49 protein-coding genes and 1 tRNA gene are annotated in these 57,671 nt (G+C 52.1%); 25 read left to right on the top strand and 25 right to left on the bottom strand.

Annotation, left to right across the window (positions count from 1 at the left end; translation table 11 throughout):
- Nucleotides 1–165 precede the first annotated feature (165 nt).
- The 10 genes from AAZR23_RS13540 to AAZR23_RS13495 all read left to right on the top strand — a co-directional run bounded on the left by AAZR23_RS13540 (nt 166) and on the right by AAZR23_RS13495 (nt 10,748).
- Nucleotides 166–570 (top strand): DUF4878 domain-containing protein, encoded by a 405-nt coding sequence (locus AAZR23_RS13540; RefSeq protein ID WP_218427585.1) that lies wholly within the window; start codon nt 166–168, stop codon nt 568–570.
- Nucleotides 570–1,133 carry a YiiX/YebB-like N1pC/P60 family cysteine hydrolase gene (locus AAZR23_RS13535; RefSeq protein WP_434693173.1) on the top strand — a complete coding sequence of 188 codons (564 nt, stop codon included), beginning with the start codon at nt 570–572 and terminating at the stop codon, nt 1,131–1,133. The genes AAZR23_RS13540 and AAZR23_RS13535 overlap by 1 nt, the downstream gene beginning before the upstream one ends.
- A 42-nt stretch (nt 1,134–1,175) precedes the next feature.
- Nucleotides 1,176–2,093 (top strand): ribonuclease Z, encoded by a 918-nt coding sequence (rnz, locus tag AAZR23_RS13530; RefSeq protein ID WP_166707147.1) that lies wholly within the window; start codon nt 1,176–1,178, stop codon nt 2,091–2,093.
- 91 nt (nt 2,094–2,184) lie between these two features.
- Nucleotides 2,185–3,108, top strand: a complete 924-nt coding sequence (locus AAZR23_RS13525; RefSeq protein ID WP_046895165.1) for a LysR family transcriptional regulator — start codon at nt 2,185–2,187, stop codon at nt 3,106–3,108.
- Between the two features lie 324 nt (nt 3,109–3,432).
- Nucleotides 3,433–5,013, top strand: coding sequence for an L-lactate permease (locus AAZR23_RS13520; protein WP_434693168.1), 1,581 nt, complete (start codon nt 3,433–3,435; stop codon nt 5,011–5,013).
- A 46-nt stretch (nt 5,014–5,059) separates the two neighbouring features.
- Nucleotides 5,060–6,202: an FMN-dependent L-lactate dehydrogenase LldD gene (lldD, locus tag AAZR23_RS13515; RefSeq protein ID WP_434693166.1), complete on the top strand. Its 1,143-nt coding sequence runs from the start codon at nt 5,060–5,062 to the stop codon at nt 6,200–6,202.
- 355 nt (nt 6,203–6,557) lie between these two features.
- Nucleotides 6,558–8,132: a PTS sugar transporter gene (locus AAZR23_RS13510; RefSeq protein ID WP_166707144.1), complete on the top strand. Its 1,575-nt coding sequence runs from the start codon at nt 6,558–6,560 to the stop codon at nt 8,130–8,132.
- 121 nt (nt 8,133–8,253) lie between these two features.
- Nucleotides 8,254–9,096, top strand: a complete 843-nt coding sequence (locus tag AAZR23_RS13505; RefSeq protein ID WP_046895162.1) for a histidine biosynthesis protein — start codon at nt 8,254–8,256, stop codon at nt 9,094–9,096.
- 43 nt (nt 9,097–9,139) lie between these two features.
- Nucleotides 9,140–9,949, top strand: a complete 810-nt coding sequence (locus AAZR23_RS13500) for a Cof-type HAD-IIB family hydrolase (RefSeq protein WP_434693162.1) — start codon at nt 9,140–9,142, stop codon at nt 9,947–9,949.
- A gap of 43 nt (nt 9,950–9,992) precedes the next feature.
- Nucleotides 9,993–10,748 carry a DeoR/GlpR family DNA-binding transcription regulator gene (locus tag AAZR23_RS13495; protein WP_166707142.1) on the top strand — a complete coding sequence of 252 codons (756 nt, stop codon included), beginning with the start codon at nt 9,993–9,995 and terminating at the stop codon, nt 10,746–10,748.
- 2 nt (nt 10,749–10,750) lie between these two features.
- Here AAZR23_RS13495 and AAZR23_RS13490 read toward each other — a convergent pair whose 3' ends face one another.
- The gene (locus tag AAZR23_RS13490) at nt 10,751–11,428 is read right to left on the bottom strand and encodes a DUF421 domain-containing protein (RefSeq protein ID WP_182107316.1); all 678 of its coding nucleotides are present in this window, start codon (nt 11,426–11,428) and stop codon (nt 10,751–10,753) included.
- 310 nt (nt 11,429–11,738) lie between these two features.
- On the opposite strand from AAZR23_RS13490, the gene AAZR23_RS13485 reads away from it, so the two are divergent.
- Both AAZR23_RS13485 and AAZR23_RS13480 read left to right on the top strand, forming a co-directional pair.
- Nucleotides 11,739–12,248: a hypothetical protein gene (locus tag AAZR23_RS13485; protein WP_112550312.1), complete on the top strand. Its 510-nt coding sequence runs from the start codon at nt 11,739–11,741 to the stop codon at nt 12,246–12,248.
- Nucleotides 12,249–12,678: 430 nt separating this feature from the next.
- Nucleotides 12,679–14,679 (top strand): BCCT family transporter, encoded by a 2,001-nt coding sequence (locus AAZR23_RS13480; protein WP_434693158.1) that lies wholly within the window; start codon nt 12,679–12,681, stop codon nt 14,677–14,679.
- Nucleotides 14,680–14,723: 44 nt separating this feature from the next.
- Here AAZR23_RS13480 and hpaR read toward each other — a convergent pair whose 3' ends face one another.
- Nucleotides 14,724–15,161 (bottom strand): homoprotocatechuate degradation operon regulator HpaR, encoded by a 438-nt coding sequence (gene hpaR, locus AAZR23_RS13475; RefSeq protein ID WP_434693155.1) that lies wholly within the window; start codon nt 15,159–15,161, stop codon nt 14,724–14,726.
- Nucleotides 15,162–15,399: 238 nt separating this feature from the next.
- Between hpaR and AAZR23_RS13470 the strand changes: the two genes are divergently transcribed.
- The 4 genes from AAZR23_RS13470 to ggt all read left to right on the top strand — a co-directional run bounded on the left by AAZR23_RS13470 (nt 15,400) and on the right by ggt (nt 21,620).
- Nucleotides 15,400–16,872: an NAD-dependent succinate-semialdehyde dehydrogenase gene (locus AAZR23_RS13470; RefSeq protein ID WP_434693153.1), complete on the top strand. Its 1,473-nt coding sequence runs from the start codon at nt 15,400–15,402 to the stop codon at nt 16,870–16,872.
- A 147-nt stretch (nt 16,873–17,019) separates the two neighbouring features.
- Nucleotides 17,020–17,544 (top strand): 4-hydroxyphenylacetate 3-monooxygenase, reductase component, encoded by a 525-nt coding sequence (hpaC, locus tag AAZR23_RS13465; protein ID WP_052926414.1) that lies wholly within the window; start codon nt 17,020–17,022, stop codon nt 17,542–17,544.
- Nucleotides 17,545–18,137: 593 nt separating this feature from the next.
- Nucleotides 18,138–19,607: a dipeptide/tripeptide permease DtpB gene (dtpB, locus tag AAZR23_RS13460; RefSeq protein WP_166707137.1), complete on the top strand. Its 1,470-nt coding sequence runs from the start codon at nt 18,138–18,140 to the stop codon at nt 19,605–19,607.
- A gap of 249 nt (nt 19,608–19,856) precedes the next feature.
- Nucleotides 19,857–21,620 carry a gamma-glutamyltransferase gene (gene ggt, locus AAZR23_RS13455; protein WP_434693149.1) on the top strand — a complete coding sequence of 588 codons (1,764 nt, stop codon included), beginning with the start codon at nt 19,857–19,859 and terminating at the stop codon, nt 21,618–21,620.
- A gap of 83 nt (nt 21,621–21,703) precedes the next feature.
- Here ggt and AAZR23_RS13450 read toward each other — a convergent pair whose 3' ends face one another.
- The 6 genes from AAZR23_RS13450 to AAZR23_RS13425 all read right to left on the bottom strand — a co-directional run bounded on the left by AAZR23_RS13450 (nt 21,704) and on the right by AAZR23_RS13425 (nt 26,246).
- A complete protein-coding gene (locus AAZR23_RS13450; protein ID WP_046895150.1) occupies nt 21,704–22,279 on the bottom strand; it encodes a TerD family protein in 576 nt (191 codons plus the stop codon).
- Between the two features lie 63 nt (nt 22,280–22,342).
- Complete coding sequence (locus AAZR23_RS13445; protein ID WP_046895149.1) at nt 22,343–22,921, bottom strand: TerD family protein; 579 nt, start codon at nt 22,919–22,921, stop codon at nt 22,343–22,345.
- Between the two features lie 42 nt (nt 22,922–22,963).
- Complete coding sequence (locus AAZR23_RS13440) at nt 22,964–23,998, bottom strand: TerC/Alx family metal homeostasis membrane protein (protein WP_046895148.1); 1,035 nt, start codon at nt 23,996–23,998, stop codon at nt 22,964–22,966.
- 22 nt (nt 23,999–24,020) lie between these two features.
- Entirely contained in the window at nt 24,021–24,476 is a 456-nt protein-coding gene (locus AAZR23_RS13435; RefSeq protein WP_046895147.1) for a tellurite resistance TerB family protein, read from the bottom strand.
- Between the two features lie 19 nt (nt 24,477–24,495).
- Nucleotides 24,496–25,659: a TerD family protein gene (locus AAZR23_RS13430; RefSeq protein WP_166707135.1), complete on the bottom strand. Its 1,164-nt coding sequence runs from the start codon at nt 25,657–25,659 to the stop codon at nt 24,496–24,498.
- Nucleotides 25,659–26,246 (bottom strand): TerD family protein, encoded by a 588-nt coding sequence (locus tag AAZR23_RS13425; RefSeq protein ID WP_046895145.1) that lies wholly within the window; start codon nt 26,244–26,246, stop codon nt 25,659–25,661. The genes AAZR23_RS13430 and AAZR23_RS13425 overlap by 1 nt, the downstream gene beginning before the upstream one ends.
- A gap of 293 nt (nt 26,247–26,539) precedes the next feature.
- On the opposite strand from AAZR23_RS13425, the gene AAZR23_RS13420 reads away from it, so the two are divergent.
- The 6 genes from AAZR23_RS13420 (at nt 26,540) to AAZR23_RS13395 (ending at nt 32,190) form a co-directional block, all read left to right on the top strand.
- Nucleotides 26,540–27,598: an ATP-grasp domain-containing protein gene (locus tag AAZR23_RS13420; RefSeq protein WP_434693144.1), complete on the top strand. Its 1,059-nt coding sequence runs from the start codon at nt 26,540–26,542 to the stop codon at nt 27,596–27,598.
- A gap of 7 nt (nt 27,599–27,605) precedes the next feature.
- On the top strand, nt 27,606–28,748 hold the full coding sequence (locus tag AAZR23_RS13415) for a phosphoribosyltransferase domain-containing protein (protein ID WP_434693141.1): 1,143 nt from the start codon (nt 27,606–27,608) through the stop codon (nt 28,746–28,748).
- Nucleotides 28,738–29,523 (top strand): hypothetical protein, encoded by a 786-nt coding sequence (locus tag AAZR23_RS13410; protein ID WP_434693139.1) that lies wholly within the window; start codon nt 28,738–28,740, stop codon nt 29,521–29,523. Before AAZR23_RS13415 ends, AAZR23_RS13410 begins: the two co-directional genes overlap by 11 nt.
- Nucleotides 29,516–30,598 carry a cysteine protease StiP family protein gene (locus AAZR23_RS13405; protein ID WP_434693136.1) on the top strand — a complete coding sequence of 361 codons (1,083 nt, stop codon included), beginning with the start codon at nt 29,516–29,518 and terminating at the stop codon, nt 30,596–30,598. Before AAZR23_RS13410 ends, AAZR23_RS13405 begins: the two co-directional genes overlap by 8 nt.
- Entirely contained in the window at nt 30,595–31,542 is a 948-nt protein-coding gene (locus AAZR23_RS13400; protein WP_112550304.1) for an HpcH/HpaI aldolase/citrate lyase family protein, read from the top strand. Before AAZR23_RS13405 ends, AAZR23_RS13400 begins: the two co-directional genes overlap by 4 nt.
- A gap of 165 nt (nt 31,543–31,707) precedes the next feature.
- Complete coding sequence (locus tag AAZR23_RS13395) at nt 31,708–32,190, top strand: hypothetical protein (RefSeq protein WP_046895139.1); 483 nt, start codon at nt 31,708–31,710, stop codon at nt 32,188–32,190.
- Nucleotides 32,191–32,248: 58 nt separating this feature from the next.
- Here AAZR23_RS13395 and fbaA read toward each other — a convergent pair whose 3' ends face one another.
- The 8 genes from fbaA to dnaQ all read right to left on the bottom strand — a co-directional run bounded on the left by fbaA (nt 32,249) and on the right by dnaQ (nt 41,104).
- Nucleotides 32,249–33,325 (bottom strand): class II fructose-bisphosphate aldolase, encoded by a 1,077-nt coding sequence (gene fbaA, locus AAZR23_RS13390; RefSeq protein WP_166707130.1) that lies wholly within the window; start codon nt 33,323–33,325, stop codon nt 32,249–32,251.
- A 79-nt stretch (nt 33,326–33,404) separates the two neighbouring features.
- Nucleotides 33,405–34,568 carry a phosphoglycerate kinase gene (gene pgk, locus AAZR23_RS13385; RefSeq protein ID WP_046895137.1) on the bottom strand — a complete coding sequence of 388 codons (1,164 nt, stop codon included), beginning with the start codon at nt 34,566–34,568 and terminating at the stop codon, nt 33,405–33,407.
- 69 nt (nt 34,569–34,637) lie between these two features.
- Complete coding sequence (epd, locus tag AAZR23_RS13380; protein WP_052926407.1) at nt 34,638–35,660, bottom strand: erythrose-4-phosphate dehydrogenase; 1,023 nt, start codon at nt 35,658–35,660, stop codon at nt 34,638–34,640.
- A 265-nt stretch (nt 35,661–35,925) separates the two neighbouring features.
- Nucleotides 35,926–37,920, bottom strand: coding sequence for a transketolase (gene tkt, locus AAZR23_RS13375; RefSeq protein WP_046895135.1), 1,995 nt, complete (start codon nt 37,918–37,920; stop codon nt 35,926–35,928).
- A gap of 349 nt (nt 37,921–38,269) precedes the next feature.
- The gene (locus AAZR23_RS13370; protein ID WP_046895236.1) at nt 38,270–39,607 is read right to left on the bottom strand and encodes a uracil-xanthine permease family protein; all 1,338 of its coding nucleotides are present in this window, start codon (nt 39,605–39,607) and stop codon (nt 38,270–38,272) included.
- 268 nt (nt 39,608–39,875) lie between these two features.
- A tRNA-Asp gene (locus tag AAZR23_RS13365) sits at nt 39,876–39,952 on the bottom strand.
- A 166-nt stretch (nt 39,953–40,118) separates the two neighbouring features.
- Nucleotides 40,119–40,373, bottom strand: coding sequence for a YkgJ family cysteine cluster protein (locus AAZR23_RS13360; protein WP_046895235.1), 255 nt, complete (start codon nt 40,371–40,373; stop codon nt 40,119–40,121).
- A complete protein-coding gene (gene dnaQ / locus AAZR23_RS13355; protein ID WP_166707128.1) occupies nt 40,370–41,104 on the bottom strand; it encodes a DNA polymerase III subunit epsilon in 735 nt (244 codons plus the stop codon). Before dnaQ ends, AAZR23_RS13360 begins: the two co-directional genes overlap by 4 nt.
- 61 nt (nt 41,105–41,165) lie before the next feature.
- Between dnaQ and rnhA the strand changes: the two genes are divergently transcribed.
- A complete protein-coding gene (gene rnhA, locus AAZR23_RS13350) occupies nt 41,166–41,636 on the top strand; it encodes a ribonuclease HI (protein ID WP_166707127.1) in 471 nt (156 codons plus the stop codon).
- A 3-nt stretch (nt 41,637–41,639) separates the two neighbouring features.
- On the opposite strand, the gene AAZR23_RS13345 is transcribed toward rnhA, so the two are convergent.
- A complete protein-coding gene (locus AAZR23_RS13345) occupies nt 41,640–42,371 on the bottom strand; it encodes a methyltransferase domain-containing protein (RefSeq protein WP_434693127.1) in 732 nt (243 codons plus the stop codon).
- A 40-nt stretch (nt 42,372–42,411) separates the two neighbouring features.
- On the opposite strand from AAZR23_RS13345, the gene gloB reads away from it, so the two are divergent.
- Nucleotides 42,412–43,167 carry a hydroxyacylglutathione hydrolase gene (gene gloB / locus AAZR23_RS13340; RefSeq protein WP_434693123.1) on the top strand — a complete coding sequence of 252 codons (756 nt, stop codon included), beginning with the start codon at nt 42,412–42,414 and terminating at the stop codon, nt 43,165–43,167.
- A gap of 83 nt (nt 43,168–43,250) precedes the next feature.
- Nucleotides 43,251–44,648, top strand: coding sequence for a murein transglycosylase D (mltD, locus tag AAZR23_RS13335; protein ID WP_218427560.1), 1,398 nt, complete (start codon nt 43,251–43,253; stop codon nt 44,646–44,648).
- A 218-nt stretch (nt 44,649–44,866) separates the two neighbouring features.
- On the opposite strand, the gene AAZR23_RS13330 is transcribed toward mltD, so the two are convergent.
- From AAZR23_RS13330 to dgt, 8 genes are all read right to left on the bottom strand, one after another.
- Nucleotides 44,867–46,252 (bottom strand): SLC13 family permease, encoded by a 1,386-nt coding sequence (locus tag AAZR23_RS13330; RefSeq protein ID WP_166707123.1) that lies wholly within the window; start codon nt 46,250–46,252, stop codon nt 44,867–44,869.
- 333 nt (nt 46,253–46,585) lie between these two features.
- Nucleotides 46,586–47,884, bottom strand: a complete 1,299-nt coding sequence (gene eno, locus AAZR23_RS13325) for a phosphopyruvate hydratase (protein ID WP_166707122.1) — start codon at nt 47,882–47,884, stop codon at nt 46,586–46,588.
- Between the two features lie 73 nt (nt 47,885–47,957).
- On the bottom strand, nt 47,958–49,595 hold the full coding sequence (pyrG, locus tag AAZR23_RS13320; protein WP_046895129.1) for a glutamine hydrolyzing CTP synthase: 1,638 nt from the start codon (nt 49,593–49,595) through the stop codon (nt 47,958–47,960).
- A 223-nt stretch (nt 49,596–49,818) separates the two neighbouring features.
- Nucleotides 49,819–50,607, bottom strand: coding sequence for a nucleoside triphosphate pyrophosphohydrolase (gene mazG, locus AAZR23_RS13315; RefSeq protein WP_046895128.1), 789 nt, complete (start codon nt 50,605–50,607; stop codon nt 49,819–49,821).
- 86 nt (nt 50,608–50,693) lie between these two features.
- Nucleotides 50,694–52,928, bottom strand: a complete 2,235-nt coding sequence (gene relA, locus AAZR23_RS13310) for a GTP diphosphokinase (RefSeq protein WP_046895127.1) — start codon at nt 52,926–52,928, stop codon at nt 50,694–50,696.
- Between the two features lie 9 nt (nt 52,929–52,937).
- The gene (gene rlmD, locus AAZR23_RS13305; RefSeq protein WP_247717316.1) at nt 52,938–54,320 is read right to left on the bottom strand and encodes a 23S rRNA (uracil(1939)-C(5))-methyltransferase RlmD; all 1,383 of its coding nucleotides are present in this window, start codon (nt 54,318–54,320) and stop codon (nt 52,938–52,940) included.
- A 346-nt stretch (nt 54,321–54,666) separates the two neighbouring features.
- Nucleotides 54,667–55,788: a glutamate-cysteine ligase family protein gene (locus tag AAZR23_RS13300; RefSeq protein WP_434693117.1), complete on the bottom strand. Its 1,122-nt coding sequence runs from the start codon at nt 55,786–55,788 to the stop codon at nt 54,667–54,669.
- 299 nt (nt 55,789–56,087) lie between these two features.
- Entirely contained in the window at nt 56,088–57,599 is a 1,512-nt protein-coding gene (dgt, locus tag AAZR23_RS13295; protein ID WP_434693114.1) for a dGTPase, read from the bottom strand.
- Between the last annotated feature and the right edge of the window lie 72 nt (nt 57,600–57,671).

Genomic DNA, 57,671 nt, shown 5'->3' with positions numbered 1-57,671 from the left:
TATTTCACTAAAAATCAACAAAAACAATATTATGGAAATGCCATTTTTCCCTGAATCCGGTACCGGCGCTATATACAGGATTGCCAAGCCGCCGGATGTCCGTATACTTCCGGTATTCTCATCAGAAAATAATAAAAACCACTGTTATCTCTTAAAGGAAAAACTATGTTTAAAAAAATCGCCCTCTCCCTGATGCTGCTGGCCGGCAGCATGATGCTCACCGCCTGCGGCAGTGATTCCCCGGAAGATGTTGTTAAACAGTTCTACAGTGCCGTCGAGAAAAAAGATGCGGATAAAGCCTATGATCTGCTCGCTATCCCGGAAAAAGATAAACAAAAAAACGAGATGGAAATAAAAGGGAAAGTGCAGATGATTGTCGGCGATATGGCGCGCCGTATTGAAGGTAACGGTGGTGTGGAAAGCACCGAAGTGAAATCCGTGGATATTGATGAAAGCAAAAAACGTGCAACCGTGATCCTGACAGTCAATTTCAAAGACGGTAAACAGAAAGATGAGCGTTTCCTGCTGACACAGGAAGACGGCGGCGACTGGAAAATTATCCTGCGCTGATGAAAACCACACTCCGCGCCGGGCTGCTGTTTCCGGCGCTGCTGATGACCGCACTGCCGTTATCTGCGGCAGTGCCCCCGCTCGGTATTCAGAGCGGTGACCTGATTTTCCGTGACGGCGGCGAAGCCATCAGTGAGATTGTCAGAAGTATTGACAGCAGCGGATTCAGCCATGTCGGTGTTGTTGATATCACACCGGAAGGCACCTATGTGATCCATGCCACGCCACAGGAGCACCCCGGCGGTATCAGCGGTGTGAATCGTGACCCGCTTGGTTTCTTTATTCAGCATGCCAAAAACGGACAGGTGACCTGGTATGCCGTACAGGCAGACAGTGAAAACCACCGGCGCGCACGTGATTATGCTCTTGCGCGTCTGGGCACCCCTTTCAGTATCAACCCGCAGGACGGTTTGTACTGCACGCAACTGGCGGCAGACGCCTGGCAGGCAACCGGAGTCACCATCATCACCGGAAAAACCCGTCTGAGTTTACCGCTGGCGGAAGAACCGCTAATCTTACCGGAAAATATGACCCGCTCGCCGCAACTTCGCCGTATTCCGTAATACGGGCCTCTGTCCGGCAGCAACTGCAATACAGGGAACAACATGGAGTTAATTTTTCTGGGCACCGGTGCCGGTGTTCCGTCGAATGACCGCAACGTCAGCAGCCTGGTACTGGATCTCAAATCATTACAGCGCGGTCTGTGGATGTTTGACTGCGGCGAAGGCACTCAGCATCAGATTCTGAAAAGTCCGGTCAAAATCCCGAAACTTGAAAAAATCTTTATCACCCATCTGCACGGTGACCATATTTTCGGTCTTCCCGGTCTGTTATGCAGCCGTTCTATGGGCGGATGTGAGGAACCACTTACTCTCTTTGGCCCGCAAGGGCTGGCGCAGTTTGTTGAAACTACCCTGACACTCAGCGGCTCATATCTGACCTTTCCGCTGGAGATCATTGAGATAGATGAAGAAGGCGTGATTTATGATGACGGGCAACTGAAAGTCAGCGCTTACTCACTTGAGCACCCGGTAGTCAGCTACGGCTATCGCATTGAAGAATACGATAAACCCGGCGCGCTGGATGCACAGCGCCTGAAAGCCGAAGGCGTCCCCGGCGGTCCGTGGATGCAGACACTGAAACAGGGCGGTGAAGTGACACTGGACGATGGGCGGGTGATCTGCGGGGCGGATTACCTCGGCAAACCGCAGCGCGGACGTCATCTGGTCATTTTCGGGGATACCGCGCCGTGCGAAAATGCACTGAAGCTGGCACAAGGTGCTGATGTAATTGTTCTGGAAGCCACGCTTGACGGCACCATGTCTGAAAAAGCCAACAGCCGCGGGCACTCTTCCACCGTGCAGACTGCGACGCTGGCGCGGGATGCGGGGGTCGGCACGCTGATCGCCACCCATTTCAGCGGACGCTACAATCAGGAAGATTGTGAGCGTTTACTTCGCGGGTGTCAGGCGATTTTCCCGGCCACCGTGTTTGCCTTTGACCATATGGTGTACCCGCTTTAACGCTTGTGTCTCCGGCGTGATTATCACTGTTACACAGATTTTGATATAGTGGATGCTGTTCATTATTTCATTCACTGCCGGAGGTTTTACTATGCTGCCCGCCCACGAGTACGCCAATGATCTGATTTTATTTGCGCTGATTGTGGATTGCGGCTCCTTCAGTAAAGCGGCGGAAATGGCCGGTGTTACCGGCTCCGTGCTCAGTAAGCGGATCGGGCGGCTGGAAAAAGCGCTCGGTGCCCGCCTCCTGTACCGCACCACCCGCAGCCTCTCTGTCACAGAAAACGGCCGTGTGCTGTATCAGCACGCAAAATCCCTCACCGGCCAGGTGCACAGCGCATTACAGGCGGTCAGTGCCAACAGTGATGAACTGACCGGGCTTATCCGTATGTCAGTACCCACTATCTCCGGAGAGCTTGTTCTCAGTGACAGTGTGGCGGAATTCTGCGAAAAATACCCGAATGTGAAAGTGGAAATGCACCTGGAAAACCGGTTTGTTGACCTGGTCAACGAAGGGATCGATCTGGCCATCCGTACCGGTATGATGGGGGACTCCAGCCTGATAGCCCGTCCGCTGATTGATTCTCACTGGGTGATCCTCGCCTCCCCCCGTTATCTGGAAAAACACCCCGCCCCGCAGAACCCGGAAGATTTACTGACACACAACTGCCTGACTTACACCTATCAGCAGAGCGGCACCTCAAACTGGCTGATGCGCCGTCCGGATACCGGTGAAATCTATGAATTACAGGTAAGCGGCAATATCGCCTTCAATAACGCCCGCGCCATCCGCAAAGCACTGCTCAGCGGCCACGGTATCGCCATGGTGCCGCGCTGTATGGTGCATGAGGATCTGGAAGCCGGATTGCTGACCGAAGTCCTGCCGGGTTACAGCGGCAAAAAACTCGGCGTGTACGCGGTTTATCCTTATACCCGCCATCTGCCGGTGAAAATCCGCCTGCTGATCGACCATATTCAGCAGTCATATCAGGCAATCCGCCCTTATTTCGGCTGATATATTCAGAATTGTTATCTGTTTATGGCTCCGGATTAGTCGATTTTTGGAATTTCTCTATTGACCGTTGTGGCCTAATTAATGTGACCCTGTCCTTTCATCATACAAATTAACCAATTAATTTGCTGATAAATAACGTCTTTTTATTTCTTTTTTTCACCCTATTTTCCGCGTTTTTCTTATTTCCTGCCCGTTTTCAATTGTTAAAAAAATGCAGCATAGATAATTCCTTTTGGTTGTGATTAAAATAATTCCGTAATGAAAATTTAACGAATCCTGCATGTAACAAGAATTCCTACAACAATAATAATGTCAGAGGGCTTTATGGCTATTTTTTTCAGTCTTGCACCTATCGTGATGTTAATCTGGATGATGACAAAGCGCCGCAGTATCCCTTCCTGGGTCGCATTACCTTTCACGGCCGCAGTCGTGTTCTGTATCCAGCTGCTCTGGTTTAAAACGGATATCACACTGCTGAGTGCCAATATTATCACCGCCTTTATTTCTGTGCTGACACCGATCACCATCATTGCCGGGGCGATTATGCTTAATAAGCTGATGCAGGTGAGCGGCGCGGAAAATGTGGTACGCAGCTGGCTGGAAAATATCAGCCCTAATCCGGTGGCACAGCTGATGATTATCGGCTGGGCATTCGCCTTTACCATCGAGGGCGCAAGCGGGTTCGGTACTCCGGCCGCTATCGCCGCACCGATTCTGGTCGGCCTGGGCTTCCCGGCAATGCGTGTCGCCCTGCTGACGCTGGTGATGAACTCCGTCCCGGTTTCTTTCGGCGCTGTCGGCACCCCGACCTGGTTTGGTTTTGCCAACCTCGGACTGAGTGAAGAGAGTGTTTATCAGATAAGCCACTACTCCGCACTGATCCACTTTGTGGCAGCATTTGTGATCCCGCTGCTGGCGCTGCGTTTTATCGTCAGCTGGCAGGATATCCGCCGTAATATCGTATTTATTCTGATCAGCGTTCTCGCCTGTACCGTGCCGTATCTGCTGCTGGCACAGATCAACTATGAGTTCCCGGCGCTGCTCGGCGGGGCAATCGGTCTGGGTATCTCCGTGGTCACTGCACGCGCCGGTATCGGCCTGACCCGCACCGAGCAAAAAACAGAGAAAAAAGTGATCCCGTTCGGGCAGGTAATCAAAGCGATGACTCCGACCCTGCTGCTGATCGGTATTCTGATTGTTACCCGTATCCACCAGCTTGGCCTGAAAGGGCTGCTCAACAGCACTAACGTGATTTGGGAAGGCACCCTGGGTTTCCTCGGCCATATCACGCTGAGTGATGCCCTGATTGTCCGTCTGAGCAACGTATTCGGTACTCCGGCGGCGGCAGATTATAAAACGCTGTATGTCCCGGCGCTGATCCCGTTCTTCCTGGTCGTGCTTATCGGCATTTTCCTGTTCGGCCTGAAACGGACACAGGTAAAAACCATGTTTGTACAGACCGCACAACAGACTAACAAACCATTTATTGCCCTGTTTGGCGCGCTGATTATGGTCAATCTGATGATGCAGGGCGGCGAAAATGCGCCGGTTTACATTATCGGCCGCTCTCTGGCGGGAGCCACCGGCGAGAGCTGGATCTATTTCGCCTCTTACCTCGGCGCACTCGGCTCGTTCTTCTCCGGCTCCAATACCGTATCCAACCTGACGTTCGGCGGTATCCAGCAGTCGATTGCGCAAACCACCGGGCTGAATGTCAATTTAACCCTGGCGCTCCAGTCTGTCGGCGGTGCGATGGGGAACATGGTGTGTCTGAATAATATTATCGCTGTCTGTACGATCCTCGGCATTACCAACGCCGAAGGATCAATTATCAAAAAGACAGTGATTCCGATGTTTATCTACGGCGTGATTGCCGCCGTGATGGCACTGATACTGACCCTGTAACCGGGCACAGTGCTGAGTTTGTTACATACATATACAGGTATTTAAGATGATTATTTCCGCTTCAACAGACTACCGGGCGGCCGCCGAATCCAGACTGCCTCCCTTCCTGTTTCACTATATTGACGGCGGGGCGTATGCCGAGCATACCCTGAAGCGCAATACGGCGGATCTGGCGGATATCGCCCTGCGTCAGCGGGTGCTGCGCGATATGTCTTCTCTCAGTCTGGAAACAGAACTGTTCGGGGAAAAACTGGCGATGCCGGTTGCGCTGGCACCGGTCGGGCTGACCGGGATGTACGCCCGGCGCGGTGAAGTGCAGGCGGCAAAAGCAGCGGCGAATAAAGGTGTCCCGTTTACCCTCTCCACGGTATCCGTGTGTCCGATTGAGGAAGTTGCCCCGGCGATTGAGCGCCCGATGTGGTTCCAGCTCTATGTGCTGCGCGATCGCGGTTTTATGAAAAATGCCCTTGAGCGCGCCAAAGCCGCCGGGGTCAAAACGCTGGTCTTTACCGTTGATATGCCGGTGCCGGGAGCGCGTTACCGTGATGCTCATTCCGGGATGAGCGGCCCGAATGCCGCCATGCGACGTGTGCTACAGGCAATGGTTCATCCGCGCTGGGCGCTGGATGTCGGCGTGCTCGGTAAACCGCATGATCTGGGTAATATCTCTGTCTACCGCGGTGCTCCGACCAAACTGGAAGATTATATCGGCTGGCTGGGCGCGAACTTCGATCCGTCCATTTCCTGGAAAGATCTGGAATGGATACGCGAGTTCTGGGAAGGCCCGATGATTATCAAAGGAATTCTGGATCCGGAAGATGCAAAAGACGCGGTACGCTTCGGTGCGGACGGTATTGTGGTGTCAAACCACGGCGGCCGTCAGCTCGACGGTGTGCTCTCTACCGCCCGCGCCCTGCCTGCCATTGCTGATGCGGTAAAATCGGATATCACGATTCTGAGTGATTCCGGGATCCGCAACGGCCTTGATGTGGTACGGATGCTGGCGCTGGGAGCAGATTCAGTCCTGCTCGGCCGTGCCTTTGTTTACGCCCTGGCGGCACAGGGACAGACGGGGGTCGAAAACCTGCTGGATCTGATCGATAAAGAGATGCGCGTGGCAATGACGCTGACCGGCGCAAAAACCATCCGCGATATCACCCGCGATTCGCTGGTGAATCTGCCCGCCTGATCCGCTTTTTTACTTTTCTTCTGAAGCCACTCTCCGGAGTGGCTTTTTTGTTTTGTGTGGTTTCCGTGTGTAATAAGTCCAGTTAATTATGATCAAATTCACACAAAACAACATAAAGCAAAATAATTAGTTAATAATTAAATAGCATAAAATAAAACAAAAATCGTAGCTTTAAGTTTGTAACACTAAAAAACTTCCTGTTTAACACCACTTCACCTTAATCGAATCCATTCAGCGGTTATTTAATAAACAACACGCCTTATTTAGATGTGTTGCTTTACGTTGTTATACCAAGCAATATCAACAAAAAACAACAATAAGTCGTTACTTACCCTGAACCCCCTGAGGTCCGATTATGAAAAAAATTGTCATACTGGGCAGTAGTGGCGGGAACCTGTACAACCTCGGTGGTGCAGATCCTGAAAAACTTCTGAGCGAAATCTACACGCAATGTCAGTCCGCCGGTATTTCTGTTGCTGCGGTGCAGTTTATTGCAGCACAGGCGTCGATGGATGTTGCCAAACCCACTACCGCCGCCGCGGTCTACACCCTGACAGACGCAGATGCCGTACCTGCAATCACGTTCTCCGGCACTCTGGCGGAAGTCAACGATGCAGTGCGCGGCAGTGATGAACAGATTGCCCGGCTGATAGAACAGGGCGATATCGACGGCATCATTATTATGAGCGGCGATCCGCACAACGCCAACCGTCTCGCACTTCAGGCCGCAGCAGAAAAGAAAGTACCGATCGCCGGGACCGGCGGTACCTCTATGGCTCATATCGCCGCTGCCGGTGCCAATGTGATTGCCACTTCCGGAACCACCGGTACCACCAGCAGAACCCGGGCGATCTCGTTTATCTCCTCGCTGTGCAAACACTGGGGGATTAAATTCCGTCCGGTTCTGGGCAGTGCAGGCAGTGCCGGCGGGCCGTCTGATAAGAGCCTGCTTAAGCGGATGAATATCCGCGGCATTATGATCCCCGCCCTGCCCGGCTTTATTGCCATGGCGATTGTGCTGGCGCTGAGTCATATCCCGGGGCTGGAAAGCCTGGATGCGATTTTCCAGCTGCTGCTCAAAGGGCTGCCGGTGATTGTGGCGGTGATTGCAGCCAAACAGGTTTCCGAGCTGGATGAAGTCTCTATTGTTTCCGGGGTCGTCGCCGGGGTGCTCTCTGTCGAGGGCGGGCTGATTGGCGGGATCGCAGGCGGGATCATGGCGGGTATTTTTGTCCGTTACCTGTTTGCGCTGTGTATCAGCTGGAAATTCCCGATGACCACCGTGAACATTGTGGCGGGCGGGATTTCAGGTCTGGCCGCCGGTCTTATTATGTTTTACTTCCTCAGTCCGCTGGCACTGCTGGCCGGTAACTACATCAAACTGGCGCTGGAAAGCACCCTCGCGTTCAGCCCGGTACTGGCGGGTCTGCTGGCGGGTCTGGTTATCTGGCCTGCGATCCTCGGCGGTGTGTATCACGCGGTGATCCTGCCGCTGGTGCTGCTTGAGATGGAAAAAACCGGCGTCAGCTTCCTCGGCGCGGTGGATATGGTCGGGCTGGTGATGGTGGCAGCAGGGATTAACCTGGCAAACGTCATTGCCCCGCGTGAACGCAGTGAAGCAGCGGTTGCCGCACCGGGACTGCTGATCAATATGGGATTCGGGACCTTTGTGGAATCGGCATATCCTTTCATGTTTGCCAACAAAATCGTGTTCGGCGGTGCCATTCTTTCCGCCGGGATCGGCGGCATGATGCTCGGTATGTTTAATGTCAAAGGGGTGGCGTATGTACCAGCGTTTGCCTCTCCGTTCTTATCCAGTAATGCACTTTACATGGCGCTGACCATGACCGTGATTCTGGTTTTAACCTGCACCATTACTGTCATCGCCAACCGTTTCAGTGCCGTGACAACCGCGAAAGCAGCAGGCTGATGCAAAGACTACACAGCAAATAGTAAGTGTGAAAAATATCACACGCCAACACCAGGGCTTTATTAAAACGGCACCTCCGGGTGCCGTCACACAAAATATAAAAAAGTAATAAGAGGTTGATATGTTTATAGGTGATATGAATAAAAAACGTGCACAGGCGATGGCGAAAGTCAGAAATGCGATTGCGCTGCACAACGGACAAACGCTGCTCAGCACTGGCATCACCGGTGACGACGCGCGACTGGCGAAAGCTGTGTGTGATGCCGGGGTCAAAATGCTGGAGCCGAATCATCCGGCGCTGGCACTGGCACGCGGGCACAGAGGCGTGAATAACATGCACGCCGCCGAGCAGATCCGCCATGAGATCTCCACCGCACAGATGGCGGAAGCCGTTAACGGTATCCGTAATGTTATCCCGGATGATGTCTTTATTACTGTCGGGATCGCCGGCGGATTCACCGAAACCATCCCCGTGCCGGTGACAGAAGAGGATATTTTACAGATCGCCCGCGCCGGAGCAGACGGCCTGCACACCCATAAATCCACCTTTGAAGATCTGGCGGATATTGTCAATCTTGCGCATCGCTTCGGCCTGACCGTGGATGCTTACATTGGTCACCCTGACGATCTGCACACCTTCGGTATTCCGGCGGAAACCCCGGAAGACGTCGCGGAAGTGGCGAAGAAAATGGAAGCCATCGGCGTGGATATGATTGGCCTGATGACAGGGATGAGCTACGAGGGTGTGGCTGCGGGTGAAATTCCTGATCAGATTAAAGCCCGCCTGAAAGCGCTGGTGGGAGCGGTCAGTGTACCGACACTGGCAGAAGGCGGTATTAACGTCGCCAATGCCAAAGCATTTAAAGAAACCGGGGTGAATATTCTGGTGGTCGGCACCGCAATTGATAACGTGGTGTGTCAGGCGGCCGCACAGGTCACTCAATCCTTCATTCATCACGACTGACCGGCATTCCCGGGCGGGGGCTCCGCTCCCGCTGAGGCTTTTTATGACAACACTGGCTATCGATCTCGACGGCACCCTGCTGCACCCGGATAATATGATTTCAGAGGCTAACCGCCGGGCACTGCTGGCGCTGCCGCCGGAAACAGATATTGTGATTTGCTCTGCCCGCCCGCTGCGGGCGATTTTGTCTCTGATGAACAGTGCCGGGCTTCTTCCGGTACTCCGGGCTATCGGGGCCTGCAACGGCGCGGTGATTTATGACTGCCGCACGCAATCCGTCCTGAGCCGGACGAGCCTGTCTCCGGCCATGTTATCCCCGCTGCGGAATGTTCTCACCACCGGCTGGCATGCATTCAGTGAAGATGCCCTGCTCTGTCCGCCCGGAGAAATATCAGAATACACAATCCATGAATCTGAATTATTCGGGTTGCCAATGCATACCATGGCTGCTGACAATATTCTCAGCCGGGCAGATATCATCAAAATCACCCTGTGCGGAGAGGCAGAAACACTTCTCTGCCGGGCAAACGCATTACGGCCGCAGTTACCTGCGGACATCAGTGCTTTCTTTACTGATCAGCACTATTTTGAACTGGTTCCGGCGTCGGTCAGCAAAGGAAATATCCTGCATATACTGGCGGCACGCGGTATTCTCCGGCCGGGAACCATTATGGCCATCGGAGATCAGGAAAATGATCTCTCTTTATTTGCCGCAGCAGATATCCGTGTGGCGATGGGCAATGCCGTTCCGGCACTGAAGCAGGCCGCCGGATACATTACCGCTGACTGCCGGGAAGATGGCGTTGCTGCCGCACTTCAGCATTACAGGGCGGCATTTCGCAACGGTGCATAATGCGCTAATATTGTTCATGTTTACGAGTGTGATGAGAACGGTCATGAATCCGATAAAAAGAAAGGAATATATCCTCGATCTGCTGAATCAGAAAGGCGAGGTCAGTGTGCAGGATCTTGCTGACACGCTGAATGTCACCTCTGAGACGATCCGCCGTGATCTCTCTATTCTGGAGAAAGAGGGCGAGATCATCAAAATCCACGGCGGGGCAATGAAGAAAAAGAGTGTCAGCGAAGGCAGCTTTGAGCAGCGGCTGGAACTGAACCGTGAGGAAAAAATGGCACTCGCACGGTATGCCGCCGGGCTGATTTCCGAACACGATACACTGTATATCGATTCCTGTTCGACAACACTGTTGTTTTCCGCGCAGTTACCGGCCATTGCGTTTACCGTTTTCACCAACTCTGCCCTTATCGCGGATAAAATCACCTCACAAAATCCGCTGGCAAAAGTCTATGTGCTGGGTGGTGAATACAGCCATGAATTCCGCGCCAACCTGGGCGCAAAAACCCTGCATGAGATTGATCATATCTATGCGGATTTCGCCTTTGTCGGCGCGGGCGGTGTGCGCGATGAAGGTATTCTGGTCAAAAGTGTTGAGGAAGGAATGATTGCACGAAAAATGCTGGAGAAAAGTAAGCAGAAAATTATTCTGGCCGACTCCAGCAAATTCGGCCAGCAGGGAATTTTAAAAATCGCGGAAATTGCCGTTATCGACAAAATCATCTGTGATAATAAATGGCAGAAAGCACACGAATTCTGCGAAAAATATCCGGAAAAAGTCGTTATCGTGCCGTAATCTTACGACTGTGATGGTTCGCGGTGATGGCCGGTCATCCGCCCGTCTTTCATCACCAGGTTGAGGCTGCCGTTATAAAACTCCGCCAGGAACACGGTCTCAGGATCATCAATGCCCTGCTGTTTCAGGTGGTCTGCCAGCCACTCCTCATCATGACCGATCTGTTCCAGCTCATGTTTGCGCGGCACGCCGTCCTTCATCACGATGACAGACGGCATTTGTGACTGGTCACAAATCACCGTCAGCTGACCGTCCGGCTCTATCTGCGCATAATATACATCACGGAATGAATAGATCCCCTGTGAATGCATGCGGGAAGTGATATTCAGAATATCGATTTTATTGCGCTTCTCATGAATGCTGTCCATGATAAACGCCCCGTTTTTAATAATCGGGATCGGGTTACCGATAGTTACCGCCCGCAGGACATTGATATGCTTACTGACCCAATTGATTATGCTGATAAAACTCACGCCCATCAGCAGTATAATAATATATTGCGTCAGCGGAATAGTATCACTGTAAATAACCCCGCCGATAATGCCGCCCAGTACAAAGTTTCCGATAAAATCAACCGGTGTCATTTGTGATAATTGGGTTTTACCGGAGAGATTCATGTGCGTTAACACAATAACAAAGCCGATGATAAATTTAACAATAACCAGAAGATAATATGTCATGGTATTTCCTTACACAGACAAACGACGCTAACCAACTGAAATAAAACACGTTACTATGTTACGCTTATAAGATTACATTCTGTATTGATATTACCGGATATTTTTATGCAGCGGGATATTATTTTATGGCGTTACGGATAAATTACCCTCAGCACTATACAACCGGTGCTTCATTTTCTATGCTGAAAGGGATAACGCTGACAGAAAATTATATCTGTCAGCAGACTGCCTGATTTTATTATATACTCAATGATCACGGACACGATGTTATCCGGTTATTTTACTCAGTATTGCTGAAGAGGAGTTAATCATGAAGAAAGCATTATTAAGTTCACTCATCCTTGCAGGGGTATTCGCACTGGCCACCGGCTGTGACGACAGCAGCAAAACCGACCCTGCGGCGCAAAAAGCACAGGAAGGCGCTGCGCAGATAAAAGAAGCCGCTGAACAGAAAACAGATGAACTGAAGCAGGATGCCAAAGACGCAGCAGATAAAACAGAGCAGAAAGCCGCAGAACTGAAACAGGACGCCACAGAAGCCGCCGGTGATGCCAAAGAAAAAGCCGGAGCGGTAATGGCTGATGCGAAAGAGAAAGCCGGCGAAATCCGTGATAATGCCGATGCCAAAGCGGATGAACTGAAGAAAGAAGCGGATGCCCTGCTGGCTGACGCCAAAGATAAAGGCGAAGACGCCAAAAAAGCCGCGGAAGAAAAAGCCGCAGAGCTGAAACAAAAAGCGGATGAAGCCAAAGCCGCCGCTGATAAAAAAATTGATGAGCTGAAACAGGATGTCTCAGAAAAAACCGGGGATGCTCAGTAAAGACTGAACACGTAATATCCCGTACCTGTCTGTAAAACAGCCGTCAGCCGGAAACAATCTGTGTTTCCGGCTTTTTTATTGCGTTATTTCAGAGACTTTACAGACTTCCGCAACGAAAATTCACAGATAAAAATACCTCTGTTTTCCGCCGGAAAGCAGGATGACTTGCCGCAGAGTGACATTTTTGGCACTATAATCCTCTTTTTTTCACCAACAGGGGAAATAAAATCTGATATCACCGTTTTTTTTCCCGCAGGTTTAGCCTGTATTCATTTCTGTTTTTTCTGATCTCCCGCTGACTATTCTGCCGGGGTTTCTATTTTACCGCTACGCAGCCGCGTACCGTTTTCAGAAGGAAAATCTGACGCTTTGGTGCAGTACACCCCTTTTTACTGCCGGCGTTATCTGCAACTGATAAAAGGAATAATTCATGAGTCATCAGGACACTGAACAATCCTCAAAAAAAATGAAGATTAATCCGCCGGTTTTTTATATTTCGGCCCTGGTTATTCTCCTGATTGTCGGCTTTGCCGCCCTGTTTCCCCAGACGGCGGATATACACCTTAAAGCCCTTCAGACCAGCCTGTTTAAAAATGCCAGCTGGTTCTATATTCTCGCCGTCGCCCTGATTTTACTGAGCGTCACCTTTATGGGACTGTCCCGTTTCGGTGATATTAAACTCGGCCCTGACCACGCCCGTCCGGCGTACAGTTATATTTCCTGGTTTGCCATGCTTTTCTCCGCCGGTATGGGGATCGGGCTGATGTTCTTTGGTGTCGCCGAACCGGTGATGCACTATCTTTCCCCGCCTGTCGGCACACCGGAAACGGTTGAAGCGGCAAAAGAGGCCATGCGCCTGACCTTCTTCCACTGGGGGTTACACGCCTGGGCTATTTACGCGGTTGTGGCGCTGATCCTTGCGTTTTTCAGCTACCGCCACGGCCTGCCGCTGACACTGCGCTCCGCGCTTTACCCGATTATCGGTGATCGTATTTACGGTGCAGCCGGTCATGCGGTGGATATTTTCGCCGTGGTCGGTACCGTCTTCGGGGTCGCAACTTCCCTCGGTTTCGGCGTGTTACAGGTGAATGCCGGGCTGAATCATCTGTTCGGCCTGCCGCAGACCGAAACCGTTCAGGTGGTGCTGATTGTGGTGATCACCTCACTGGCCACGCTGTCGGTAGTATCCGGTCTGGATAAAGGCATCCGTTTTCTGTCAGAACTGAACCTCGGTCTGGCGGTTCTGCTGCTGATTATGGTTGGTGTGTTAGGCCCGACGGTACTGCTGCTGAAATCCTTTGTTGAGAACACCGGCGGTTATCTTTCTGAAATCGTCAGTAATACCTTTAATCTCTTCGCCTATGAGCCGAAATCCGATGATTGGCTGGGTGGCTGGACGCTGCTTTACTGGGGCTGGTGGCTGTCATGGTCGCCGTTTGTCGGAATGTTTATTGCGCGGATTTCACGCGGGCGCACCATCCGTGAATTTGTCTTCGGCGTGTTATTTGTCCCGGCGGGCTTTACCCTGCTGTGGATGACGTTCTTCGGTAACACCGCTATTGATCTGATCAAAAATCAGGGTGCCACTGCACTTGCAACAGTCGTGAAAGAGGACGTATCACTGGCGCTGTTCCAGTTCCTTGAGTATTTCCCGTTCTCCACGGTGCTTTCATTCTTTGCCATGCTGATGGTGATTGTCTTCTTTGTGACTTCCGCTGACTCCGGCGCGATGGTTGTGGACACCCTCGCCTCGGGCGGGGATACACACACCCCGGTCTGGCAGCGGATTTTCTGGGCCGGACTGATGGGCGTGGTAGCCATCACTCTGCTGCTGGCGGGGGGATTATCTGCCCTGCAAACCGTGACTATCGCCAGTGCTCTGCCGTTTGCCGTCGTACTGTTATTCTCAATTTACGGACTGATTAAAGCACTGCGGATTGATGTGCATAAACGCGACAGCCAGCAGCTGGCGACGATTGCACCGACCGCAAGCCGCAATCCGATCCCGTGGCAGCGCCGCCTGCGTAATATCGGCTATTTCCCGAAACGTTCGCTGGTTAAGCGCTTTATTGATGAAGTGGTGTCAGAGGCGATGGAGATGGTGTCGCAGGAGCTGGAAAAACAGAGCACCCCGAGCCATATCGACCGCAGCCGTGATGACAGGATCACCTTTGAGGTCGATCTGGGCGATGATATGAACTTTATCTATGAAACCCGCCTGCGCTATTACAATCAGCCTTCTTTTGCGCTGTCCGGTATGACGGATGAGGAAAAAGATGAGGAGCACCGCTATTACCGCGCTGAAATTCATCTGAAAGAGGGCGGACAGGATTATGACATCATGGGCTGGAACAAGGAGCAGATCATTCATGACATCCTTGACCAGTATGAAAAACATATTCACTTCCTGCATCTGCTCGGCAAGAAATAAATCTGTCACTGAAACTGCGCCGCCCATCTGAGCGGCGCTTTTTTTTATTCTTTTTCTTCACCGCCGTCACGCTGCGGCAGTGCCACCAGGTCATCCAGCAGCGCATAGAGCTGGCGTACCTTCTCCGGCGTGAACTGTAATTCCAGCGCCTGATAACCGGTCTCCACTTCCGCCTGAACACGGTGATACAGCGCCGTGCCTTCATCAGTCAGGGAGAGATAGAGTTTGCGCTGATCACTGAGGGGCTTGAGACGATGAATAATGCCCGCTTTTTCCATCCGTGTCAGAATGCCGGTCAGGCTGGGACGCAGAATACAGCTTTTCTGTGCCAGGAGATGAAAATCGAGTGACGGGGTCTTAGCCAGTATGCGGATAATCCGCCACTGCTGCTCTGTCAGCCGGTGTGCTTTCAGGGTCGGGCGAAAGTAGCCGAGGACCACTTCACGGGCCTGCAAAAGGGCGATAAGTAATGATTCATGCATAATGGGTAATTTCTCCGCGATGTGCTCACATCATAAACATCGACGTTATCAAAAAAAGGCGCAATTTTATCGGGAAAATGCGCAATCAGATATCCTCTGTTAGAATAAAAAGTATATCAGCCACAAAGACCCAAAGGACTCTCCTTTTATTAACGCTATATTAACAATAAATCAATGGTCTTCTGCTGATATCTCAGTGCCCTCATCACTTTTTTGAGAAAACGCAACGGAGCTCTCTATGTTCACCTCATCGTTAACCGATCCTTCCTTTTCCCTGCTGCACACCGGCGGCTATATCAATGGTCAGTGGACCGATGCACAGGATAAGGCCACGTTTGATGTGACCAACCCGGCCACCGGCGGGCTGATTACCCGCGTCAGCGACCTCGGCGCACACGAAACCCGGCTTGCCATTGCCGCCGCCGAAAATGCCCTGCCGGGCTGGCGCGCACTGACGGCCAAGGCCCGTGCGCAGATTCTGCGCCGCTGGTTTGATCTTGTCATGGAGAATCAGGAGGAACTGGCACAGCTCCTGAGCCTGGAACAGGGTAAACCGCTGGCGGAATCACGCGGGGAAATCGCCTACGGCGCAAGTTTTATCGAATGGTTTGCCGAAGAAGGCAAACGCGTGTACGGCGAAACTATTCCGGCCACACAGAGCGGACAGCGGATCGCCACTATCCGCCAGCCGATCGGGGTGGTCGGTGCTATCACACCGTGGAACTTCCCGAATGCCATGATCACCCGCAAAGCCGCACCGGCACTGGCAGCAGGCTGTACCATGGTGCTGAAACCGGCGGCTGAAACGCCGCTCTCAGCTCTGGCACTGGCTGCGCTTGCTGAGCAGGCCGGTATTCCGGCCGGGGTGTTTAATGTTGTCACCGGACTTGATGCAGCCGCTATCGGCGGTGAACTGACCGCCAGCCCGGTCGTGCGCAAAATTTCCTTTACCGGCTCCACCCGCGTCGGCAAGCTGCTGATGGCGCAGAGTGCGGAGACAGTTAAAAAACTTTCTCTCGAACTGGGCGGTAACGCACCGTTCATTGTATTTGATGATGCCGATCTTGATGCGGCGGTTGCCGGTGCCATGGCCGCCAAGTTCCGTAACAGCGGACAAACCTGTGTCTGTGCCAACCGCCTCTATGTGCAGGATGGTGTGTATGACGCTTTTGCCGCCAAACTGGCAGAGGCGGTCAGCGCGCTGCATGTCGCACCTTACACGGATGAAAATGCACAGCAGGGCCCGCTGATTAATGAAGCAGCAATCCGCAAAGTCAGTGAGCATATCGCAGATGCGGTCAGCAAAGGTGCAACGGTTCTCAGCGGCGGTAAACCGGCGGCACAGGGCGGATTATTTTTTGAGCCGACTGTACTGACCGGTGTCACACCGGACATGCTGGTGACCCGCGAGGAAACCTTCGGCCCGCTGGCACCGCTGGTGCGTTTCCGTGATGAGGAAGAAGCCATCCGTGCGGCAAACAACAGTGAGTTCGGTCTGGCAGCCTATTTCTATTCCCGTGATATCAGCCGCGTCTACCGCGTGGCGGAAGCGCTGGAGGCCGGGATGGTCGGTATTAATGAAGGGATTATTTCAACGGAGGTCGCACCGTTCGGCGGTATCAAGCAATCCGGCCTCGGCCGTGAGGGCTCTCGTCACGGTATTGATGACTATCTGGAAATCAAATATCTCTGCTTCGGCGGTATCCGTTAATTTCCGCTGATCACCTCATGCGGCTGCCTCTTCCGGCGGCCGCATTTTCTGACTCTCCCTTGTATTTTTCCCCGGCTATCATTAGACTGCGTATCATTCGCAAATAAGCAACAATTGCGTCACATTTTTATCCCACCGGGAGTTGGTATGTCTTTGGATAATTCACAGCGTCTGTTATTCCGCGACGCAATGGCGACACTCTCCGCTGCCGTCAATATTGTCACCACCGACGGCGATGCCGGACGCGGCGGGCTGACCGCCACCGCAGTCTGCTCTGTCACCGATACCCCGCCGACACTGCTGGTGTGCATCAACCGCAGCAGTGCGCTCAGTGAGGTGTTCAGAGCCAACGGGCGGCTGTGTGTCAATGTGCTCACCCATGAACATCAGGCACTGGCCTGTGATTTTGCCGGGATGACCGGCCTGAGTATGGATGCGCGTTTTGCCGGTGATCACTGGCAATCCGGAGAACTGGGACAACCCTGCCTTCACGGTTCGCTCGCCTGTCTGGAGGGTGTGGTGACTCAGGTTCAGGAAATCGGCACGCATAATATCTTTATGGCTGAGATCCGCAATATCGGTGTCCGCGACGAAGGACACGGTCTGATTTATTTCCGCCGGGATTTCCGTACTGTCGAAACCGGTGATATCCCCGCTGCTGCTGTTGCCTGATCCCCTTTCATTCTTATCATAAGTTTGTCAACGGCCTGATTCGTTAACACATATTGTGTTAACGAATGAAATTGCTGACAAAGCAGGATAAAACGTGGTTTTTCCTGCTTTGTGTTATCAGCCGAAAATCAATAAATTGATTTTCCAGGTTTATTTTCACAACCTCTGCCGGTCGTCGCCACCCCCCTGCGGGTTTGTCAACGGCCTGATTCGTTAACACATATTGTGTTAACGAATCATTATTCATCAGAAAAATAACTGTTACAAATTGTCATATTTAATTCCGTCCCGCGCCGGACAACAGAATAAATAACCATCAATCTGCTCAATCTGCCATCAACAAAACCATTGCAGAGTAATTATTGATGTCAATCTAATGAATTTTATTTCAATTATGATATTAATTATTGCAGTAAGTGTGATCTGTCTTTGAGATGCTCAGCAGGCAATATATTAGTCTGAGCCCTTTGGCAAATACCCTGACAAATACGCAAACACTCAACCTTACGCAAGAGTTTATCTTTTAGCTTTGCCTCCGCGATGCCGGGAAGGCTTTTGCGTGATGAATAATTATTAATAAGAGGCATTAAACCATGAGTAAACCCGCGCAGGTTGGATTGTTTAACCAACCTAAGCCATTCTTCATGATTTTTATCGTGGAGCTGTGGGAACGCTTCGGCTATTACGGTGTGCAAGGCATCCTGGCCGTCTACTTCGTTCAGAAACTGGGATTCAGTCAGGAACAGGCATTTATCACCTTCGGGGCATTCGCCGCGCTGGTATACGGTCTGATCTCTATCGGTGGTTACGTCGGTGACCATGTCCTCGGTACCAAGCGGACCATCATCTTAGGGGCCATCGTGATGGCTGTCGGTTATTTTATGACCGGCCTGTCTATCATGCACCCGGATCTGATTTTCTACGCACTGGGTACCATTGCTGTCGGTAACGGCTTATTCAAAGCTAACCCGGCCAGCCTGCTGTCAAAATGCTATGCACCGAAAGACCCGCGTCTGGACGGGGCATTCACCCTGTTCTATATGTCGATCAATATCGGCTCCCTGATTTCCCTGTCACTGGCACCGGTTATCGCGGACAAATACAGCTATACCGTCACCTATAATATCTGTGGTATCGGCCTGCTGATCGCCCTGGCGGTCTTCCTGTTCTGCCAGAAAATGGTGAGCAATATCGGTTCCGAGCCGGATCACAAACCAATGAAATTCGGCAGCCTGCTGGTGGTTATCGCCGGCAGTGTGGCAACCGTCTTCCTGTGCGCATGGTTACTGCATAATGTTATCATTGCCAACTATGTGTTACTCGCCGTTACCGCCGTGGTTATCTTTTTCTTCTTCCGCGAAGCATTCAAACTGAAAGGTGTTGAGCGGAACAAGATGTATGTCGCGTTCGTTCTGATGCTGGAAGCCGTTATCTTCTACGTGCTGTACGCACAGATGCCGACCTCACTGAACTTCTTCGCTATCTATAACGTGCATCACACCATTATGGGTATTGATGTGCATCCGGTCAGTTTCCAGGCGCTGAACCCGTTCTGGATTATCGTACTGAGCCCGGTTCTGGCTTACTTCTACAGTAAAATGGGTGCGCGCGGCAAAGACTTCTCAATGCCGGGTAAATTCACCATCGGTATGTTCTGCTGCTCCGCCGGTTTCCTGACTGCTGCCGCATCCGGTATGTGGTTTGCGGATGCGACCGGTCTGACATCACCGTGGTTTATCGTGCTGGTTTATTTCTTCCAGGCAGTCGGTGAGCTGATGATCAGTGCGCTGGGTCTGGCGATGGTTGCTGCGTTCGTTCCGCAGCACCTGATGGGCTTTATTCTCGGGATGTGGTTCCTGACTCAGGCAATGGCAACACTTCTGGGCGGTTATGTGGCAACCTTTACAGCACCGCCTGAAGGCGTGACTGACCCGCTTCAGACACTCGGTATCTACACCGATGTATTCGGTAAAATCGGTATCGCAACAGCCGTTGCCGGCCTGATTATGTGGGCGATTGTACCGAAACTGAATAAAATCATGAAAGAAGAAAAAACAGCCTGATTGTGTTAACCGGTGCTGTGCAGACAGCACCGGTTACCGTCATGTTTGCGTAATGACAAGCTGTTCTTCAGGACCCGGACTATCCGGGTTTTTTATTATTTCCCCGCCCTGCTTTTCCGTCCGGTTTCACATTTTTCCGCACATCATTTCTCAAATATTTGTATCCCTGCTATACGTTAATTAACCATTAATTAACAAATAATAAATCAATACATCATAAAAATACCTGCAAAACCGACGGAGATAATAATGATAACCCCATGGCGAACACCTGTTCTTTTGCTCTCTCTGCTGCTTTCCCCGCAATTATATGCCGCTTCCGAACCTGCCGTTGAGGCCCGTAACGGGATGGTGGTGTCTTCCCAGCATCTGGCATCACAGGCCGGTGCAGACATTCTGAAAGCCGGCGGTAACGCGGTGGATGCTGCGGTAGCTGTCGGTTATGCCCAGGCGGTGGTGAATCCCTGCTGCGGTAATATCGGCGGCGGTGGCTTTATGACACTGCATCTGGCAGACGGTAAAAACATTTTCATCAATTTCCGTGAGACTGCCCCGGCCTCAGCTTCAGCGGATATGTATCTCGATAAAGACGGGAATCTGATCAAAGATGCCAGCCTGTTCGGCTACCTTGCCGCCGGGGTTCCCGGAACCGTTAAAGGGCTGGATTACGCCCTGGAGAAATACGGCACCATGAAACGGGAGCAGGTGATGGCGCCGGCGATTAAGCTGGCCCGGGAAGGATTTATCCTGACCCGCGCGGATACTGATGTGATGGATACCACCACAGCCCGCTTTAAGCAGGACCCGGAAGCAGCACGGATTTTCCTTAAACCTGACGGTTCTGCATTTCAGCCGGGCGACCGCCTGGTTCAGACCGATCTTGCCAATACCCTGGAGCGTATCGCCAAAGAGGGCCCGTCCGCCTTTTACGAGGGTGAAATTCCGCAGTTAGTGGAAAAAGCATCTCAGGCCGGGGGCGGTAAGCTGACAGCCAAAGATTTTGCGGATTACACGATTGCAGAGGTCGCACCGGTGACCTGTACTTATCGCGGGTATGAATTTATTTCCGCCCCGCCGCCGAGCTCCGGCGGTGTCACCATCTGCCAGACGCTGAATATTCTGGAAGGTTATGATCTGAAAGCGATGGGCTTTAACTCGGCGGATTATATCCATACGCTGACCGAGGCGATGCGCCACTCTTATATGGATCGTAATACCTTCCTCGGTGACCCGGCGTTTGTGAACAATCCGACCGAAAAACTGACCAGTAAAGCCTATGCGGAAGAGCTGCGCAAAGAAATCATTCCGGGTAAAGCCACGCCTTCCGCTCAGGTGCAGCCGGGTACCGGTCCGCATGAAAAACCGGAAACCACACATTATTCAGTAGTGGATAACAAAGGTAACGCAGTTTCCACCACCTATACCATCAACGGCCGTTTCGGTGCGGTGGTGATCCCGCCGGGCACCGGTTTCTTCCTCAATGATGAAATGGATGATTTCACCACCAAAATCGGCGAGAAGAATATGTATGGCCTGGTTCAGGGTGAGCGCAACGCGATTGCCCCGGGCAAACGCCCGCTTTCTTCCATGAGCCCGACTATTGTCACCAAAGACGGCAACATATTCCTGGTACTGGGTTCACCGGGCGGTTCACGGATTATCTCCATTACCTTACAAACGGCACTGAATATTATCGATCACGGTATGGCGCCGCAGGAGGCGGTAAATGCACCGCGTATTCACCATCAGTGGCTGCCGGATGAGGTGTATTACGAGCAGCGCGGTGTATCAAAAGACTCACTGAATCTGCTGGATAAAATGGGTTATAAAATGGTTGAGCAGACACCGTGGGGTGCTGCTGAGCTGATCATGGTGGGATTACCGGGTGCCGCCGGGGTCAGTGCAGACTCTTCCGGCAATGATGCCGCCGTATCCGGCAAGGTACGGGAAGGTTATTTATACGGTGCCAATGATGTGCGCCGTCCGGCCGGAGAGGCAGCAGGAGTCGAATAATCTCCCGGCCGGATCTGTAAACGCAGTATGCCCTGTCCGTTACGGACAGGGCATTTTTTACTGCAGCCAGCTGATATTAATAATTAAATATTAACACCGTGCTGTGATGCTAATGCCGCCAGACCACCGGCAAAGCCCTGGCCGACTGCTTTGAATTTCCACTCTGCGCCGTGGCGGTATAATTCACCGAAGACCATCGCGGTTTCTGTTGATGCATCTTCAGACAGATCAAAGCGGGCAATTTCAGTACCGTTATCATTATTGCAGATACGGATGAAACTGTTGCTGACCATACCGAAGTTCTGTTTACGTCCTTCCGCATCGTAAATCGTCACGGAGAAAACCAGTTTTTTCACCTCTGCCGGGAGAGTATTCAGGCTGATTTTCACCTGCTCATCATCACCGTCGCCTTCACCGGTACGGTTATCGCCCTGGTGTTCCACCGCGCCGCACGGGCTGGTTTTATTATTAAAGAAGATGAAATGACCATCGGATAATACTTTTCCGTCATCACCGACCATAAATACCGATGCGTCGAGGTCAAAATCCTGACCATCAGTCACACGCGCATCCCAGCCCAGACCAACCATTGCTACGCTCATTGACGGGGCTTCTTTGGTCAGGGAGACGTTACCACCTTTTGTAAGAGAAACTGCCATTTTCGGACTCCTGCTGCGGATTATTATAAAGAGGGCTGATTCTCAGCCCGCTGAAAGAAATTATCAGGACGCATTAATACCGTATTGCGCACAGACGGATGACAGACCACCGGCATAGCCCTGCCCGACGGCACGGAATTTCCACTCGGTGCCGTGACGGTAGAGTTCACCAAACAGCATAGCGGTTTCGGTGGACGCATCTTCCGTCAGGTCATAACGGGCGATTTCCGTATTGGTGTCATCATTGACCAGGCGGATAAACGCACCGGACACCTGGCCGAAGCTCTGGCGGCGGGTCTGCGCATCATGGATGGTGACCACGAAGACGATTTTATCGATCTCTGCCGGAATCATATCCAGTTTGATAATCAGGGATTCATCGTCACCATCGCCCTGGCCGGTACGGTTGTCGCCGGTATGGGTGACAGAGCCGTCAGTCGAACGCAGGTTGTTATAGAAAATAAAGTCTGCATCACCGCGCACTTTACCGGCTGCTGTCAGCAGGAACGCGGAGGCATCAAGGTCAAAATCCTGACCATCTGTGGAACGAACATCCCAGCCTAAGCCTATCAGGACGTTTTTCATTGAAGGGGCTGTTTTACTCAGCGACACATTACCACCTTTAGAAAGAGAAACGCTCATTTCACTTACTCCTTAGTTAAATCAGTGACGGGTGGCGGATAATTACTTATCCGCATTTTCCGTTTTTTCCGGGAACATAAAGCTGGCGATGATACCGAGTGCCAGAACCCCGAGCACGACGAACAGGCTGCTGGTGGCCGAAATATGTAATCCGTGCCCCCAGAGGCTGTCTGTTGCATTCAGACCCAGTTTCACCGCGATAAAGAACAGCAGCGCAATAACCGCTTTTTCCAGGTGAACCAGGTACTGCTTCAGTGCTTCCAGGACAAAGTACAGGGTACGCAGGCCGAGAATCGCAAACATCATGGCACTGTAAACAATCAGCGGCTCACGGCTGACGGCGATAATCGCCGGTACAGAGTCAAACGCAAACATCACATCGGACAGTTCCACTACCGCCACACACAGCATCAGCGGCGTGGCATACAGTGCGGCTTTTTGACCGCGGCCGATAGTGACGTCTTTGTTCTCCGGTTTTGCCAGTTCGGCATCCACTTCTTTCTGCGTCAGCAGGAAAGCGTGTCCGCTCAGTTTCGGCCAGATAGGGAACAGTTTTTTCACCATCCGGTAAGCAATGTGCTGCGAGTAATCTTCTATCTCATCCTGCTCTTCGCGGTTCCGCAGCATCATGACAGCGGTCCATGCAACGATCAGGGCGAAAATCACTTCCACATACGGCCCCAGGCTCAGCAGACCGGTACCTATCGCCACGAAAATCCCGCGGAAAACGATAGCCCCGATAATCCCCCAGTACAGAACACGGTGGCGGAAACGATCCGGAACCGAGAACCAGGAGAAAATGGCCATCATCACAAACAGGTTGTCGACGGACAGTACTTTCTCAAGCGCATAACCGGTGACAAACAGGCTCGCGACTTCTGAACCGTGGTGGATATACAGAAACCCGGCAAAACCCATTGCCACAGCAACCCAGAAAACAGACCAGATTGCCGCATTTTTCAGTGAAACCGGCTTATCGCCCCGGTGCATAAACAAATCAAGAAAAATCGCACCGATAGCGAGGACGACGAAAACGGTAACTGTTTCCATCGGAAAACCGATATGTGTTGATTCCATAATTAACCCTTAGGTATAAAAATCAGAGACCAAATTCTGCCGGGTCAAACCCCAGCGCTGCAGCGATCTCTTTTACTGCTTTCTGCTCATCCTGGTCGAAGTCACCATCACTCTTCGCGACCGCAATCCCGACACGCACCGCTAACTGCGCTGCTTCCGGCTGATCCTTCAGCGCCAGGATATATTTCATGGTTTCACCTTTTCCGATTTCCATGTCGAAATCGAAACTGGTCACCAGTTTGTTGAAAAACGTAATTACTTCTTCGGTTTCAAATACTTTCAGTTCTTCGGAGGACTTCAGAAAACCAATCATTTTCTGTTTTTCTTCCGCGCTTACCCCGTCACTGGAAACCGCAATACGGGCACAGACTGCAATTGTACCTTCCATAAACTTACGGTTTCTGAAACGACTGACCTGTTTTGTCAGTTCTTCGCGGCCTGAATTAAACGCATTTTTGACCCGGTTCAGTATACTCATTGCTGTATCCTCAATTAAATTATTTCGAGCCGGCTTTCCAGCGGAAACCCCACCCGAACGCTTCGTCCATATCGCTTTGATTTTTGAAGAAACGGTTAAGACGCTCAACTTTGATCGCCCCGTTCTCATTGACCAGGCGGGCAATCGCGCACATGGTGCGGCGGTTATCCCCTTCTGTCAGCCGGGTTTCCACCGGCGGCTGCTCCGGTACAAAGACCGTGACCACGCCATCTGTTTTATCCCAGCTCGGTACGCCCTGGTAAATAAAGGCGTAGATAAGGATCTGGCGGATATGTTTCCATTCGCCGCCGTTAATATGCAGCCACTCACCTTCAGACACCGAGCCGGTGCGATCATCACCCTGCAGCTGAATAAACGGTTCGCGGCGGTAATCACCAAATGCATTACCCAGCGCCTGAATCACGGATTTCTGACCATTTTGTAATTCAACAAATGCGCCCAGATCCAGGTCGATACCTTTGTTGCCGCCACCGAATACATTGCTGAGAAAACCACCGGAACTGCTGCTCTGCGCTTCCCGGTGCCAGTTCAGATTAATGCGGATTTCACCGAAGTTATCCCGCTTGCTCAGACTGATTGACGGCTTCTCTTTACTCAGCGATATCTTGCTTAAACTGATTTTGCTTTCTGCCGGTTTTGGTGCCGGCGCAGGTTTTGGTGCCGGCTCAGCGGCCACATCCACCCCGAAATGTTCCGCCAGCGGTTGCAGCCCGCCGTTGAAACCCTGGGCAACAAAGCGGAATTTCCACTCATTATTACGACGGTACAGTTCGCCGAGGATCAGTGCCGCTTCCTGACGACCTGCGGTATCCACATTGCCGCTGAGCAGTTTTTCCTGATCCGCATCAACCTGCACTTCCAGGCTGCGCAGTCCGGCAACAGTCTGTCCGCCGTCACAGGTGACCACAAATGCCACTTTCTGCACATCCTGACGCAGACGGCTGAGATCAACCGTAAAGACGGTATTGTTACCGTTCTGCTGCCAGCTGATGGTGCTGTCATCATTCTGCGGCTGGCCGTAAAAGACCATGTCCGGGTCACCTTTCACTTTGCCGTCAGCGTACAGGCGGAAAGCAGAAGCATCCGCCGCCGCGCCGGACAGCACCGTAATCCGCAGTGTTTTCAGCGGAACGGGCGCGTTCGCCCCCGGCGTCATAGTCATCAGCGCACCACCGTACTGACAATGTCAGAAGACATATCATCAATAGTGCGGCCACGGCACGCAGCACCGTGTGCGGTAAAGTTCCACTCACCGCCGCTGCGGCACAGGGAGGCAATCACAATACCGGTATGTGAGCCCTGCTCATTCAGCTGATAACGCACCAGCTCTTTACCGCTCTGATCCAGCACACGGCAGAAGGCATTTTCCACATCATTAAATGTCTGGCCGCGGAAGCTGTTCACGGTAAAGGCCAGATATTCGGTATTCTGCGGCAGACGGTTCAGATCCACGCGGATCACTTCATCATCACCGTCACCCTCACCGGTCAGGTTATCCCCTTCATGAACCACCGATTTGCAGTCTGATTTCAGTTTGCGGAACCAGATGGTATCGAGAATACGACCGTCTTTATCCAGCAGAATGCAGCTGGCATCCAGATCGATTGAGTCGTTACCGCCGCCGAACAGCGAACCGAGAAAACCTTTCTTTTTCTGAACAGGATCCCAGCCGAGGCCGAAATGCAGCTGATTTAAAGCGGCTGATGCCTTGCTGAGAGATACCGTCTGATTCTTCGTCAGTGAAACCATATTTTATTCCTTAAACGGGAGAGGAACCCCGGTGACAGGTACACGTTATAATGAATTTTGAAAAATCATATCATGACGGAGTTCTTTGGCAAGATATATTTCACATAAAATTAATAAACAAATAAAAACAAATAGTTAAATAATCAAAAGTAACTTAAAAAACTATGTGTTATGTCAGATTTCGTCAGCTTATCTTCAATAACAACATAATCATAATATGATTGACATGTTGAGTAATCATAAATAAACTCCCTCCCAATCTATCGGATAAAACAGAACAGGAATAAACAAAAATGGCGCATGCAATCTGGCTGACGGAAGGTCTCTCTTCCCAGCGTGATCTGATCCGGAATATCAGGCTGTTCGCGCAAACATTACAGGTTGATCTCACGATATTTGCCTCTCACCGGCAGCCCCGTCATGAGATCCTGTCAGAAGCCGGTTTCTCGCTGACTGAACCGGCTGACGATAATGCCCGGCTGGCGTTTATTCTGTCTGTTACGAAAAAATACGGTATTCAGGCCATCCACGCCGGACGGAATACCCCGTGGTTTGAAACGCACAGAAACACTATCACCGCCTCCGGCGCCCGGCTGACAACCGGTGTCGTTTCTCTGTCTGATTACGCCGTGGCGGATGATAAAGCCCGGTTTGCCGCTGAAATGGCATCACACGGTCTGCCGGTCGTACCTTCGGTACAAATCACGTCCGCCGCACAACTGCGTGATGCACTGACTGACTCCCCGTTTCCGGGACTGCCGCTCTGTATCAAACCGGTACAGGGTATTTATGGCACCGGTTTCTGGCAGTTTGATGACAAAGCATCACCGATGGCGATGTTCAGCCATCCTGAACGGCGGATCACCACACCGGAGCAGTACCTGTCCGCATTCGGCAGTACCGGAAAATGCGTCCCTCAGGTACTGATGCCCTGCCTGCCCGGCCCGGAGTATTCTGTGGATATTCTGGCTGATCGCGGAGAGGTCCTGGCGGCTGTCGCGCGGCGGAAAGAAGGTTCCCTGCAATACCTTGAACATGATGGTCCCGCATTTGAGCTGGCCTGCGCCTGTGCGCGGGTGATGAACGCTGACGGGCTGGTGAATGTGCAGACCCGCCATGACCATCACGGGCAATCGCTGCTGCTTGAAATCAATATGCGGCCGTCCGGCGGCATCGGCTATACCGCACTGAGTGGTGTGAATCTGCCGGGACTGTTTGCCCTGTACCAGCTTGGCCTGCTCAGCGCGGATGAAGTCAGAGAATATGACCGCACTGCATTTCGTCCGGCGGTTGTCCGTCCCCTGACCGAAGCCGTCAGCTACCCGTCTTCCCTGAATAATGCAATACACTGAGGTCACTATGCCCGGTTTTTCCCGTCCCGGTCATCACCGGTTCACACTGACTACCGGCACGCTGGAAGTCCGCAGCGATGCCACTCCGGAAACACTGGATACCCTGTTTGGTATCGCGGAGCGGCGTAATCCGAAACGGGCATTTCTGTTTGTCAGCAAAGTGCTTGGTCGTCATATCCCGGCAGAGCCGGAAATCATGCGCGGCGTTTACCGCCGTCTTGCTGAACAGTTTCCGCAGGATCTTCCGCAGCCGTTACTGGTTATCGGTATGGCGGAAACCGCTGTCGGGCTGGGTGCGGGGGTATACAGCGAAATCCGCCGTCAGTATCCGGCGTCCCTGTATCTCTCTTCCACCCGTCATCCGGCAGACGGGGAGCTGCTGTGTGAGTTTAAAGAGAACCACAGCCACGCGACGGATCATCTGCTCTATTTTCCGGATGACCCGCAACTGAAAGCCCGGTTGCAGCAGGCGAAAACCCTGGTGCTGGCAGATGATGAAGCCACCACCGGCAATACCTTTACCAATCTGCTGACCGCATTACATGAAAGCGGACAATTACCTGATTTACAGCAGATTGTCACTGTCACACTGACAGACTGGCGTGATACGCCGGCCACTTCTCAGCACGGATTACCGTTACAGCATGTCTCGCTGATCGGCGGAAGCTGGCGCTGGGAGGCTGATCCTGATGCCACACTGCCGGAGATGCCGGATGTGAATGTCAGTTCAGCAGGCACCGTACCGATCCGCCGTCCGCTGACGCGGGTACGGCTGGGTCTGCATGAACCGCATACTGATTTCGGCTGTGCGGTGACCGCGCTGCCGGGTGAGCGGATTCTGGTGCTGGGTTCCGGTGAATTTGTCTGGGAGCCGTTCCTGCTGGCCGAACGGCTGGCGGACGCCGGGGCGGATGTGAAATTCAGCGCCCTGACCCGCTCTCCGATAGCCCCGGGTGGTGCCATTGAATCGGTAATTTCTTTTACGGATAACTACGGATTGGGGATCGCCAACTACCTCTACAATGTGGCACATCAGTCATTTGACCGCATTCTGCTGTGCACAGAAACTGACCCGGCGGCATTTGATCCGCAGTTATTACAGGCGCTGTCCGGCTGCGCACCACTGACGGAGATTATTTATGACGACTAAACCGGTGATCCTGACCGATCTGGATGACACCCTGTTCCAGACAAAACGCAAAATGATACAGGAGCAGGATCTCACGCCATTCCGCACCGGCGCACTTGACCGCACATTGCAGCCGCGCAGCTTTATGACTGAAGAACAGGCGATGCTGACAGACTGGTTGCTGACATATGCCGATCTCATTCCGGTTACGGCACGTGGTACAGAAGAACTCCGCCGCGTCACTATCCCGTTCCGCTCTTATGCGATCACTACACACGGTGCGGTGATCCTGCAACCGGACGGCTCACCGGAGCCGGTCTGGCAGTCTCAGATGCTGGCCGCCCTCGCCCCTTACCGTGAGCGCCTGCTGTCACTTCAGCAGTTTTGTACTGACCTGATGGCGGAACGCGGTATTGAGGCATGGGCCCGTATTAATTATGAGTACGATGACGTGCCGGTCTATCTGGTGATGAAACACACCGACAGCACCCGTACAGATGAATTGTATGCGGTTGCCGCAGAGATTGAACAACAGTTTCCGTCAGACGGATTTTATATTCACCGCAACAGTAACAATATTGCCTGGCTGCCGGACCCGGTGGAAAAAGGCCATGCTGTTACGCATCTGCTGGCCCTACTGCGCGAAGCGCGCGGCACCTTTCCGGTTATCGGCCTCGGCGACAGTCTGAGCGATTACCGTTTCATGAAACACTGTACCTGGTTCGGTATGCCATCCCGCAGTCAGTTTGCGGATGCGGTCGCCGCGCGGATTTTCAGTGAGGTATCCGATGTATAATTTCCCCCCGTTCTCAGGCAGTTATCTGCCGGATGATGTGCAGTTTCTGCTCCGGCCGGTCACCATTGATATGACACCGGTTGATGTGAAAGAGCAGTTGATTCAGTCCGGACAGAAACACTATTCCGATATGCTCAGTCAGGAGCCGGCGCCTACCGCCTGGCATCTTGATCTGTTTAACCGTGCGCTGGAAAAAGGTGCGCCGCGGCTGGCGCAGGATGTGAGTTCCCTCGCCCGTACGCTGGGTGATTATTTTGCTGATCAGCCGGTTGTGCTGGTCAGTCTGGTCCGTGCCGGTGTGCCGTTGGGCGTGATGCTGCATCAGGCACTGCGTGATGCGGGAAAAACCTCGCACCATTACGGTATCAGTATCATCCGTGACCGCGGTATTGATACCGCCGCGCTGGAATGGATCGAACACCATCACGGCACGGCCGGTATTGTGTTTGTGGATGGCTGGACAGGCAAAGGCGCTATCACCGGTGAGCTGATCCGCTCCCTGAAAAACAGACCCGGCTACCCGGCCGATCCGCGTCTGGTGGTGCTGGCCGATCCGGCCGGATGCGCCTGGCTTTCTGCTGCTGACGATGACTGGCTGATCCCCTCCGGTATTATGGGAGCACCGGTTTCCGGGCTTATCTCCCGCTCCGTCTGGTCGGATACCGGCCCGCACGGCTGTGTTCATTGTGAGCACTTACAATCTTATGAATGCAGCCGGACACTGACCGGTACTGTTGCTGCATTACGCCGTCAGCAGAATACTGCGGTTTCTGCGGCGGTATTTCCCGATCCTGAGACTAAAGCCGCATTGCGGGCAAAAAGCCTCGCGGTGATCACCGCGCTGGCCGCACGCTGCGATGTGAGTGACCTGAACAGAATCAAACCCGGTATTGCCGAAGCGACCCGCGCCGTTCTGCGCCGGGTGCCGGATCATGTCTTTGTGCGTGACTGTACAGAGCCGGACGTGGAATTACTGCTTTATCTCGCCCGTCAGAAAGGGATCACTATCACGGAAGCCGGCGACGCCCTCGGGCAGTACCGCGCCGTCACTATTATCAGGAAGGTATCACCATGACTCTGCGTCTCTCACCGTGGAATTTAGGGGCTTCACTCTATATGCCCGCCACCCGCACTGATATCACAGATGCTGTTATCAATAATAAAATCAGTGGATTACGCTCTCTGATTATTTGTCTGGAAGATGCGGTCAGTGAAACGGATCTCCCGCAGGCACTGAATAATTTGCAGGTTATCCTGGCGGCACTGACGGCAGAAAAACAGCGTGCCGGTAACCAGAACTGGCCGCTGGTATTTATCCGTCCGCGTCATCCTGAAATGGGATTATGGCTGCGGGAGCACTGTGATCTCAGTGCGATCGACGGGCTGGTTCTGCCGAAGTTCACACAACAAACGCTGCCGGTCTGGTGGCAGGTGGTACAGGATACCCCGCTGTGCATGATGCCGACCCTGGAAACTGAAGAGGTCTGTGATGTGGTGCAGATGCGGGAACTGGCACAGGTTCTCAAATCCCATCCCTGCCATGACCGGATCATCGCACTGCGTATCGGCGGTAATGACCTGATGAATGTGATTTCACTGCGCCGCCCGCGTCATCTCACACTGTATGACGGCCCGATGGGCTATGTGATTAAAATGCTGGTCGCTGTTTTTGCCCCGTACGACTTTGCCATGACCGCGCCGGTGTGCGAGCACATTGATGATCACGATGTCATGACCCGGGAACTGGCGCTGGATATTGCTCACGGGCTGGTGGGTAAAACCGCGATTCACCCGAACCAGGTGGCGGTGATTGAACATGCTCTGCGGGTCTCTGCTGATGAACACGCCGATGCGCTGCGGATACTGAACTCCACACAGGCGGTATTCAAATCGCAGGGAGCCATGTGTGAACCGGCAACACACCGCCGCTGGGCATCCGCTATTCTGGCCAGGGCACGGGTATACGGGATCGCACAACGAAAATCTGACGGACAACCGTTTAAAACACAAAACGCGTAATATTGCAGACAAAAATATCATCAGGCAGAATATCCGGTACTATTATATCTGAGTGCCTTGATATATTCTGGCTTGCTGATTAAATAGTACGGTTATCTGCGGCACAGGCTGTTCCGCAATAATCGTTACTCAGTCTCTTTGTTTTTATACAGGTGTCCCCAGACTATGCAACTAAGCACACGACAGGTTCGTTTATTCACCCTGGCAACCCTGCTCGGCCCCGGAAAACCGGTTCCGTCAGATGAGATCCTGGCGACACTCCGCTGCTCAGAGGCAACACTGACCCGTACATTCAAAGAGTTACGTGATACCTGGTCAGCCGAAATCCGCTACCGGAAAGCGTCACATACCTATGAGATGACGGATGCCGGCACACTGGATCGCAAAACACTGAAAAAACTCAGTGAAGAACTGAACAGCAATGAAAGTCCGAAATCCGTGTATTACCGCGGGAAAGTGTCGCTGGATAAAGAGAAAAAGAAAGCCGTGTCATTATCGCTGACCGGCACAACAGTCAGAAAAATTAACCACCTGTCACTTCTTTCCGGCAAAACCCGCAGTGATGCGGTTGAAATGCTGGTCAATCTTCATATCGATGAGTTAATTGAATCGATAATCCGGCGTAATGAAAGCCAGCAGAAAAAATAATTCATACAAAAAAACCGCCCGGCAAAATACCGGGCGGTTTTATTATTCACGCAACAAATTACAGAACGTTAACGCAGTTCAGTTCTTTGAATGCTTTTTCCAGACGTTCGATCATTGTCTGCTGACCGGCACGTAACCATGCACGCGGGTCATAGTATTTTTTGTTCGGCTTGTCCTGGCCTTCCGGGTTGCCCAGCTGGCCCTGCAGATAACCTTCATTTTTCTGGTAGTAGTGCAGGATACCTTCCCAGGTTGCCCACTGAGTATCGGTATCGATATTCATTTTCACCACACCGTAACCCACTGCTTCTTTGATTTCTTCCGCAGTTGAACCGGAACCACCGTGGAATACGAAATCCAGGCTGTTGTGCGGCAGGTTATATTTCTCAGAAACATAGTCCTGAGAGTTACGCAGAATTTTTGGTGTTAACTGCACGTTACCCGGCTTGTAAACACCGTGCACGTTACCGAATGACGCCGCGATAGTGAAACGCGGGCTGATGGCATTCAGTTTTTCATAGGCATACGCGACATCTTCCGGCTGGGTATACAGTGCGGAGTTATCGAGGTGGGAGTTATCCACGCCGTCTTCCTCACCACCGGTGCAGCCCAGTTCGATTTCCAGGGTCATACCGATTTTCGCCATACGCGCCAGGTACTTGCTGCAAATCTCAATGTTTTCTTCCAGTGACTCTTCTGACAGGTCGATCATGTGAGAAGAGAACAGTGGTTTACCGGTCGCGGCAAAGTGTTTCTCACCGGCGTCCAGCAGGCCGTCTAACCACGGCAGTAATTTCTTCGCACAGTGGTCAGTATGCAGAATGACCGGCACGCCGTAATATTCTGCCATCTGATGCACATGATGCGCACCGGAGATTGCACCCAGAACAGCAGACTGCTGACCTTCGCCTTTGAAACCTTTACCGGCGATAAATGCGGCACCGCCGTTTGAGAACTGAACAATAACAGGAGCACGGACTTTGGCCGCCGCTTCCAATACGGCGTTGATCGAGTCTGTCCCGACGCAGTTTACCGCTGGCAGTGCAAAATTATTTTCTTTGGCTACCGCAAAGATTTTCTGAACATCATCGCCAGTGACGACACCGGGTTTTACAAAATCAAAAACTTTAGACATGTCAAATTTCCTGTATTGGTCTTTCGGAAGTTGTCACGGGCAGCCTGCACCGCCCGTTGTTGTCATCTGATTATGACTGTTACTGTTTTGCACGCTCTTCCAGCATCACAACGGCTGGCAGTTTTTTGCCTTCGACGAATTCCAGGAATGCGCCGCCGCCGGTAGAGATGTAGGAAATTTTATCCGCAATGCCGAATAAATCGATAGCCGCCAGGGTATCACCACCGCCTGCGATAGAGAACGCGTCGCTGTCAGCAATCGCGTTAGCCACGATTTCAGTTCCTTTACGGAAGTTAGGGAACTCAAACACGCCGACCGGACCATTCCACAGAATCGTTTTGGCATTTTTCAGGATTTCAGCCAGGTGGTGTGCGGATTCGTCACCGATATCCAGTACCTGCTCATCATCTTTGATGTCATTGGCTGATTTCAGTACCGCTTCTGCGGTTTCAGAGAACTCAGTCGCCACGCGGACATCAACCGGAACCGGGATATCACAGGTGCTGAGTAATTTTTTTGCTTCCGGGATCAGGTCATCTTCATACAGTGAGCGGCCGACATTGTGCCCTTCTGCTGCAATAAAGGTGTTGGCGATACCACCGCCGACGATGATCTGATCCGCGATTTTGGACAGAGAGTCCAGTACCGTCAGTTTGGTAGACACTTTGGAGCCGCCGACAATCGCGACCATCGGACGTGCAGGGTTACCCAGCGCTTTGCCGAGTGCATCCAGTTCCGCCCATAACAGCGGGCCGGCACAGGCGACAGGCGCAAATTTTGCCACGCCGTGGGTCGATGCCTGAGCGCGGTGTGCAGTACCGAAAGCGTCCATCACAAAAATATCGCACAGAGCGGCATACTGTTTAGACAGGGTTTCGTCGTCTTTTTTCTCGCCTTTGTTAAAGCGGACGTTTTCCAGCACCACCAGCTCACCGGCATTCAGTTCCAGTCCGTTGAGGTAATCTTTTTCCAGGCGCACCGGGCAGCTCAGTTTATCTGCCAGATAATCAACAACCGGTTTCAGTGAAAACTCTTCGTTGTATTCCCCTTCAACCGGACGGCCGAGGTGAGAGGTCACCATGACTTTGGCACCCTGTTTCAGTGCGGCTTCGATTGTCGGGAGCGAGGCACGGATACGTGCATCAGAGGTAACTTTGCCATCTTTGACAGGAACGTTCAGGTCAGCACGGATAAAAATACGTTTACCCGCCAGATCCAGATCGGTCATCTTAATTACGGACATGGTGAATCCTCTTGTTGATTCTCTTATCAGTTAAATTGTGTTCAATTTTCTGCCGGGGCACGCCGTCCCTCAGTGAAAACCCGCCTCAGCCATTACCAGAGTGGTATCCAGCATACGGTTCGCAAAGCCCCATTCGTTATCGCACCAGACCAGCATTTTTATCAGATGCTGTCCGCTGACGCGGGTCTGTGTACCGTCAACGATAGCACTGTGCGGATCATGGTTAAAATCCGCCGAGACTAACGGTAACTCTGTGTAGTCCACTATACCACGAAATGCCCCCGTCGCTGCGTTTTGCAGAAGGCGGTTTACATCCTGCGTGGTGACATTACTTTTGACGGTAACGCTCAAATCAATCGCCGTCACATTAATTGTAGGCACCCGGACTGAAATCGCCTCAAAATGATCTTCAAATTTAGGGAAAATACGCCTGATCCCCGCAGCCAGTTTGGTATCCACCGGAATGATGGAGTGCCCGGCCGCCCGCGTGCGCCGTAAATCACTGTGATAAGCATCAATCACCGGCTGATCATTCATCGCCGCGTGAATAGTGGTCACCGTACCGGATTCGATACCGAATCCCTCATCCAGTAATTTTATCACCGGAATGATGCAGTTGGTGGTACAGGACGCGTTCGATACAATTTTATCCTGTGCAGTCAGTGTATTATGGTTAACACCATAGACAATGGTCGCATCCAGGTCATTACCGCCGGGATGGGAAAACAGGACTTTTTTCGCGCCGCCCGCAATATGTGCGAGCCCGTCATCACGGGAACCGTACACGCCGCTGCAATCAAGTACCACATCCACACCGAGTTCCGCCCAGGGAAGCTGATGAATATCCGCTTCATGCAGGATGCGGATCGTGTCATCGCCGACTTTCAGTGTATTTTTATCTGTCAGCTTCACCGGTTTAAAAAAGCGTCCGTGGCTTGTGTCATATTGAAGTAAGTGTGCAATACCTTCGGAATCCGCCAGTTCGTTAATAGCAACAACGGTAATCTGCGTATTACGCCCGGTTTCATACAACGCCCGCAGCACACTCCGCCCGATTCGCCCAAACCCGTTGATTGCAATTTTTATTGTCATAGTATCCTCAGAAATAGCCAAATTATCAGCGAACTAAGAATAACGGACTCACGGGTTTTTGTACGGGGTATTTATCATAGAAACCGCAATCTTTTTTATCCCGTGCGGCACAATCTGAACACCCCTGCGACTGAAACGGTTCAGCTCAATAAAGACAGGTTATGCTAAATGAAAAAAGATCGCAAGAAAGTCAGACAGGCAAAGATAAAAAAAGCGCATTCGGTCAAAAAAACCGGAATGCGCTTTCAGAATCTGTATCAGCAGATTATTTCAGCAGGGCTTTCGCCTGAGAAACCACGTTCTCAACAGTGAAACCAAACTCACTGAACAGCTGACCGGCAGGTGCAGATTCACCGAATGAATGCATGCCGACGATGGCACCCTGCATACCTGTGTATTTGAACCAGTAATCCGCAATACCCGCTTCAACAGCAACACGTGCTGTCACCGCTGACGGCAGAACAGATTCACGGTACGCAGCATCCTGTTTATCGAATGCATCAGTGGACGGCATAGATACCACACGCGCTTTACGGCCTTCGGCTGTCAGCTGCTCGTATGCTTTCACGGCCAGTTCCACTTCAGAACCGGTGGCAATCAGGATCACGTCCGGCTGACCTGCGCAATCTTTCAGGATATACGCCCCTTTTTCGATATCAGCCAGCTGCTGCGCGGTACGCGGCTGCTGTGCCAGATTCTGACGGGAGAAGATCAGGGATGTCGGGCCGTTTTTACGCTCAATCGCATATTTCCACGCCACAGCGGATTCCACCTGGTCACACGGACGCCATGTGCTCATGTTTGGTGTCACACGCAGGCTGGCGATCTGCTCAACCGGCTGGTGAGTCGGGCCGTCTTCACCCAGACCGATAGAGTCATGAGTGTAAACAAAGATGCTGCGGATCTTCATCAGTGCCGCCATACGCACCGCGTTACGGGCATATTCAACGAACATCAGGAAGGTCGCGCCGTAAGGAATGAAACCGCCGTGCAGAGCGATACCGTTCATGATGGCAGACATGCCGAACTCGCGCACGCCGTAATGGATGTAGTTACCCGCTTTATCTTCATTGATTGGCGCAGAGCCGGACCACATGGTCAGGTTACTCGGTGCCAGGTCAGCGGAACCGCCCATAAATTCAGGCAGCACTTTACCGAATGCTTCCAGTGCATTTTGTGATGCTTTGCGGCTGGCAATGCTGGCCGGGTTGTCCTGGAGATTCTGAATAAAGGCGTTTGCATCGGCTTCCCACTGCGCAGGCAGCTCACCGTTTACACGGCGGCGGTATTCGCGGGCCAGTTCAGGGAAGGCTTTTTCGTAGTGAGCGAATTTCACATCCCACTCAGATTCAGCAGCAGCACCGGCTTTCTTCGCATCCCACTCAGTGTAGATTTCCTGCGGGATTTCGAACGGCGCATACGGCCAGTTCAGTGCTTCGCGGGTAGCGGCGATTTCCGCATCACCTAACGGAGAACCGTGTGCATCCGCAGTACCGGCTTTCTTCGGCGAACCGAAACCGATAACTGTTTTGCACATCAGCAGGGATGGTTTGTCAGTAACCGCTTTGGCTTCTTCAACGGCTGCTTTGATCTGGTCAGGATTGTGACCGTCAATGCCGCGCACGACGTGCCAGCCGTAAGCTTCAAAACGTTTGGCGGTATCATCAGTAAACCAGCCCTGAACGTTACCGTCGATGGAAATGCCGTTGTCATCGTAGAAGGCAACCAGTTTACCCAGTTTCAGGGTACCGGCCAGAGAGCAGGCCTCGTGGGAGATCCCTTCCATCATACAGCCGTCGCCCATAAAGACGTAGGTGTGATGATCAACAATATCGTGACCCGGACGGTTGAACTGCGCCGCCAGTGTCTGTTCTGCCACAGCAAAACCGACTGCGTTTGCGATACCCTGGCCTAACGGGCCGGTAGTGGTTTCCACACCCGGGGTGTAACCGTATTCAGGGTGACCCGGGGTTTTGGAATGCAGCTGACGGAAGGCTTTTAAGTCATCCACCGATACATCATAGCCGGTGAGATGCAGCAGGCTGTAAATCAGCATTGAGCCGTGGCCGTTTGACAGCACAAAGCGGTCACGATCACTCCAGTGCGGGTTGGTCGGGTTGTGCTTCAGATAGTCGCGCCACAGTACTTCCGCGATATCAGCCATGCCCATTGGTGCGCCGGGGTGTCCGGAATTTGCCTTTTGCACCGCGTCCATGCTCAGGAAACGAATCGCATTAGCAAGAGTTTTACGAGAGGTCATTGTCTACTCCAGGTTCGGATAAAAAGCAGATACAGGCTATTTTCGCAGTGCCGCGCACGGATGGCAATCCTTATCACCGGTCAGAGGCAAAGGGTCGGGGCTGAAAAGACAACAATGAGACGTCAGGCGAGGCGTGTCTGAGAACAGAAACAAGACTTCGCACAGGCGGCATTTTCGCTGACTAAATCGTTTTAGCACCAGGTATTGCGCAACAGCGGAAGTGACCTATTAAACCCGATTACCACAATGAATAGCAAGCGGAAATACTGCATTCTGTGTGCTTATCCGGCGGATGGCCGGCGTTTCCTGCCGGTGACGGAAAAATTCCGCTTACCGGCAGGCAAAGATATTACGGTTTTTCTTTTTTACCGATCACACTGTCAAAATTAAATAAAAGATTCAGCACGATAGCCAGAACAAAGGTCACTATCACGCCCTGGGAAAGAATAATCCGCAACATTTCCGGCAGCTGAGAAAGGGCTTCCCCCTGTCCGTTAAACATCAGCCCGACACTGACTGAAATTCCGACAACCATCATATTGCCCATTTTGGTCATATCGACGGATTTTGTCAGTGTGTCTATCCCGGCAACAGTAATAAAAGCAAAAATCACCAGGGTCGCGCCGCCGAAAACAGAAGCGGGGATCATAGTCGCAATCGCAGAGAATTTGGGAATAATACTGAGAATAATCAGGATCACCCCGCTGCATGCGGTCACATAACGGCTGCGCACACCGGAGATAATAATCACCCCCGCATTGTTAATAAAGGAGGTCAGCGGCGTACAGTTAAACAGCCCGGAAATGGTCACTGCCACCCCTTCCCCGCGCATCGGAGAGTTCAGAGCATTGCCTTCCATAGAGCGGTTACACAGGCGGCCGACGGTGGAAAAAGTGCCGACTGAATCCAGTGTGGCCATAAAAGTACCGAGGAACATCAGAATAATCGCGGTCAGATCAAAATGAATACCGTAATGGGCGGGACGGACAAACGAAAACCACCCGGCGCTGCTCACCGGACCGAAGTTAACCATATCCATTACCACCGCCACCAGGGTAGCCACGATCAGGCCGATAAGAATCGACATTTCCCGCAACGCGCCTTTACCGAAGCGGTTTAACAGCACAATCACCGCGATAGTCAGCACACCGAGAAAAATACCGGCCGGGTCACCGTAGGAAGCCTCCCCCGGATAACCGACAATCCCGGAAAACGAAACCGGCAGCAGGGAAACACCAAGCATAATAAGATAACAGCCAATAACTATCGGTTTGAATAAGAAGGCGATTTTTCCGTACAACGGCGCAAGAAAGAACAGCAGCACCCCGGAAACCAGTGTCCCGCCGAAGACATAAGGCAGTGACTCAATTCCCCCGCCGAACTGCGAGGCGATAATAAAAACCGGCGGCATCGCCACAAACGAAGTGCCGAGGATCAGCGGCAGACTGACGCCGACATATTTGGTGATACTCAGTGACTGGATAAGCGTCCCCACGCCGGAAACAAAAATCGCCGCGGCAATCAGCAGGGTCGTATCTTCCTGCGACAGTTTCAGAACCTGGGAAATCACTATCGGCACGGCAATGGTGCCGGTAAACATGGCAAAAATATGCTGAACAGCATACGGAAACAGTTTCCGCATCGGCATCATTTCATTGACTTCATCACTCCCGGTGTTTGTTTTCATAAATACAACCTCTGTGATTGGTTTTATTGTTTTTACCGGCACAGCGGCGACGGCCGCGCAACCGGTTACGGAAAACAAACAGCAAGATATGTGCCAGCACCTGAACATTATTTATTCATATAAAGTATGAGTGTGGTCACAACGCATTATCAAAATGATAAGAGAGGTAATACCGGGGGATGATAATGATACAACGCGATTATGCAGAGAGAAATTGTACAGCACGAAACAGAAAAGCCCTGACATTGCTGTCAGGGCTTCTGTAATCTGGCGGAACGGACGGGACTCGAACCCGCGACCCCCTGCGTGACAGGCAGGTATTCTAACCAACTGAACTACCGCTCCGTGTGTTCCTTTTCGGGAACGGTGCGAATAATACGATGCCGGTTTCCGTTCGTCAATAGCTGATTTGTGTAAACCCATGCAATTGCACAGTTTTTCGCCTGAAAGACCGGTTTAATACGGAAAAGTGCACACGACATACACGATCCCGCCACGCGGTCATCCGTGCTCAGGGAGACGTTTGTTTTTCCAGATCAAGAAGATAAGTCATCGCATCATCACGGCTCTCCCCGCACATTTCCCGCGAGGGCTGCAATCCGGCACAAACAGCCGGGCGCAGCGGTGACCCGAAAATCAGACACAGATTTTGTGCTGACAACTGCACACAGCGGGTATTGGCCGGTTTCCCCTCCGGCATACCGGGAATGGGGGACGAAATGGATGGCGCAGTGCAACAGGCACCGCATCCGCTGCGGCAGGTCAGCTCCGCCAGATGCAAGGATTGGCTCCTTTTTTCTCAGCCAGATCCAGACGTGCTTCGTGTTCCGAGATTTCCTCATCCGTGGCATATACCACGCGCAGGCCGCTCTGCGGGCGGGCAATCCGCTGAATGGCCTGAACGTTCTCTTCGCCGCCGCTCTCATTATCTGCAGAAAAAGCCAGTGATGTCTGGCCGCCGGTCATCGCCAGATAGACATCCGACAGAATTTCGGCATCGAGTAACGCGCCGTGCAGCAGACGTTTTGAGTTATCTATCTGATAGCGGTCACATAACGCATCGAGGTTATTACGCTTACCCGGGAATAGTTGTCTGGCAAGCGTCAGGCTGTCGGTGATGGTACAGAATTCAGCCGTCGGCGGGATACCCCGGTTCAGCTTGCGGAATTCATAATCCATAAAGCCGATATCGAAGGGCGCATTATGAATCACCAGCTCTGCACCACGGATAAATTCAATAAATTCATCCGCGATATCGGCAAACACCGGTTTATCCATCAGGAATTCATCACTGATCCCGTGCACACCAAAGGCTTCCGGGTCCACCAGCCGGTCAGGCCGGATATACAGATGGAAATTACGGCCGGTCAGGCGCCGGTTGATCACTTCAACCGCACCGATCTCAATAATATTGTGCCCCTCGTAGTGGGCACCCAGTTTGTTCATACCGGTGGTTTCGGTATCGAGAACAATTTGTCGTGTAATATCAGTGCTCATAATGACGTTTTGTGTCAGACTCAGGTAATTGCCAATCAATCAGAGGAAGAGTCTACCAGAGATGAGTGACAAGGTAGAAATTTTCACCGACGGCTCCTGCCTCGGAAATCCGGGCCCCGGCGGCTACGGTGCGCTGCTGCGTTATAAAGGCCGTGAGAAAACGCTCAGTGAGGGCTTTTTTCTCACCACCAATAACCGGATGGAACTGCTGGCCGCTATTATGGCGCTGGAAACGCTCAAACGCCCGTGTGATATCGTACTGACCACCGACAGCCAGTATGTCCGCCAGGGGATCACGCAGTGGATACATAACTGGAAACGGCGCGGCTGGCGTAAAGCGGATAAATCCCCGGTGGTGAATGTCGATTTGTGGCAGCGTCTGGATTCCGCTATCACCCGTCATCAGATTGACTGGCAGTGGGTGAAAGGCCATGCCGGACATCCGGAAAACGAACGCTGTGATGAGCTTGCCCGTGCAGCGGCTGAGTCCCCGTCACAGAACGATTCCGGTTATCAGCCCGCCGCAGAATAAACCTCAGCGGCGTTTCAGACAGCGCGGTGGCGTCTGCTCGCGGGCCGCGCCCACCACATTATTCAGTTTCGGCCGCAGCAGGCGCAGCTTCTGCGGTGTGAATGTCAGCGGCACCGTGCGTTTGCGCGCCACAATTACCCCCAGACAGCCGAAAATCCGTGCATAGCGGTTGCCGGCGCTGTCCGGGTTACACCACGGGATCGGGATGGTAAGCCGGTGATACATAATTTCGTAGTTGAGCAGACTGAGCCAGTCCAGCATGCGGAACTGTGAAAACATCCGGCTGCACTGCGGCTGCTGATTCAGACGCCACGGGATCAGTTTACGCGCCCCCAGCAGGCTTAACGGGTTGAACCCGCTGATAATCAGCCAGCCGTCCTCAATCAGGACACGGTCGGCCTCGCGCAGCAGCCGGTGCGGGTCACTGCTGTACCCCAGATTATGTGCCAGCACACAGACATCCGCGGATTTGTCCAGAAACGGCAATTGCGCCGCCTCCCCGAATACCTGTAAGGTGTTACCCTGCGGTGCCATATTCACCTGATGCGGTATCATGCAGCTGCTGCTGTCAATTTCACAGCTCAGTGCACCAATCTTAATCAGATGGAAGCCAAACATTTTCGGCCACCAGGGTGCCAGTTGTGCTTCCAGCGACTGCCGGAAGCGGCGCCCGCAGGGGATATCGCACCACGAGTCCGGCATCGTCAGAGTTTTTGTCGCTCGTGCAGAAAACATGGCTTTATCCTTGGTTTACACTCAAAAAGGTGAGGTATCTATGGAGCTTATCAGAATTTCCGCGTTATCAGATAACTACATTTGGCTATTACGGGATAATGCGCACACCTGCGTCATCGTTGATCCCGGCGTCAGTGCACCGGTGCTGAATACATTGCGGGAGCAGGGACTGACCCCCTCTGCCATCCTGCTGACACACCACCATGCGGATCACACCGGCGGTACGGCAGAGATTGTCTCACACTACCCCGGCCTGCCGGTTTACGGCCCCGCTGAAACCATGGCGAAAGGTGCAAATCACTGTGTACAGGATAATGACTCTATCACCTGCGGCGGGCTGACATTTCAGGTCATGGCCGTACCGGGACACACGCTCGGCCATGTGGCTTATTACTGCGAACCGTATCTTTTTTGCGGCGATACGCTGTTTTCCGGCGGTTGCGGCCGGATTTTTGAAGGTACACCGGCGCAGATGTTCCGCTCCGTCAGCCGTCTTGCGGCACTGCCGGATGACACACTGGTCTGCTGTGCGCATGAATACACAGAGTCAAATCTCGCCTTTGCACACGCCGTCTGGCCGGAAAACACCGATATTCAGGCATATCAGCGTCATATTGAACAATTACGCCGTAATCATGAAGCCACGCTGCCCGTCACACTGAAAACAGAAAGGAAAATTAATGTTTTTCTTAACTGTGATAATATTGATCTGCAACATAATTTATCAGTAAGTAAACATACTGCGACGGCTGAGGAAACTTTTACGTCTTTACGCGCAAAAAAAGATCAATTTTAGCCGTAATCGTTGTCAGGGCGGAATAACACCAGTATGATTGCGAAACCTACAGACTGAAGAATAATAATGCTGATTCCGCCAACATGAAAATCAAAGCCACACTTCTTGCCGCCGCAATCTTGCTGGCGGGGTGTCAGACTGCCCCGCAGAAAACCACTCAGAAACCTCATTATCCTTCCGGTAACGGCTTTTTACTGACTGCTCAGCAGATGGATGCAGCAAAAATGTCCTCCGTCAGCCCCGAAGATGACATCTGGGGTTATATCCGCGATGAGATGAAAATGAACATCCCGGATAACGACCGCATCCGGGCTGAAGAAGCCTCTTACCTCGCCAAAAAGAGCTATCTCCACGATGTGACACTGCGCGCAGAACCTTACATGTACTGGATCATCGGTAAAATCGATGAACGTAACATGCCGATGGAACTGGTTCTGCTGCCCATAGTGGAGAGTGCTTTTAATCCGCATGCCACCTCACCGGCTCAGGCTGCCGGGTTATGGCAGATTATCCCGAGCACCGGCAAAGCAAACGGGCTGAATCAGAACCAGTGGGTTGATGACCGCCGTGATGTGGCAGCCTCCACCACTGCCGCGCTGGATTTGCTGGAACGTCTGAATAATATGTTCGGCGGAGACTGGGCTCTGACCCTGGCTGCTTATAACAGCGGCGAAGGCCGTGTGCTGCGCGCGATGGAAGCGAACGCTGCAGCCGGAAAACCAACGGATTACTGGTCATTATCCCTGCCGAAAGAGACCATGGATTATGTTCCGCGTATTTTTGCCCTGAGCAATGTTATCCGCAACAGCGACCGCAACGGTGTGAATTTACCGGTACCCAATGCAGAACGCGCTCTGGCACGGGTAAATATCGGCCAGCAGATTTCCCTGGATGTTGCGGCACAGTTGCTGGATATGCCGGTTTCCAGACTGAAAGATTACAACCCGAGCCTGAAACGCGGTGTAACGTCTCCGGCCGGTCCTCACTATCTGATGCTGCCGAAAACCAAAGTCGACCAGCTGATGAGCGCGTTATCTGATGACGCAGTGCTTAATGATATCCGCACAGCAGTCGCGAAAAACAATCAGCGTACAGAACAGTTAAGCACACCAGCCGGTCGTGCACAGGCTGCGAAGTATAAAGTGAAAAGCGGTGATTCATTCTACGCCATCGCTAACCGCCATAAGATGACCGTTGCTGAGCTGAAAAAGCTGAACGGACTGAAAAGCGCCTCTGTTCTGCAACCGGGACAAACATTACGGGTGAAAGGCAGTCCGGTGGTGAAACCATCAAAAGCGGCCACCAAAAATGCAATGCGTCTGGCGAAGTATAAAGTCCGTCAGGGTGATTCTTACTACAGCATCGCACAGCGTCATGGCGTGACACTGAAAGAACTGATGTCCTGGAACAGTAAAGTCAAAATGAAGGATTTACATCCGGGTATTGAATTAACCGTGTATGTTGCGAATAAACGCGGCTGATATCATCTCTCTTATCCGAAGCCCTGCCTGATGCAGGGCTTTTTTATATCTGATAATACCTGTGTCTCTCTCCGGCTGATCTTCTGTACTTTTGCAGTATCTCAGTGCCGATGCATCCGCACCGATATTCTTTGCTTACCGGTATAAAAAAACCCGCTGATAAATCAGCGGGTTTTTTGTGTTGTACTTTGTTTGTATCTTTATCGTCAGAGAGACTGTTATACCCAGAACAACCAGGCAAACGCTGAGATAACGATAATACAGGCAATATTCAGTACACCACCAACCCGCACCATTTCGGACTGTTTGATAAACCCGGTTCCGAAGACTATCGCGTTCGGCGGTGTCGCCACCGGCAGCATAAAGGCACAGGATGCACCGATACCGATAATCATAGTCAGCGCCATAACCGGCATTCCCAGACCTTCAGCCACACCGGCAAAGATAGGCACCAGAAGCGCGGCGCTGGCGGTGTTACTGGTGAACTCGGTCAGCACAATGATAAAGGTGGTGACGGCGATAATAATCACCAGCCAGCTGCTGTTACCAAATGAGGTTTTCATCCAGTCCGCCATCACTTCGCTGGCACCGGAATCTTTCAGGATCATACTCAGTGTCAGACCACCACCAAACAGGAACAGAACGCCCCACTCCGTGTTGTTCTGGATCTGTGACCAGCTGGCCACCCCGGTAATACCAATCAGCGCGGCGGCACTCAGCGCGATAATGGTATCGAAGTCCTTAATGTTACCCAGCAGTTCACTCAGCGGCGCGCTGCCGATCCAGCAGATAACCGTCAGACCGAAAATACCGAGTGTCAGCAGACGTTTTGGTGTCCAGTGAACCTGCTCCACTTCAATTTCAAAACGGGCACCCAGCTTCGGACGTAACATCAGATACATAATACCGAACATAATCGGCATCAGGATCAATACCATCGGAATGCCGTATTTCATCCAGGTGAAGAAATCCATACCCAATTGGTTTGCGGCAATGATATTCGGCGGACTGCCGACCATGGTCCCCAGACCACCGATACTGGCACTGTAAGCGACCCCCAGCAGCATAAACACAAACGTGTTACGGTCATGACGGATATCCAGGTTGCCCAGAATACCCAGCACCAGCGGTAACATCATCGCAGCTGTCGCGGTATTACTGATCCACATGGAAAGCGCACCGGTGACACTGAACAACAGGATCACCGCCGCCCATAACCGGCCACGGGCGATCAGCAGAAGACGGTTGGCAATCAGGCGATCAAGCCCCTGGATATGCAGTGCCGTCGCCAGAGCGAAACCACCGAAGAACAGGAAAATCGTCGGGCTGGCAAATGACTGTAACGCCTTACCTGCGCCCAGCAACCCGAGAAATACAGCCAGAATCGGGATCAGTAACGCGGTCAGCGTGACATGAATCGCCTCAGTCAGCCATAAAACAGCAACAAACACCATTAAGGCCAGTCCTGCATTCTCTTTGTCGCTGTAGGGCAGATATTTCAGCAGCAGTATCAGCAGCACAATGTCCAGAGCCAGGATGATGAGTCCTTTTGTGTTAAAAGAACTCAGCCCGGTGGATTGGGTGAGCGTTTCTGAAGCGTCCATGATAATTCCCTCAGTAGGATGTAAAGTATTCACGAAACCGGTTGCTGTCATAATTTAATAGCCGGCGTTTTTGCATGAATGCTAAAAATGTTAAACAATTTATCTTCATGTGAAATATAAAAAGTATTAATAACAAAATACATCACAAAACGTCCATTTTGCGATCTGAGGCAACAGAATAAGTAAAAAAACTTGTCATAGCATGGTAAATGACCAGTTTTAGTCATTGAGGGAATGGATAAAAACCGGGGAAATATTCGTAAGATAAGATAACGGAGTCATAAAAAAAGGTGTGTCCGCCGGACACACCTTTTTTAACATTCACAGTAACAATTACTGACCTTTGATCTCTTTGCGGCCGTGGAACGGTGCACGTTCACCCAGCGCTTCTTCAATACGGATCAGCTGGTTGTACTTGGCAACACGGTCAGAGCGGCTCATAGAACCGGTTTTAATCTGGCCTGCTGCGGTACCGACTGCCAGGTCTGCAATGGTGGCATCTTCGGTTTCACCGGAACGGTGAGAGATAACCGCGGTGTAACCGGCTTCTTTTGCCATTTTGATAGCAGCCAGTGTTTCGGTCAGTGAACCGATCTGGTTGAATTTAATCAGAATGGAGTTAACGATACCTTTTTCGATACCTTCTTTCAGGATCTTGGTATTGGTCACGAACAGGTCATCACCGACCAGCTGGATTTTGTCGCCCATGACTTTAGTCTGATACGCGAAACCATCCCAGTCAGATTCATCCAGACCATCTTCGATAGAGACGATCGGATACTCTTTAGTCAGTTCTTCCAGGTAATGAGTGAATTCCTGAGATGTGAAGGTACGGCCTTCACCTTTCAGTTCATACATACCGGTTTCTTTGTTGTAGAACTCAGAAGCGGCACAGTCCATCGCCAGGGTAACGTCTTTACCTAATTCGTAGCCTGCTGCTTTAACAGCTTCTTTGATATCAGCCAGCGCTTCAGCGTTAGAACCCAGGTTTGGTGCATAACCACCTTCGTCACCCACTGCGGTATTCATGCCTTTCGCTTTCAGCACTTTCGCCAGGTGATGGAAGATTTCAGAACCCATACGGACAGCTTCTTTCAGAGAAGGTGCACCGACAGGCTGAATCATGAATTCCTGGATGTCCACGTTGTTATCAGCGTGCTCACCACCGTTCAGGATGTTCATCATCGGCAGCGGCATAGAGTATTTGCCCGGCGTGCCGTTCAGTTCTGCGATGTGTGCGTACAGAGGTAAACCTTTTGATGCCGCAGCGGCTTTGGCGTTTGCCAGAGACACAGCCAGAATCGCGTTTGCACCGAAGTTGGATTTGTTTTCAGTACCATCGAGGTCGATCATGATCTGGTCAACTTTAGCCTGATCTTTGGCATCCTGACCCAGCAGCGCCTGTGCAATCGGACCATTTACCGCGCCGACAGCCTTCAGAACCCCTTTACCCAGGAAGCGTGATTTATCACCGTCACGCAGTTCCAGTGCTTCACGGGAACCGGTGGATGCACCTGACGGCGCAGCAGCCATACCCACAAAACCGCCTTCCAGGTGTACTTCAGCTTCTACAGTCGGGTTACCGCGGGAGTCGATGATTTCACGGCCGATCACTTTAACGATTTTGGACATTAGGTTTTCCTCAGTACAAGTTAAATTTTCAGATAAGTAACCGGCACTTACGGCCGGTCACTCACCTCACATCTTATTTTAGCAGACCTTTCTGATTATCAGAGGCCGCTTTGACAAAACCTGCAAACAGCGGATGACCATCACGCGGGGTAGAGGTGAACTCCGGATGGAACTGACAAGCCACAAACCACGGATGATTCGGGTTCTCGATGATTTCCACCAGTTTGTTGTCCACTGAACGGCCGGCAACCAGCAGACCTGCATCTTCAAGACGCTTCAGTAACATGTTGTTCACTTCATAACGATGACGGTGACGTTCAGTAATCGCATCTTTGCCGTACATCCGGCGAACCAGAGAATTGTTCGTCAGGTGGCATAACTGACCGCCGACACGCATTGTACCGCCGAGATCGCTCTCTTCGCTGCGGACTTCAATATTGCCGTCTTCATCACGCCATTCAGTAATCAGCGCGACGACCGGGTACTTACAATCAGCATCAAATTCCGTGGAGTTCGCATCTTCCATACCGGCCAGGTTACGGGCAAAGTCAATCAGTGCCACCTGCATCCCCAGGCAAATGCCCAGATACGGAATGTTGTTCTCGCGGGCATAGCGGGCGGTCATAATCTTGCCTTCCACACCACGGGAACCGAAGCCGCCCGGCACCAGAATCGCATCCAGTCCCTGTAACAGTTCTGTACCGCGGGTTTCCACATCCTGAGAATCAATCAGTTTGATGTTCACAGTAACGCGGTTTTTCAGGCCGCCGTGCTTCAGTGCTTCGATAACAGATTTATAGGCATCCGGCAGTTCAACATATTTGCCGACCATCCCGATGGTGACTTCACCTGACGGATTGGCTTCCTCATAAATCACCTGCTCCCATTCGGAGAGATCTGCTTCCGGAGCATTAATGCTGAATCGTTTACAGATATAATCATCTAATCCCTGGGATTTCAAGAGGCCGGGGATTTTATAAATGGAATCGACATCTTTCAGACTGATAACCGCTTTTTCAGGAACGTTACAGAAAAGCGCGATTTTCGCACGTTCGTTAGCAGGAATCACTCTGTCTGAACGGCAAATCAGCACATCCGGCTGAATTCCGATGGATAATAATTCTTTTACTGAGTGCTGAGTCGGCTTGGTTTTTACTTCACCGGCTGCGGCCAGATACGGAACCAAAGTCAAATGCAGATATAAGGTGTGCTCACGGCCGACTTCCGCCGCCATCTGACGGATAGCTTCCAGGAACGGCAGTGATTCGATATCACCGACAGTCCCGCCGACTTCCACCAGCACCACGTCATGACCTTCACCGCCACGGATGATACGGTCTTTGATTTCGTTGGTGATGTGCGGGATAACCTGAATGGTGGCACCGAGATAGTCGCCGCGGCGCTCTTTGCGCAGGACTTCAGAGTAAACACGTCCGGTAGTAAAGTTATTACGGCGGGTCATTTTGGTGCGGATGAAGCGCTCGTAGTGACCTAAGTCGAGATCAGTTTCAGCGCCGTCGTTAGTGACGAAAACTTCCCCGTGTTGGGTCGGGCTCATGGTTCCCGGATCGACGTTGATGTACGGATCCAGTTTCATCATGGTGACATTGAGTCCACGGGCTTCGAGTATAGCCGCTAAAGAGGCTGCGGCAATGCCTTTACCCAGAGAGGATACGACCCCGCCGGTCACAAAAATATAATTAGTTTTCATGCTGAACCTGAAAGTTTAGGTGTAATAGATGATGGATATAACAGGACGGGAAAATAGTATACCCTAACCTTATTTTGGCGACAAATAATCTCGTCACCTCTTTTCGGTTATCCGTCGCTCCCGGGGCGGTAAAAACCGCCTTTTTACACTAACTAATCAACGTCTTACATTTTATAAAAAACTTTTCATTCTCCGGTAAAATCATTAGCTGAAAGCATTAAGCTTACCCCTCACGGGATTTAACATCCTGCCAACTTTTCTCCATTTCATCAAGTGTTGCTGATTCCATCGTCAGTCCGCGGGCGGCGATATCGTTCTCCACCTGCCGGAAACGGTTTTCAAACTTGCGGCAGGCTTTTTGTAACACCATTTCCGGTTTATGTCCCAGATGACGGGAAAAATTCACCACTGCGAACAGTAAATCCCCCAGCTCTTCGGCCACACGCTCATCATTCACCTGCGGCTGATTCACTTCCTCCATCACCTCATCCAGTTCCTCGTACACCTTACCGAGCACCGGCGGGAGTGTGTCCCAGTCAAATCCGGCTGACGCACAGCGTTTCTGGATTTTATAGGCTCGCATCAGGGCAGGCAGTGTTGCCGGGATATCATCCAGCAGAGAATATTGTGATTTTTCAGCGCGCTCCGCACTTTTGCGCTGTTCCCAGCCGGAAATAGCCGCTTCCGCGCCGATCCCCTGCTCACGGGCAAAAATATGCGGATGGCGGCGGGTCAGTTTATCGCTGACCGCGGCGGCAATATCCTCAAAGTCAAAACGCCCTTCTTCTTTCGCCATCTGTGCATAGAACACCACCTGAAAAAGTAAGTCACCTAACTCACCTTTCAGATCGTCAAAATCAGCCCGCTCAATGGCATCCAGAACCTCATAGGTTTCTTCCAGGGTGTAAGGGGCGATAGTGGCATAAGTTTGCGCTTTGTCCCACGGACAGCCGTTTTCCGGGTCGCGTAACTGCGACATGATCGCCAGCAGGCGTTCAACTGATACAGACATGTGATTAGTTCCTGAATATGATTTCCGCGAGTGATAAAAAAAGCAGACCTTGGTCTGCTTTTCAGTGTAACCGATTTCCGGCCGTTTTACTGAGTGTGGCGTTTGGCCTCAATCACATCCGGCAGCTGGTTCAGTTTTGCCAGCACACGGCTGAGGGTCTGGATATTGTAAATTTCCATGTCCATATCGATGGTGGCAATCTGCTGTTTCACATCACTGTGGCTGCGCACCCCGAGAACATTCACTTTTTCGTTAGCCAGAATCGTGGTGATATCACGCAGCAGACCGCTGCGGTCATTTGCCACCACCCGCACCACCAGAGAATAGCCGCTGGAGTAACTCGCGCTCCAGACTGCTTCCACCAGACGCTCCGGTGCCTGCTCCTGCAATTCCGCCAGCTGTTCACAATCCGCGCGGTGGATGGAGATCCCCCGGCCTTTGGTGATAAAACCGATAATATCATCCCCCGGAATCGGCTGGCAGCAGCGGGCGATGTGATGCATCAGGTTACCGACACCCTCAACCACAATGCGGCCGCTGCTCTGGTGAGCCGGTGCCGGTTTGGCCGGCGGCGCTTTTTCAAGGGTTTTCAGGGCTTCACGATCGGCTTCTTCCGCTGTCGGTTTGTTCAGCTTGCTTTGCAGGAAGTTCGACAACTGGTTGATACGGATATCACCGACACCAATACCGGCCAGCACTTCATCCAGCGAATGAACGTTATAGCGGGCGATCAGCAGTTTTTCCGCCTCTTTCAGGCTGATATCCTGCGCGGCCAGTTCGTTGTCCAGCATCTGCCGTCCGGCAATAATATTTTTATCGCGATCCTGTTTGCGGAACCAGTTATGGATTTTTGCCCGCCCGCGGCTGGTGGTGACATAACCCAGGTTCGGGTTCAGCCAGTCACGGCTCGGGTTCGGCTGTTTCTGGGTGATGACTTCAATCTGATCGCCCATCTGTAACTGGTAGCTGAACGGCACGATACGGCCGCCGATTTTCGCACCGATGCAGCGGTGCCCCACATCGCTGTGGATATGGTAGGCGAAATCGAGCGGCGTGGAGCCGGCCGGTAAATCCACCACATCCCCTTTCGGGGTAAAGACGTAAACACGGTCGTCAAACACCTGACTGCGCACTTCATCCAGCATTTCGCCGGAATCGGCCATCTCTTCCTGCCACGCAATCAGTTTACGCAGCCAGGCAATGCGGTTCTCGTAACTGCCGGTTTTCCCGCCGCCTGCGGTACCTTCTTTGTATTTCCAGTGCGCCGCAACGCCGAGTTCCGCATCTTCATGCATCTGCCGGGTACGGATCTGAATTTCCAGGGTTTTGCCTTTCGGCCCCAGCACCACGGTATGAATGGACTGATAGCCGTTCGGTTTCGGATTAGCCACATAGTCATCAAACTCATCCGGCAGATGACGGAAATGGGTGTGGACAATCCCGAGTGCGGCGTAGCAGTCCTGGAGACGCTCCACCACAATCCGCACGGCGCGGACATCAAACAGTTCATCAAAAGAAAGTGATTTTTTCTGCATCTTGCGCCAGATGCTGTAAATATGCTTCGGCCGCCCGTAGATCTCTGCCTGAATACCCTCTTCTTTCATGTCCTCACGCAGTGACGTCACAAAATTATCGATATACTCTTCGCGGTCAAGACGGCGCTCATGCAGCAGGCTGGCAATGCGTTTGTAATCATCCGGGTGCAGATAACGGAAGCAGTAATCCTCCAGCTCCCATTTCAGTTGCCCGATCCCGAGGCGGTTTGCCAGCGGGGCATAAATATTGAAACACTCTTTGGCGGCCAGAACGCGTTCGTCCTCACCGGCATCTTTGACTTCGCGCAGATGGGCGATCCGCTCCGCCAGCTTGATAACCACGCAGCGGAAATCTTCCACCATGGAGAGCAGCATGCGGCGGATGTTATCCACCTGCACCGAACTGGTTTCGTCATTATGGGTGGCTTTCAGCTGACGGATAGCATCCATATCCATCACACCTTTGACCAGCAGCCAGATAGCGGAGCCAAAGGCTTCGCTTATCTCTTCCTCACCGAGGATCTCCGCTTCGGCCAGCGGAAAAAGCAACGCTGCACGCAGACTGTCGAGATCCATACTGAGGGTGGATAAAATTTCCACCATCTCAATACCGCGCCCCAACAACAGCGCCGCATCCTGATGACCATCAACCTGCTGATGACAGTAATGCCAGACCTCTTCCAGTTTTTCACCCGTCACCGGGTTATGCAGCCCGAGGCTGTTAATCCAGTGTGCCGGGTCAAACTCACCGGCCGGTGTTAAATGCGCACTTCTTACCGCGACCATACATTCTCCCTACTGACTGACCGGTGGTGTCTTCGTGAAAAGCACCATCGACTCCAAATGGCCGGTTTGCGGAAACATATCCAGCATGCGGACAGCATTCCGGTGATACCCGGCACCATGCAGAACCTGACTATCCCTTGCAAGTGTTGTGGGATTGCAGGAAACATAAACGATGCGCTCAGGGGAAAGCGCAACAATATGCGGCATAATCTCAGCCGCCCCGGCTCGTGCCGGATCCAGTAATACTTTATTAAACCCGGAAGCCGCCCACGGCTCCCCGGTAATATCCTGCGACAAATCCGCGTGATAAAACGCGGCATTCGCCAGATGATTGAGACGGGCATTCTCCCGGGCCGTGCGGACCAGCGCTTCCACGCCCTCCACTCCGACAACTTCACCGGCGCGTTCCGCTACCGGCAGCGTAAAGTTTCCCATCCCGCAGAAGAGATCTAACACGCGATCGTGTTTTGTCAGCTCCAACCAGTTCAGCGCCTGTGCGACCATCTGCTCATTCAGGTCACCGTTCACCTGGATAAAATCCTGCGGGCTGAACTGTAATTTTAACCCGGCCACCGCGTAATACGGAGGATACTGCGCACAAACTGACACAGGCGGAGTATCCGCACTGCCCTGCAAATAAAGCGCAGTGCTGTATTCAGAACAAAATGCCGTCAGTACCGACATATCCGCATCACTGAGCGGCGCCAGATGGCGCAGCACCAGCAGAGGACCACTTTCCGTATCCGCCAGTTCCGCATGACCGAGTTTCGGTGCGGCAGCCAGCGACGCGAGACAGGCCTGTAAGGGTACCAGCAATGCTTCAAGACGCGGAACCAGTACCGGACACTGTTTTACGGCGACCGTTGATTTGCTCTGCGCCTGACGAAATCCCATGGTCAGCTGTTTTGTTTTCGGGGAATACACCAGTGCCAGCCGCGCCCGGCGGCGGTAGCCGTACTCTTCCCCGCTCAGTACAGGGATATCCCCGCACGCCTCACCCGTTTCGCGGGTCAGCAGGTAAGAGAGATAAGCAGCTTTGGTTTCCCGCTGCATTGCAACCGGAATGTGCTGCTGCTGACAGCCGCCGCACTGTCCGTAATGACGGCAGGCCGGTTTGCGGCGTGCCGGATTATCAGACAGACGTTTCACCACACTGCCTTTGGCGTAGTGGCGCTTTTCTTCCGTCAGCCTGACCTGTGCGGACTCATCCGGCATCAGATCCGGGATAAAAACAGTTTTGCCCTGAAGGCGGGCAATGCCCTGCCCGAGAGCATCGAGAGAGTCAGCGGTGACAGTGACAGTACGGGACTGCCGCGGGGCCTGACGGGGCTGAGAATAAAATTGCGCCATAATGATAAAAAACGTTGTCTGTGAGGCCGGTGATTTTCCCATAAAGCAGCGTATTGACCAACGGATTATTCGGGTACGCTGCAGGTTACACGCTGTAAACCGGTAAAAATACGAGCTGATGATGATACCATAATGCCGGATAGCACCTCAGCACTATTTATTAAAATGATAAATAATATTTATCGTTATACCGTCGTGCTGCCGGTTTCATTATTAATGCTGTCAGAAACAGCAGTATTCTGTGAATAATACGCAGGATCAGTCTCTGATAAATATTAAATTTACATGAACTTACCAGTGCTGATTTTTTTACCGCAAAAAAAACCGTTATTAAAAAAATAACGGTTTATTATTGCCGGTAACAAAAATGTATCCTGATATGACGGTGTTACGCATTAAGATCCGGCCACAGCCCGCCGAAATGCATTAACTCACCACTGACCATAAAACGGGTGATCATTTCATCCGCAGGCGTCATTCTGTTTGCCAGACGTTCACTGAGTAACTGCAGCCGGTCAGCTTCATGCAGCAGACCATGTTGTTCCAGCGCCCGTCGGGCGGCGTTCAGCAGCGTTTCCGCCACCGTGGAAACGGTCAGATCCGCAAACGGACCACGGGCAATCGCATTAAAGCGGGAATCCGGCTGCACGCCGTAATTAAAGGAGATGGTATCATCCAGCACCAGCCCGAGAACCCACGCGCAGAATGCACCCAGCAGCGCCGGATCGGGAACGGCATCAAACGCTTTGAACTCAATCCGCCCGTGCTCTCCCTCGTTACGCGCAGGGTAAATAAAGTCATGCGGATACACCGCCGAGTTGGTCAGAAACCCTTTGCAGGCCGGACGATGACAACTACGCAGTGCGGTACGGCGGGATAAACCGCCCCATAACTGTCCGTTTTCCAGCGGGCCGTTCAGCGAAAGAGCCACCAGATACGGCGCGAAAAAGGTCAGTTTTTCTACTGCCTGGACAACACGGACATCGCTCATTTCCGGTACGGAGATATTGATATCCGGCCCGCAGGTCTGCATCACCAGGTCGGCATGGCGGAATGCGGCATGTTCCTCGCGGAAGTTTTTTTCCCACGCATTCAGCGGCGGATTAAACTGATAGCGCGGCGAAACCGGGTGATAAGCGCTGATCCCCAGTCCCAGCCCGCAGTCCTTCAGGCGCTCACTCAGCTGAATTTCTATCGTTTGCAGGGAATTTAATGCTGCCGTTACTGACTCTGCCGGCGGGGTACGGATTTCTATCCCTTTGATAACCTGTGCAACAAGCTGACCTTCCGGCGAAAAACGCTCATCGCCCTCAACATACCAGTAACCGGCTTTAATGCCCGCATCCCCTTTATGCAGCGAGGCATCATCCATCCCCGGACGGTTATTCAGTGCAGGCTCCAGCTCTGACAAGGTAATATTGTCAAAAGATTTAATACCGGCGGCACTTTTATTCCGGTACAACGTCAGCCAATATTCAAATTCAATCCCGACCCGATACTCTTTTTGCATACGTGATGTAATCCCGGTTAATACATTTGGTGCGACGGTATAGTCCCTGAAACATATTCAGGCTGCAATAATATGATGCACATATAAAAAATAAGAAATAATAACAATTTGTTTTATATTCATTAACATTTGCATCGCAAATTGTTTTGATATTTCTTCCTTAAATAACAGATATCCGCCACCGAATACAGTGAATCTATTTCAGCAACAACTGCAGATTAATCGTAGCAACAATTCCGGTAATATTGAACCGGAATTGTCAGGTCATTTGTGAGAAAGTGCTGCCATTAATCAGCAGCTTACTGACAAACAGAGAAACGCCGGTATTCTTCGTAAGCGTAATGGTCGGTCATACCGCTGATATAATCCTGAATCAGCCGGGCCCGGTAATAAAATTCCAGGATCGTCCGCTCTTCCGGCGGGTGTTCCGCCAGTGCGGCAACCGCTTCACTGTAAGCCGCCCGCTGCTTGCGTGACAGCTTATGCAACAGCCGGGTTTCGATAAAATAGTATTTGTGGAAATTTTCACGGACCAGATCCGCAAAATCGGCCTGCGGCATCATTAATAATGGCCGGTAGAAATCCAGCAGACCATTGATGATTCTGAATCCCTGCAATTCAAGCTCTTCCACTTCGTGATGGGTAAACACATACTTAAACGCGACCCGTTTCAGGGTTTTCAGCAGGCGGTGTTCTTCACTTTTATCTTCCAGCAGCGCCTGATTGTAAGTGCCTGCAAACACCGCAGGCAGATTATCAATAAAGCGTTGTGCGGTGTACGGCACCAGTTTGTTGGTGATATAGACCCGCAGATACATGAAAAACTGATCCTGCGGGCTGCGGTGATGACTGCGGGTAAGCGACTGGTAAGCCAGCTCCACCGTATCCCGGAACAGGGCGGAATCCTCTGAGCCTTCCAGCGCCCGCCACTCCTGGCGCAGATACGTCACCAGCGTATCCGGGGTCAGAATGCCTTTCTCCACAGCATCATCCAGATCAGCAATGCAATACGAGATATCATCCGCGGCTTCCATAATATAACTGAGCGGAAAACGGCAGAATTCACCGAGCTGTAACTCATCGCGCAGCCGCTGAATCAGGGTATTTTCAGACCAGTAATAGCCCGGTTTTTTGGTGAGATAATCGAATTGTTCCGGCACCGGCTCTAACTGCCAGGCGGGACGGGTATATTTCAGCACACTGCCTATCTGGGCAAATGTCAGATTGAGTTTCAGCAGATGGTGCGCCATCCGCATTCCCTGGGCATTCCCCTCAAACTGACATAAATCGCGGCGCAGCTGACGGCGCAGATTATCCGCCTGCGGTGAACCGGTCGGGCGCAGTGCGGTAATCTGACAGTTATCTTCCCCGCCGGTCTGCGGTTCACCCAGCAGACTGCCGAACCATTTCTGAATCGCTGCCTCGCCGAAATGGCCGAACGGCGGGTTACCGATGTCATGCATCAGACACGCCATTTCCACCACACTTTCAAAAGCATCCGTGCGCTCATCCAGGCCATATTCTTCCAGCTGTTGTGACTGTTTCAGCTGACTGAGGATGGTTTTGGCGATATAGCGCCCGACCTGCTGTACTTCCAGAGAGTGAGTGAGACGGCTGCGGACAGCGGAATTCTGCTCCAGCGGAAAAACCTGGGTTTTCTGTTGCAGACGACGGACAGCGGCGGAATTGATGATGCGCCCGCGATCACTTTCAAATGCCTGATTCACCAGAAACTCTTCTGCGGATTCCGCCGCTGAAGCACCAAACTGGCGGTGGAAATTCAGCTTCTTTTTAAAATCGATCACCGGCACGTCGCCTCCGTCTTTTTATCCGCACGGGAAAAGACACCGCCCGCCGGGATTCAGTGATAAACTGTTGCTAAT

The organism is Morganella sp. Je.2.23 (genome assembly GCF_051129855.1).
GTDB lineage: Bacteria > Pseudomonadota > Gammaproteobacteria > Enterobacterales > Enterobacteriaceae > Morganella > Morganella sibonii.
The sequence above is the reverse complement of the archived record's forward strand: the minus strand, read 5'-3'. Positions and strand labels throughout refer to the sequence as shown.

What these genes read in the sequence shown, in the direction of transcription:
- AAZR23_RS13540 (WP_218427585.1), top strand. Translation starts at nt 166, where the DNA reads ATGTTTAAAAAAATCGCCCTCTCCCTGATGCTGCTGGCCGGCAGCATG.
- AAZR23_RS13535 (WP_434693173.1), top strand. Translation starts at nt 570, where the DNA reads ATGAAAACCACACTCCGCGCCGGGCTGCTGTTTCCGGCGCTGCTGATG.
- rnz (WP_166707147.1), top strand. Translation starts at nt 1,176, where the DNA reads ATGGAGTTAATTTTTCTGGGCACCGGTGCCGGTGTTCCGTCGAATGAC.
- AAZR23_RS13525 (WP_046895165.1), top strand. Translation starts at nt 2,185, where the DNA reads ATGCTGCCCGCCCACGAGTACGCCAATGATCTGATTTTATTTGCGCTG.
- AAZR23_RS13520 (WP_434693168.1), top strand. Translation starts at nt 3,433, where the DNA reads ATGGCTATTTTTTTCAGTCTTGCACCTATCGTGATGTTAATCTGGATG.
- lldD (WP_434693166.1), top strand. Translation starts at nt 5,060, where the DNA reads ATGATTATTTCCGCTTCAACAGACTACCGGGCGGCCGCCGAATCCAGA.
- AAZR23_RS13510 (WP_166707144.1), top strand. Translation starts at nt 6,558, where the DNA reads ATGAAAAAAATTGTCATACTGGGCAGTAGTGGCGGGAACCTGTACAAC.
- AAZR23_RS13505 (WP_046895162.1), top strand. Translation starts at nt 8,254, where the DNA reads ATGTTTATAGGTGATATGAATAAAAAACGTGCACAGGCGATGGCGAAA.
- AAZR23_RS13500 (WP_434693162.1), top strand. Translation starts at nt 9,140, where the DNA reads ATGACAACACTGGCTATCGATCTCGACGGCACCCTGCTGCACCCGGAT.
- AAZR23_RS13495 (WP_166707142.1), top strand. Translation starts at nt 9,993, where the DNA reads ATGAATCCGATAAAAAGAAAGGAATATATCCTCGATCTGCTGAATCAG.
- AAZR23_RS13490 (WP_182107316.1), bottom strand. Translation starts at nt 11,428, where the DNA reads ATGACATATTATCTTCTGGTTATTGTTAAATTTATCATCGGCTTTGTT.
- AAZR23_RS13485 (WP_112550312.1), top strand. Translation starts at nt 11,739, where the DNA reads ATGAAGAAAGCATTATTAAGTTCACTCATCCTTGCAGGGGTATTCGCA.
- AAZR23_RS13480 (WP_434693158.1), top strand. Translation starts at nt 12,679, where the DNA reads ATGAGTCATCAGGACACTGAACAATCCTCAAAAAAAATGAAGATTAAT.
- hpaR (WP_434693155.1), bottom strand. Translation starts at nt 15,161, where the DNA reads ATGCATGAATCATTACTTATCGCCCTTTTGCAGGCCCGTGAAGTGGTC.
- AAZR23_RS13470 (WP_434693153.1), top strand. Translation starts at nt 15,400, where the DNA reads ATGTTCACCTCATCGTTAACCGATCCTTCCTTTTCCCTGCTGCACACC.
- hpaC (WP_052926414.1), top strand. Translation starts at nt 17,020, where the DNA reads ATGTCTTTGGATAATTCACAGCGTCTGTTATTCCGCGACGCAATGGCG.
- dtpB (WP_166707137.1), top strand. Translation starts at nt 18,138, where the DNA reads ATGAGTAAACCCGCGCAGGTTGGATTGTTTAACCAACCTAAGCCATTC.
- ggt (WP_434693149.1), top strand. Translation starts at nt 19,857, where the DNA reads ATGATAACCCCATGGCGAACACCTGTTCTTTTGCTCTCTCTGCTGCTT.
- AAZR23_RS13450 (WP_046895150.1), bottom strand. Translation starts at nt 22,279, where the DNA reads ATGGCAGTTTCTCTTACAAAAGGTGGTAACGTCTCCCTGACCAAAGAA.
- AAZR23_RS13445 (WP_046895149.1), bottom strand. Translation starts at nt 22,921, where the DNA reads ATGAGCGTTTCTCTTTCTAAAGGTGGTAATGTGTCGCTGAGTAAAACA.
- AAZR23_RS13440 (WP_046895148.1), bottom strand. Translation starts at nt 23,998, where the DNA reads ATGGAATCAACACATATCGGTTTTCCGATGGAAACAGTTACCGTTTTC.
- AAZR23_RS13435 (WP_046895147.1), bottom strand. Translation starts at nt 24,476, where the DNA reads ATGAGTATACTGAACCGGGTCAAAAATGCGTTTAATTCAGGCCGCGAA.
- AAZR23_RS13430 (WP_166707135.1), bottom strand. Translation starts at nt 25,659, where the DNA reads ATGACTATGACGCCGGGGGCGAACGCGCCCGTTCCGCTGAAAACACTG.
- AAZR23_RS13425 (WP_046895145.1), bottom strand. Translation starts at nt 26,246, where the DNA reads ATGGTTTCACTGACGAAGAATCAGACGGTATCTCTCAGCAAGGCATCA.
- AAZR23_RS13420 (WP_434693144.1), top strand. Translation starts at nt 26,540, where the DNA reads ATGGCGCATGCAATCTGGCTGACGGAAGGTCTCTCTTCCCAGCGTGAT.
- AAZR23_RS13415 (WP_434693141.1), top strand. Translation starts at nt 27,606, where the DNA reads ATGCCCGGTTTTTCCCGTCCCGGTCATCACCGGTTCACACTGACTACC.
- AAZR23_RS13410 (WP_434693139.1), top strand. Translation starts at nt 28,738, where the DNA reads ATGACGACTAAACCGGTGATCCTGACCGATCTGGATGACACCCTGTTC.
- AAZR23_RS13405 (WP_434693136.1), top strand. Translation starts at nt 29,516, where the DNA reads ATGTATAATTTCCCCCCGTTCTCAGGCAGTTATCTGCCGGATGATGTG.
- AAZR23_RS13400 (WP_112550304.1), top strand. Translation starts at nt 30,595, where the DNA reads ATGACTCTGCGTCTCTCACCGTGGAATTTAGGGGCTTCACTCTATATG.
- AAZR23_RS13395 (WP_046895139.1), top strand. Translation starts at nt 31,708, where the DNA reads ATGCAACTAAGCACACGACAGGTTCGTTTATTCACCCTGGCAACCCTG.
- fbaA (WP_166707130.1), bottom strand. Translation starts at nt 33,325, where the DNA reads ATGTCTAAAGTTTTTGATTTTGTAAAACCCGGTGTCGTCACTGGCGAT.
- pgk (WP_046895137.1), bottom strand. Translation starts at nt 34,568, where the DNA reads ATGTCCGTAATTAAGATGACCGATCTGGATCTGGCGGGTAAACGTATT.
- epd (WP_052926407.1), bottom strand. Translation starts at nt 35,660, where the DNA reads ATGACAATAAAAATTGCAATCAACGGGTTTGGGCGAATCGGGCGGAGT.
- tkt (WP_046895135.1), bottom strand. Translation starts at nt 37,920, where the DNA reads ATGACCTCTCGTAAAACTCTTGCTAATGCGATTCGTTTCCTGAGCATG.
- AAZR23_RS13370 (WP_046895236.1), bottom strand. Translation starts at nt 39,607, where the DNA reads ATGAAAACAAACACCGGGAGTGATGAAGTCAATGAAATGATGCCGATG.
- dnaQ (WP_166707128.1), bottom strand. Translation starts at nt 41,104, where the DNA reads ATGAGCACTGATATTACACGACAAATTGTTCTCGATACCGAAACCACC.
- rnhA (WP_166707127.1), top strand. Translation starts at nt 41,166, where the DNA reads ATGAGTGACAAGGTAGAAATTTTCACCGACGGCTCCTGCCTCGGAAAT.
- AAZR23_RS13345 (WP_434693127.1), bottom strand. Translation starts at nt 42,371, where the DNA reads ATGTTTTCTGCACGAGCGACAAAAACTCTGACGATGCCGGACTCGTGG.
- gloB (WP_434693123.1), top strand. Translation starts at nt 42,412, where the DNA reads ATGGAGCTTATCAGAATTTCCGCGTTATCAGATAACTACATTTGGCTA.
- mltD (WP_218427560.1), top strand. Translation starts at nt 43,251, where the DNA reads ATGAAAATCAAAGCCACACTTCTTGCCGCCGCAATCTTGCTGGCGGGG.
- AAZR23_RS13330 (WP_166707123.1), bottom strand. Translation starts at nt 46,252, where the DNA reads ATGGACGCTTCAGAAACGCTCACCCAATCCACCGGGCTGAGTTCTTTT.
- eno (WP_166707122.1), bottom strand. Translation starts at nt 47,884, where the DNA reads ATGTCCAAAATCGTTAAAGTGATCGGCCGTGAAATCATCGACTCCCGC.
- pyrG (WP_046895129.1), bottom strand. Translation starts at nt 49,595, where the DNA reads ATGAAAACTAATTATATTTTTGTGACCGGCGGGGTCGTATCCTCTCTG.
- mazG (WP_046895128.1), bottom strand. Translation starts at nt 50,607, where the DNA reads ATGTCTGTATCAGTTGAACGCCTGCTGGCGATCATGTCGCAGTTACGC.
- relA (WP_046895127.1), bottom strand. Translation starts at nt 52,928, where the DNA reads ATGGTCGCGGTAAGAAGTGCGCATTTAACACCGGCCGGTGAGTTTGAC.
- rlmD (WP_247717316.1), bottom strand. Translation starts at nt 54,320, where the DNA reads ATGGGAAAATCACCGGCCTCACAGACAACGTTTTTTATCATTATGGCG.
- AAZR23_RS13300 (WP_434693117.1), bottom strand. Translation starts at nt 55,788, where the DNA reads ATGCAAAAAGAGTATCGGGTCGGGATTGAATTTGAATATTGGCTGACG.